The sequence below is a fragment of the Kitasatospora sp. NPDC101155 genome (genome assembly GCF_044768305.1).
Lineage (GTDB): Bacteria > Actinomycetota > Actinomycetes > Streptomycetales > Streptomycetaceae > Kitasatospora.
Genome location: NZ_JBIWPN010000004.1, coordinates 316,267 through 372,964 on the forward strand (window position 1 = coordinate 316,267; position 56,698 = coordinate 372,964).

Below are 56,698 nucleotides of genomic sequence, written 5' to 3' on the forward strand. Positions count from 1 at the left end.
GACGACACGATCCTCAACGTCGGCCTGCCGCTCTGGCTCATCCACCACACCGACGCCCCGCACGCCGTCGTCCCGGTCTTCCTGACCCTCAACACCGTGCTCGTGGTGCTGCTGCAGATGCGCGTCTCTGCCTGGGCCGAGCGCCCGCGCGGGGCGACCACGGCGGTGGGCTGGTACGGGGTGCTGCTGCTCGCGACCTGTGTGCTGATCGCGCTCTCGACCGGCGGCGGCCCCTGGACCGCCACGATCGCCCTGCTGGCCGCCGCGGCGCTGGTCACACTGGCGGAGCTGATGCGCTCGGTCAGCTCCTGGGAGCTGGCGGTCAGCCTGGCGCCGCCGCGCGCCCGGGCCTCGTACCTGGGGGTGGCGGGGATGTCCCAGTCGGTGCAGAGGTCGGTGGGCCCGATGCTGCTGACCGGCGCGGTGATGGTGGCCGGCCCGGTCGGCTGGCTGGCTCTGGGAGTCGCCTCCACCGGCCTGAGTGTGGTCCAGCGTCGGGCGAGCCTGCGACGGCTGGCGGCGGTGGCGGCGCCGGAACGGGTCCCGGTGGGCGTGGGGTGACCCGGCTCGATGTCCGGCGTTCGACGCCGGGGCGCTGGCGTCCGGCCTCGCGACGGGACCGGCGCCTCGTCGTCGGACCGCCGGGGCCGGCCCCTCGGACGACGGCGGGCGCCGTTCGCGGGGCCGGCGAAGCCGCCGTCGACCTGCTCGGTCGGCTGCCACCGGTGGGGGCGCGCCGTTGTGGGAGGTGTGCCGGGTCGGGCCCGGGTGGCGGTCATCTCCCGGAGTGGGAAGGGCGGTTGGGTGTGAGCCGGGCCGAGCCGGCGGCGGTGGCCGCCGTCGGTGGGGCGTCCGCCGTGCCCCCGGTGGGCCGGGGTGTCCGCACGCGGGCCGAGTTCACCAGCAGCGATCCACCGAGCGCCGCGGCGCCGGTGAGGGCCGCGAACACCGTGGAGGAGGTGGCGATTCCGGCGGCGTCGCTCAGGTAGCCGGTGAGGATGGGCAGGATGCCGGCGAACAGGTAGCCGCCCGCGCTGAGCGCCGCGTTGGCCTCGGCGAGGCGGGTGGGGGTGACCTCGGTTCCCAGGCGGGAGAAGCCGCCGTACTGGCCCATGCCCTGGCCGATGCCCGCGAGGATCGCCGCGAAGGACAGCAGGGCGAGGGAGTGGGTGCGGACGGCGGTGGCGGTGGCGAGCATGGCGATCCCGGTGGCGACGCCCGCGATGGTGAGGATGCGCCCGAGCGGCAGCTTCTTGATCGCGAACTGGATGCCGGTGGACGCTCCGAACATCATGAAGCCGATCCCGCCCGTCACCAGGCGGTTGCCGGTGTGCAGGAGCGAGCCGAGCAGGATCGGTCCCAGGGCGAGCAGGAGGGAGGTGCCCGTCATGCCGGGGATGTAGGCCATCAGGCTGGTGGCCAGGCCGCGGCGGTTGACGCGGGGGACCGACGGCAGGCGCAGCCAGCCCGCGGTGGGCGCCTCCCGGGAGGCCGGCGCGGGTGGCAGGTGGAGGGTGTGGACGACCGCCAGGGCGGTCAGGAGCAGGACGCCTTCGAGGACGAACACGGCCACCGTGGGGGCCGCCCAGTACTGGGAGACGCTGCCGCCGAGCAGGGGGCCGGTCGCCAGGCCGGTGCCGATGGCCACCGACCCGGCGAGGACCGCCTGCGGGCGCCGATCGGGCCCTCCGACGTGGGCGACCGCCGCCGTCCCGGCCGAGAGCGCCGCGCCGACTGCCACACCGGTGAGCAGTCGCGCGACGATCAGGGTGAGGACGTGGGTGGCCGTCATGAACAGGGCGCAGGACGTCAGGCCGGCGGCCAGGGCGGGGACCAGGACGCGGCGGGTGCCGTACCGGTCGGCCAGGGCCCCGGTGAAGGGCAGGGCGAGGAGCAGGCCGCCGATGTAGGCGGCGAAGATGACGGTCTCGGTGCCGGTGGAGAAGCCGATGCGTTCCTGCCAGAGGCCGAGCAGCGGGGTGGGGATGTTGGAGAGCATGAACACGGCGGTGATCGGCCAGGCCGCCGCCCACACCGCCCAGGCCGGCGCCTGCGTTTCGCGGTTCACAGGCCGCGGAGGATCGGGAGCAGTTCCTGCGCGGTCCGCTGGACCGCGGTGCGGTAGCCGGCCTCCGTCAGCTCGTCGGTGGGAAGGCGCAGGATCAGGTGGCGGGCGCCGTTCTTGATGTACCGGTTGAGCCAGTCGGCGACCTCCTGCGGGGTTCCGCCGAAGATCCCCTGGGTGGTGCGCATGGTGGTGAGGGGGAGGCCGTAGTAGGCGTCGAAGTAGGACCACAGGGTGTCCTCGGCCCGCTGGCGGTCGCGGTTGACCGCGACGGAGAGGTAGACGGCGCCGGTGACGGCGTCGGCGGGGCGGCCCGCCTCCTGGCGGGCGGCGTCGACCTGGTCCCAGCCTTCGCCGTACTTCTCGGGGGTGGTGGAGGTGGGCATCCAGCCGTCGAAGTGCTGGCCCGCCCGCCGCAGCATCTTGGGCCCGGAGTGGGCGATCCACAGTGGGGGGCCCTGCGGCTGGTGCGGCAGGGGCAGCAGGGCCGCGTCCTGGAGCCGGTAGTGCTGTCCCTCGTACGAGACGGGCTCGCCGCGGGCGGCCCACAGGGCCTGGCAGATCTCGACGGTCTCCCGCATCCGCCCGAAGCGGGTGGTGAAGTCCAGCCCGTAGTTGGCGAATTCGCGTTCCGTCGCGGGGGAGGCGAAGCCGGATCCGATGCCGGCGATGAGCCGGCCGCCGGAGATCCGGTCGAGGCAGGCCAGTTCGTGCGCCAGGTGGACGGGAGGGCGCAGCGGCATGAGGACGGCGGTGCCCAGCTGGAGGCGTTCGGTGGCGGTGGCGGCCGCGGCGAGGGCGAGCAGCGGGTTCATCCGCGAGCGGGCGAGGGGGGATTCGCCGGCCCAGATGGAGTCGAAGCCGGACTCCTCGGCCAGGGCGGCGATGGAGGCGAGGTTGGCGGGGTAGGGGCCCTCGTCGATGACGCATTCGCGTCCGGGGAGGACGATGCCCACCTTGAGGTCGGTCACAGGTCCCACCCCCGAGCGGGGACGAGGCCCTCGATCTCGACGAGGAGGTCGTCGCGGCAGACCGCGACGTTGAGGTACTTCACCTCAACACCAAGACCAAGCTTCTCCTCACAGACTGCGCGCACCGCCGGAATATCGCCCTCATGTCGTACGTATGCCTTGATCATTCGGAGGTCTTTCAGGTCGTGGCCCGCGTCGATGCCCTGGGGGGCGAGGTTCTCGCGGGAGATCAGGTGGGCGATGTTGTCGAGGGTTTCCCGGGTCTGGGCCCGCACGTCGCCGTGGTGGACGGTCTCGTGGCCGAGGATGGACGCGGTGCCGGAGACGTAGAGCGTGTCGTCCAGGACGGTGGCCCGGGCGAAGCTCGGCGACTTGGGGCCGTACTGGTCGGGGTAGTGGTAGGCGGACGTCTGCCGGCCGTTCTCTATGTGCCGGGGCACTCCTCTTCTCGTCGCCAGCAGGAAGAAGGCGATGCCGCGGCCCTGGGTGCCGATTCCGGTGGCGGCGGGGAGCTGGGCGGTGCTGTCCCCCATGTAGGTGTGGAACGCCTGGGCGCGGCCCTGGACGAAGTCCTGGTAGACCTCCATGCCCTCGGCGTTGGTGCCGACGATGTCGCCGACGAAGTTCCACATCCGGAAGATGTGGCCGTAGTCGAGGTGGTTGACCAGGGCGAAGGCCTTCTCGTAGATGTCGCGCACCGGGGGTGTGTAGACGTCCTGTTCCGGGAGGAGCCCGGCGACGAAGAGGTGGCGGCCGTCGTGGGCGTAGGCGTTGTCCTCGCGCAGGACCCAGCGCGGCCGGTCTGCCACGGTCCACACCTCGCGGAAGGCGTCGCCACCGGTGACGGCCATCGGAATGGTCAGGTCGGGGTGGCCGTGCTGGAAGCGGCTGAGGCCGGCGGTGTCGCCGTAGGTCACCGTGGCCAGGACGTGGCGGTCCCGCTCCGGGTGGGGTGACTGCGCGACGGGGATGAAGTGAGCGCGGATGCTCATCTCAGCGGTCTCCTTCGATGCCGCACGCGGTGCCGTAGCCGGCCTGGTCGGCCTGCGTGCAGGAGGGGTGGACGTAGTCGGGCCGGATCTGGATCTTCACCGGATCTCTCATCTCAGACGGCCTTTCCGGCCGGTCAAGGGCTCGCGGAGCGGCACTCGGTGCCTTCGATCGGAGCGTGCGTCACCTTGAGCGGCCATGTGGTGGGGTCGGTGGAGAGGATGGAGCACGACCTGGTGCAGCGAAGCCGTGGTCGCCCGGATGTTGCGGGCGGGTGTACACAAGACGTCTAAAATGTTGCTTGTACGTGCAATAAAGTGCGGCCGGCGAGTCCCTGAAAACGGAAACTCGGGGCGCCAGGATCTTGCATGCGCATGTACTCTGCTGTCAAGCAACACCTTTGCAAGGGAGGCACTTATGGCAACTTCATCCCACGCGCCCCTGCGCACCTCCGACCAGGCCGCATGGAACCGGGTGCTCGCGCTCCATGCGTACGTGGAGCGCGAACTGGCCCTGGCCCTGCAGCGGCGGCACGGGATCGGACTGTCGGAGTACCGCTCACTGGAGCACCTGCACCACTCCAAGACGAGCGAACTGCGCATGCAGGACCTGGCCGACAAGGTCGGTCTGGGGCAGTCGTCGGTGACGCGCCTGGTGGGCCGCCTCGAAACGGCCGGCTTCGCCTTCAAGGACCTGTGTCCGTCGGACAAGCGCGGCGTCTACGCGGTCATCACGGACGAGGGGCGCCAGCGCTACCAGGCCGCGCGCGCCACCTACGCGGAGGTCCTGTCGTCCGCGCTGAACACCTTCACCGCCGATCCCGAGCTGGGCCCCACGGTCCAGGCCCTCCGCGCGACCCAGGTCTGATCCGCGCCGGCCCGGCCGGCGCGGATCAGACCTGGGTCGCGCAGGCCGAGTCGGCGCGACCCGACCCCGACCCCGAACGCACTCCGCGTTCGGGGTTTTTTATTTGGACTTGCTTGGACATGCAACTGCGGTGTCCTGCGTCACAACCACTTCGCCAAGTGCATGCTTGACCAAGCATGCACTTGCCCAGGTACCGTCAACCTCGACACCGCACGATTCGAACAGTCGATCGGTACCTGTTGCCGGCGGCTGAGCCGACCGCGAGGAATCCCGCCGTGCCATCGTCCCTCCTGGCCGAGACCGTCGCCGCCCACGGCGAGGACCGGCCCCACCACATCGCGCTCCACTTCAACGACCAGGCCGTCAGCTACGGCCGACTGAACGACCTGACCCGGAGTCTGCGCGGTCACCTGTCGCAGCTGAACCTCCCGGCGGGCAGCACCGTCTGCGTGCCGGCGCACAAGAACCCGCAGACCGTCGCGCTGCTGCTGGCCGTCTTCCACGAGGGCCACATCGCCCTCGCCCCCTCCCCGGACCTGGGCGGCGACGCGCTGGAGCGTCTGGCACATCAGGCGCGGGTCTCCCACCTGCTCACCGCCACCGCCGACGGCGAACTCACCGCGGCGCCGGTGCCGGTGGACGAGGGCGAGGCGGAGGGATTCGCGGTGCCGGATCCGGCCCGGACCCGGTTGCTGCTGACCACCTCGGGTTCGACCGGGACCCCCAAGATCGTTCCGATCGAGACCGCCGGGTTCGACGCCTTCACCGACTGGGCCGTCGGCGAGTTCGCCCTGACGCCCGACGAGACCGCGCTGTCGTACGCACCCCTCAACTTCGACCTCGCCCTGCTCGACGTCTGGACCTTCCTCCAGCTCGGAGCGTGCGTCGTCCTGGTGGAGCAGCAGCGGGCGACCGACGCCGCGCACCTGGCCGCGCTGGCCGCCCGGTACGACGTCACCTTCGTCCAGGGCGTGCCGATGATGTACCGCCTGCTCCTGGAGAACGGCGGCACCTTCGCCGCCGTACGTCACGCGATCTTCACCGGCGACCGGATGCCGGCCGACCTGCTGCGACGTGTCGCGCCGGCCTTCCCCCGGGCCGCGTTCCACAACGTGTTCGGCTGCACGGAGACCAACGACTCCTTCATCCACCGCGTCGATCCCACCGCCGTGGACGGCCCGATGCCCATCGGCCTTCCCATCCGCGGCACCGACGCCCTGGTCGTCAACGCCGAGGGCGAAGCCCTCGCCTCGGCCGGCACCGGCGAACTCCTGGTGTCCACGCCGTTCCAGACCGGCGGCTACCTGCGCCGGGACCTGAACGACGCGGTGTTCACGCACCTGGAGGGCCGGGTCTTCTACCGCACCGGCGACATCGTCACCCGCACCACCGAGGGCCTGTACTTCCTCGAAGGGCGCGCGGACTGGCACGTGAAGGTCCGGGGCGTCCGCACGAACCTGCAGGAGGTGGAGAACGTGATCACGGCCCACCCGGACGTCGCGGAGGCCGTGGTCGTGCCGCTGCCGGACCCGCAGGCCGGCGTCCGCCTGCACGCCCACGTCACCCACCGCCCGGGCAGCGGCCTCACCAGTCTCCGACTGCGCACCCACCTGGGCCGGCAGCTGCCGCGCCACGCCATCCCGGCGTCGGTGCACCTCACCGCCGCTCCGCTGCCCCGCACCTCGACGGGCAAGCCCGACCGAAACCTGATCAAGCAGAACCGCCTGAAGGAGAGCGACGCATGAGCACCACAGCCATCGCCACTGAGGTCCGCGCCTACGTCGTGGCCCAGTTCCTGGCCGGGGAGGACGTCTCTGACCTCACCGGCGACTACGACCTGCTCGACTCCGGAGTCATCGACAGTCTCGGCCTGGTGAAGATGCTCGGGCACCTCACCTCGGCCTATCAGATCCCGGTCGACGACATCGACTTCGGCCCGGACGACTTCCGAACCCTCGACGCCATCGTCGCCGTGATCGCGGAGCACCGGCCGGCCGCGGCCGCCTGACCGACGACTCCGCCCGGTCCGGCCGACGGCGCAGCGTCCCGTCCGACGACTGCGCCGTCCCACCCGACCGACCGCACCTCACCGCCGCACAACCCGATCCCGAAGGAGAACCAGAGAGATGTTCACCCGCAGCCTCGATGACGTCGCCCCTGTCGAGTGGGGCAACGGCCTGAGCTACCGACTCCTCACCAAGAGCGACGGCATGGGCTTCGCCGTCGCGGACACCCTCGTGCGCAAGGGCACTTCGAGCGCCCTGCAGTACCGCCACCACCTGGAGGCCTGCTACTGCATCGGTGGCTCCGGCGAGGTCGTGGAGAAGGACGGCACCCGCCACAAGATCGTCCCCGGCACCATCTACGTCCTCAACGAGCACGACCCGCACTACCTGGTGGCCTCCGCCGACGAGGACCTCCACCTGGTGTCGATCTTCAACCCGCCGATCAACGGCGACGAGAAGCACACCCTGTCCGCGGACGGGTTCTCCCAGTACTGAGCCGCCGCCCCACCGGCCGCCAGTCCACCAGTCCCGGTCCGAAGCCCGCTCCCCGGCGGGCTTCGGGCCGGGGCCGGGCCATGTCACGCCGCGTGGGCGTGCGAGCCCGTGGCCGTCGGCCCGGGCCATGGAACGTCGTCATGGCCTCACCTCGATCCACTGCTGCCCCGATCCGCACCCGCCCCGATACACCGTTGAAAGGGACCCCAGGATCTCCCGTGACCGATGACCTCTTTCACCTCACCGCCCCGTGGGCCGAGCAGCTCAACGCCGGTACCCGCGAGCTGGACGCGGCGGGCGTCTTCCCCCACGAGAAGTGGAAGACGCTCCAGGAGACCGGCCTGCTGCGCGTCCCGTTCGCGCCGGAGTTCGGCGGCGCCGGCCACAGCCTCACCGAAACCATGCGCGCCCTGGAGGGGCTGGGCCACACCTCCAACGACGCCGGCCTCTCCTTCTCCGCCTCGACGCAGATCGTGTCCGTGGGCACGCCCCTGCAGCGGTTCGGCAGCCAGGAACTGAAGGAGAAGTACCTGCCGAAGATCATGTCCGGTGAGGCCATCACCGCGCACGCGATCACCGAGCAGTCCGGCGGGTCGGACGCGATGAACCTGGCGACTGTCGCTCGCCGCGACGGCGACCACTACGTGGTCAGCGGCGACAAGATGTTCATCACCAACGCCCCGGTCGCCGACCTGTTCCTGCTGTACGTCCGCACCGGCAAGCCGGGCCCCTTCGGCCTCACCACCCTGCTCGTCGAGGCCGGCAGCCCCGGCCTGACCGTGGGCCCCGCGATGGACAAGATCGGTCTGCGCACCAGCCCGATCGGCACGCTCGCCTTCGACGAGCTGCGCGTCCCGGTCGGCCGGCGGGTCGGGCAGGAGGGCGCCGGCTTCCGGGTCCTGGACTACGTGATGAAGCGCGAGGTCCTCTTCGGCTTCTCCATCACCCTGGGCGAGATGACCCGGCGCCTGGAGGAGACCATCGCCTTCGCCAAGGAGCGCCGCCAGTTCGGCCGGCCCATCAGCTCCTACCAGGGCATCTCCCACAAGATCGCGGACATGAAGATCCGGGTGGAGACGGCCCGCAAGTGGCTCACCGACACCGGCGCCAAGGTCGAACGCAACGAGGACGCCTCGCTCGACCTCGCGGCCACCAAGACCGTCGTGTCGGAGGCCAACGTGCAGACCGCGCTGGACGCGGTGCAGATCCACGGCGGCCGCGGCGTGCTCACCGAGCACGGCATCGAGCGCGACCTGCGCAATTCGATCGCCGGAACGATCTACTCCGGAACCTCCGAGATCCAGCGCAACCGCATCGCCATGCTCCTCGGACTCTGAGCGACAGGAATCCCGACATGACCGACCAGCTGGACCACCTCACGCGTCCCACCGAATTCCTCGACTACGAGACCGACGAGGTGCAGGCCTTCATCGACCACGCCGTCAAGGACCGCTCCGCGGACCGGCGGACCAACGCGATCGAGCTGTACTACGCGGTACGCGACGGCGTCGACTACGAGGTCTACGGCGCCCCGCTGTCCCGGGAGGGCCTCAAGGCCTCGCACACCGCCACCACCAAGTCCGGCTTCTGCCTGCACAAGTCCGCGCTGTACGCGGCCGCCGTGCGAGCCCTGGGCGTCCCCTCCCGCCTGGTGTACGGCGATGTGCGCAACCACCTCGCCTCGCCCCGCCTCCTGGAGCACATCGGCGGCGACGTGTTCTTCCACGGGCTCACCCAGGTCCACCTGGACGGCAAGTGGGTCAAGGCCACGCCGGTGTTCAACAAGCTGCTCTGCAAGCTGTACGGCATGCAGGCCCTGGAGTTCGACGGGCTCAACGACAGCCTCTACCACCCCCACGACGGGGGCGGCGCCATGGAGTTCCTCACCGACCACGGCTCCTTCGACGACGTCCCCTACGACTTCGTCCTCGAAGCGATGCGCCGCAAGCACCCCAGGTTCCTCGACGCCGGCGGCACCGGCACCGTCCGCGGCGGCCGCCTGGCCGACGAATCCACGCTCACCCGGTAGGAGACCCCATGACCAGTACGCCCTCGCCCGTCGACGGATGGGACGCCTCGACCCGCATCGGCGTCGTCGTGCCGCACGCCGATGTGGGCCCGGAGGCCGAGCTGCAGGCCGTCGCCCCCGCCTCCGTGTCCATCCACGGTTCGCGCATCCACTTCGCCGCCATGCGCCCGGGCGGTGAGATGGACGAGAAGATCCCGCACGACCCGATCCTGGCCTTCGTCCAGGCCCCGTACCTGGACAACGCCGTGGAGCTGCTCGCGGCCTCCCCGCTGCACGCGCTGACCCTCGGCTTCACCTCCTCCAGTTACGCCTTGAAGGCGCAGGGCGAACGGGAGTTGTACGAGCGGCTGCTGCCCGTCACCCGGGGGCTGCCGATCACCGGCACGACCAGGGCCGCGCGCGCCGCGTTCGACGCGCTGGGCGCCCGCCGGATCGCGGTGGTCAACCCGCCGTGGTTCGACGACACCCTCTCGGGCCAGGGAGCCGACTACTTCGGCGAGTTCGGCTACGACGTCGTCTACCACGGCCCCTGTGGCCTGCCCTCCAACCAGAAGGCCATCACGCCCGAGAACCTGTCGGCGTGGATCCGCACCACGGTGGCCGCCCACCGGCCGGAGGCCGTCCTCGTCGCCGGCAACGGCATCCGGGCGGTCGGCACCATCAAGGCCCTGGAGGACGAGCTCGGCTTCAACGTCGTCACCGCGAACCAGGTGATCCTCTGGCACGCCCTCCACCTCGCCGGTGCCGCGGCCACCGCCCGCGGCATCACCGAGTACGGGCACCTGTTCGCCACGACGCCGAAGGACGACCAATCGTGACCCTGCTGGACGCACACGGCTACGAGGCCGTCTTCGGGACCCCGGAGGGCGACACCTACCGCATCCCGCTGATCTGCTGGCGGGAGGACGGGGACCACATGTACGGCATGGTCCTGGTCAAGGGCCATCTGCGGCGGACGGACCAGCTGCGGAACTTCCTCCAGTACGAATGCCGGCGCAGTGCCTGTCGACACGAGGCCCCGCCCTCCTTCGACGCTTCGGCGGTGGACAGCCGGCCGGACGGCGCGCACCTGTCGGCCCTGAGGTGACGTCCGCGCGCTCGTAAAGGCGCAGGCAAGTGCGGGTTGTCGAGCCCCCTTGTGAAGTCCCCACGCTCATAACGGGATCCGGCGGCTCCCACCCTTTCTCCCGGCTGCCGGTATTCAACCCGCTCACCCCTATTCGGAATCCGTTCGACGGGTATTCGCCGCCGGTCCGAATGGAAGACCCCGCCATGTGCCGGGGCGCCGCGCACCCGGCGCTTCGGCGGGTGGGCCGGATCCACCGCACCCCGGGGCGAGGCGAGGCGGCGTCGCGCGCGACCAGTCCGGACGCGAACGACGTTCCTCGCCCCGGTCGGTGCGGTTCGGCATGACCCGGCCCCACGCCCCGTGAGCCCACGTGTTCCGGCCCTCCGGCGCCCGAGCGCACGGTCGGACTTCAGCGCGGGCGGAGACGGACGCACCCGGTGTCGGCCGGGCGAACAGGGATCCGACTGCGCGTCAGGTTCGCCGGTGGACCGGGGTATGCTTGCCGCGTCGTCGCGGGGCAGGTACACGAACCAGTCGGAGGGGCTATGCAACTCACACGATGTCCCCAGGACGCCCAGCGGTCCACGGCCGCACCCGTCACGCGGTACCGGAGCGCGCCGCTGTGCTGAGGCAGGCGCGCGCGGAGCAGACCCGGGCCGCCCTGATCGACGCCGCGGCCGAACAGTTCGCCCGGCACGGTTACACCGGCGCCACTCTGGCGCGCATCAGCCAGTCCGCCGGCGTCACCTCGGGAGCCTTGACCTTCCACTTCCTGACCAAGGAGGACCTGGCGCTCGCGGTCGTCGAGGCGGGTGCGTCAGCGGTCCGTTCGGCGCTGCACGAGGTGCAGCAGCTCACGACGCCGGGGCTGACCGCGGTCAGTCGGCTCACCCAGTCACTGGCCGCCTTCCTGAACCAGGACGTCCGGGCCCATGCGGCCATGCGACTCGCGTACGAGTGCCCCGGTTCCCAGCCCACCTGGGAGGAGGCCTGGCGTCCCACCCTGCTGCACGCCCTCGACCTGGCCCGGACCGGCGGCACCACCGACGCGGAGCTCGCCGACATCGAGCTGCTGGTCGGCTACCTGCTGGCCGGGGCCGAGGCGCGGCTGCGCTCCGGCCGCCCGGTGCGGGCCGTGGAGCACGAGCTCGGCCAGCTGTGGCAGCGGGCCGCTGCGGGCTTCAGTGGCCGACCGGACCGCGAGCCCGATGCCCGCGAGCACGACCGGATGCCCGCGCCGCCCCTCGCGCACGGCGAATCCCGGGAGGGGACCGTGCGGAACGACGGGTGATCGAACGGCGCTCCGGTCGTCCGGCCGGGCCGCGTCCCGTCGTGTGACCTTCGACGTCGACCCGCGCGCTCCCGTGTGCCCGGCCCGTGCGCGAAATCGAGCTCGACGACCACCGCTCGTGGGTGTTCCGGCGTTCCGGCGTTCCGCGGAAGTCGAGTCGGAGGCGCAACTCCGTGACACCACCCGTTGTGAGGCCCGGCCGCTCCCGCCCTCGGATCCGACCCGGCGGATTCACGCCATGGTTCGCGCGGAGTTGGCGAAGTGGCGGCAGGAATCCCTTTCCTCCAGAAAAAAATAGTGCTCATTCTTTACTGTGGATGCGTCTGTGTGAAAGCCCGCAGCCGCAACACGGGAGGGGAAACTATGAGGGGATGGGACTCCGTCGCCCTGTTCACTGACCAACTCTTCGGACACTTGCGTCGGGCCGACCAGCGCAGGTGGGCCCATGCATATGTACAAGGCCTTCTCAGCACGCCCGGCAAGAAGTCCATCCGCCGGCTCGCGGCCGTGGCGAGCGACTCCCCGACGGCATCGCAGGCTCTGCACCAGTTCATCAACGAGAGTCCCTGGGAGTGGGAGCCGGTGTGCGACCAGTTGCGCCAGTGGGCCGAGGGTCGTGTCCGGCCCCGGGCGTGGACGGCCGCCCCTGTCGTCCTGCCCAAGCGCGGTGAGAAATCGTGCGGAGTGCACCGCCGATTCATCCCACACACCGGACGGACCGTCAACTGCCAAGTGGGAGCGGCGGTCTTCATGTCGACCGACGCGGGCGAGCTTCCCGTGGGCTGGTGCCTGTTCCTGCCCGAGCCGTGGGCCCAGGGCCCCCTGCGCGAGCGGGCCCGTGTCCCACGGACGGCCACGGCCTCGACCGAGAGCCAACTCCTCTACGTGCTCGACGCGATGGTACAGCGTTCGCAGTACGACCCCGTCCCGGTCGTCGTCGACCTCGACGGCTACATGGACTCGCGCCGGCTCCTGGACGGACTGGTCAAGCGCCGGCTGGACTTCGTCGTGGCGATCCCCGACGGCTTCCCGCTCGCCCCCCTCGAACCCCACGCCTCCGGTTCCCGTCGGCCGGTGACGGCGGCCGCCCGGGTGCTGAGCGACCGGAGCACGGAGGTCCGTCCCGGCGGCGTGAGACGGGGGCGTGGGCCCGTTCGTGACGCTCTGGTCCAGATTCCCGGCGCTGTCGCGGCCGACCAACGGCCCCAGCCGTTCCGTCTGTTCACCCAGCCCGACGGGCATCCCGAAGGGTCGGGACAGCTGTGGATCACCAATATGGCGCACCGGCCGGTCGACGAGCTCCTGGAGTACGCGGAGCGGCACCCGGCGACCGGTGAGACCGTGGATCTGCTCCAACGGGGCTTCGGCCTACGGGACTTCGAAGGCCGCTCGTTCCCGGGCTGGCACCACCACATGGCACTGGTCTCGGCCGCCTTCACCTACAGCCGCCTGGCGGCCGACCCCGACCGGCAGACCGCCCGTCCCGGCCTCGGCGCGGGAGGCGACGGCCGGGCCAGGCCGCCGCTCGGGCCCCGCGCGCTGTGGACGCAGGACAACGCCCTGAGGTATCCCGTCGCGGTCTGAGGCTGTCGTCCGGCCCCGCGGTGGCGGGCTTCGCGGTGGCGGGCTTCGCGGTGGTGGGCTTCGCTGGTCGGTCGGTCCGGCGCTCGCGTGCCGGACCGTCACCCCGCACCCCGATGACCAGGCATCGGGCAATGTCCTGAGCGGTAGCGATTGACAGCAAGATGTATGTTCATGCAAGCTCTATCTGCTCGCTCAAGTCTCTTGCGGGCCCAAAGAACATGTACATACAAGCAACTACTGGGGACTCCATGCCTGATGTCACGGCGCCCACTGCCCACACCCCGGCCGCGGTCTGAGCGGGGGAGCAGCGTTGCGTTATTCCGAGCTTTCAGAGAGCGAGCTGACCGAGTACGCCCGTGAGGCGGTACGGATCAGCCGCGAGCACGTCGCCAAGGGCGGCATCCCGTTCTCCGGCGTGGTGGTCAACCGAGGCCGGATCCTCGGCACCGGCGTCAACCGGGTGCGCGAGGACAACGACCCCACCGCGCACGCCGAGGTGACCGCACTGCGCGAGGCCGCCGCCAAGTACGGACTGCACGCCACCGCCGGGGCCACCCTGATCGCCTCCGGCGAGCCGTGCGCCCTGTGCTACATGGCCTCGCTGTACTTCAACGTCACCCACATCGTCAACGTGGTCGACCGCAAGACGGCCGCGCGGTACGGCTTCGACTACACCAACTCGTACTCGATCTTCGCCGAGGATCCGGAGACCTGGCCGGTCAAGGTGACCTGGCTGCAGATCCCGGAGGGGACGAAGCCGTTCGAGGAGTTCCTCGCGATGGAGCAGGGGCGGTCATGACCGAGACGACAACCGGCACAATCGGCGTCAGGGTCTGGTCGGACTACGTCTGTCCGTTCTGCATGCTCGCCGAGGGTCCGCTGCACGAGGCCACCCGCGACCTCGATGTCGAGATCGAGTGGATGCCGTTCGAACTTCGGCCCCACCCCACCCCGACGCTGCGCCCGGAGGACCCGTACCTGCCGGCGATCTGGGAGCGCGCGGTCTACCCGATGGCCCGACGGATGGGCGTGGACATCACCTTGCCCACGGTCTCCCCCCAGCCCTACACCCGGCTGGCCTTCGAGGGCTACCAGTACGCGGCCGAGCACGGCAGGGCCGCGGAGTACACCCCGCGCGTCCTGCGGGCCTTCTTCCAGGAGAACCGGGACATCGGCCGCACGGAGGTCCTCGCCGACATCGCGTCCGAACTCGGGCTCGACGGCGGCGACTTCACCGCGGCGCTGACCGCCGGCACCTACACCGCGGCCCACCAGGACGCGCTGCGGACCGCCGAGGCCTTCCGCATCTCCGTCGCTCCCACGATCATCATCGACGGGCGCCACCGCATCGAAGGCGTGCCCACCGTGGCCCAGATCCGCAAGGCCGTGCTCGACGCCCAGGCCGAACAGGCGGTCGCCGGAGATGCTCCCGCCTGCGGAATCGACGGGTGCTGACCTGACCCGAGGGTCGGGCTTCCACACCGACCGGCCGACGGAACGGCACTGACGCCGTTCGACCCCGGCCGTGCACAGCCGCGGGCGACGCCGGAGCGCGCCCGCCCGGCCACGCCGACTGACCACGAGTCGCACGGCCCCCACCCCCCTTCACCGCCGGACGACGTCCAGGCGGAGCAGCGCTTCGTCGCTCCCACCCCCGTTCCGCCGGTACGGCGGATCGCGGGACGGCGGACCGTCCCCCGTGCAACGCCGACCTTCAACGAACGAAAGGACCTCCCATGCAGTGGTTCTACCTCGCGATCGCGGACATCTTCGAGATCGCCGTCGCCATCTCGGCCGGTAAGGCCGAAGGCTTCAAGAACCGCCCGTGGACCGCCGCGACCCTGATCACCGGCGCCCTCGGCACCTACTTCCTCAGCAAGGCGCTCCTCACCTTCAACGTGGGCGTCGGCTACGCCATCTGGACCTCCGTCGCCGGTGTCGGCATCACCCTCCTCGGCGCACTGCTCTTCGGCCAGCGCCTGAACTGGCGCAAGGCCGTCGGCATCGCCGTCATCATCGCCGGCGTCGTCGGCCTCCAGCTCAGCGGCGCCGCCTGAGAATCCCGCCCCCACCCGACCCATCTCCTCGAAAGGACTCGTGCACATGTCCAACACCGGGCGCACCTCGGCCAATTCCTGGATCATGCTTCTCCTCGCCGGCGGCTTCGAAGTCGGCTACGCGCTCTCCGTCGGTGGCAGCCACGGCTTCACCCGCCTGACGTGGTCACTGGTCGCCGTCGTCTTCTTCCTGCTGACGCTCTGGGCGCTGAGCGCGGCGCTGCGCACCATCGAGGTCAGCATCGGCTACGCCGTCTGGGCGGGAATCGGGTCCGTCGGCGCGGCACTGCTGGGCCCCGTCGTCTTCGACGAGACCCTCACCGCGGTCCAGGCCGTGTGGCTGGCCGTCATCATCGTCGGAGTCATCTGGCTCAAGCTCGCCGACCGGCCGGCGAAGACCGCCGAGGCCGCGGCCGCGCCGCGGGAGGTCCAGACCGCGGACGTCTGACGGGTGTCGCCCCGCTGCGGGAAGCCGCCGTCGTACCGCTCCTGAGGCGGCCGATCGGTCCGGGTCCTGGTCGGGTCGGGTCGCGGCCGGGTGGCCGCGGGGCGGCCGGGGCATCACGGCAGGGCCTCTCGGTGGCCCGGCGGGCTTCGAAGCCCGCCCGGGCACCGAGAGGCCCTGCCCTGTGCCGTGGGGAGTCGAAGGCCTCGAAGCCCGGGCCGGGCCCGTCCGTGCGTGGTCAGGCGCGGTCGGCGGTGACGAGGTGGTAGTCGAGCAGGCCGTCGCGCCAGGCGGTGAGGAAGTGGCGGGTCCAGTGGCCGGGTGGGACGGTCTCGGCGAGGTAGCGGTCGAGGCCCGGCCAGACGTCCGGACCGATGGACTCGGTGGTGACGGTGGTGAAGCCGGCCTCCGTCAGGTCGGTGATGAAGTCGTCGAGAGGGTGGGCGACATCCAGGCCGTCGGCGAAGCCGGCGAGCAGGATCTTGAGGCGCTCGGCGACGTCGGCCCCCGGGGCGGTGAAGAAGGTGGTGACCACCAGCCGGCCGCCGGGACGAAGGACGCGGGCGGCCTCGACGGCGAAGCTCGGGAGCTCGCGGAAGTGCTGGGCGGCCTCGACGGAGTAGACGCCGTCCAAGGAGGCGCCGGGGAACGGGAGTTCGTCGGCCGAACCGAGAGTGTAGGCGAGCCGGTCGGGGTAGGTGGCCAGGGCCTTGGCGTTGACGGCGCGGGCGCGCTCGATCTGGTCCGGATGGATGTCCACACCCGTCACCGTCGCGAAGCGGAACTCCCGTAGCGCCAGCGCCGCGCCGAGCCCGCGCCCGCAGCCGACCTCCGCCAGCCGCAGCCGCTCGCGTGGGTCGGGGAAGGCGCGCAGCACCCGCCGGTAGAGCTGCTCCTGGCTGCGCACCCGGTCATCGGGGGTGGGGGCGGCGAGGTCGATGCCCTGCCAGTCGCCGAAGTTGATGAAGCCGCCGGCGAAGGTGGCAGCTTGGGACAGATCGTCGGTGCCGTACGTCCGGCGTACCGTCGGTGGGATGCGGTTGTGGTCCATGGGCCGCTGGGTCTCCTGCTCGATGGGCGCCCGGCCGTCGGGCGCGCCGAGGTACGTACCCAAACATGTGGCGGCGTGAACACGGTACGTGACGGACGGAGTTCGGATTTCGGTGGTCGGCCGGGTGGTCGATTCGCTACCGGAATTAATCGCAGTGTGCCGGGCTTCAGCTCGGTGGTGAAGCGATTCTGAACGCTGCTCTGAGCTGGGTCTGGCGCACCCTCCCGCACTGTCCACCTCGGCTCAGGTGGGCCGGTTCTGCTGCTCGATGTACTGCCGGACGATGCTCAGGGGTGCGCCGCCGACCGATCCGGCGAAGTACGACCCGGACCAGAGCCGCTGTGCTCGCCAGTAGTGCCGGACCAGGTCGGGGAACTCTCCCCCGGAGGGGGCACCCCCAGACGAAGGCGTCGGGAGCTGACGCCCTTGAGACTGTTGACCAGCTTGGAGGTCGCCACTTTCGGCGGGAAGTTCACCAACAGGTGGACGTGGGTGGCCTCGCCGTTGAACTCCACCAGCTCGGTCTCGAAGTCCGCGCAGACCGCCCGCGTGATCTCTTCCATGCGCTTGAAGTGGGAGTCGGTGAACACGCGATGCCGGTACTCCGTCACGAAAACCAAGTGAGCGTGCATGACGAGTGCGCAGCGCCTGCCTGCGTGTGCGGATGTTCTGATACTCGGCCATAAACGAACTTCAGTTAGTACAGTGATTGCCGTGCAGCTTCGGTACAGCTTCCGTCTGTACCCGGATGGGCCTCAGTGTGCTGCGCTGGCACGGGCGTTCGGGTGTGCGCGGGTGGTCTTCAACGACGCCCTTCGGGCTCGTGAGAGCGCCCGTGCGGACGGGTTGCCGTTCCCGAGGATCGGCGACCTGTCGAAGCTGCTGATCACCGAGGCGAAGAAGACCCCCGAGCGCGCATGGCTCGGGGAGGTGTCGGCGGTCGTCCTGCAACAGTCCCTCCGGGACCTGGAGAGCGCGTACTCCAACTTCTTCGCCGGCCTCAAGGGCGCCCGCAAGGGCCCGAAGGCCGGTGCGCCCCGCTTCAAGTCCAAGCGGGACGCCAGACAGTCGGTGCGGTTCACCGCGAACGCCCGGTGGAAGATCACGCCGGGCGGTGACCTGTCGTTGCCGAAGATCGGTGATGTGCGGGTGAAGTGGTCCCGCACGCTGCTGTCCACGCCCTCCACGGTGACCGTGGTCAGGGACAGCGCGGGCCGGTACTTCGCGTCCTTCGTCATCGAGACCGATCCGAACGCCGACCTCGGGCGCATGCCCGAGACGGACGGTCGGATCGGGATCGACCTCGGTCTCACCCACTTCGCGATCCTCTCCGACGGAACGAGGATCGACAGCCCGCGTTTCCTGCGCCGGGCCGAGAAGCGCCTCAAGAAGGCGCAGCAGACCCTCTCCCGTAAGGAGAAGGGCAGCAGGAACCGGGACAAGGCCCGTGTCAAGGTCGCCCGCGCTCACGCGCGGGTGGCCGACGCCCGGCGCGAGTTCCACCACCAACTCTCAACGAAGATCATCCGCGAGAACCAAGCGGTTGCCGTTGAGGACCTGGCGGTGAAAGGGCTCGCCCGGACGAGGATGGCCAAGTCCGTGCACGACGCCGGATGGTCGGCGTTCCTCGCGATGCTGGAGTACAAGGCCGCCAGGTACGGGCGCGTCTTCACCCGTATCGGCCGGTTCGAGCCGACCTCGCAGGTCTGCTCGAACTGCGGCGTCAAGGACGGCGCCAAGTCCCTCAACATCCGCGTCTGGCAGTGCCGGGCATGCCGGGTGTGGCTGGACCGGGACGTCAACGCCGCCGTCAATATAGCCAAGGCCGCCGGACTGGCGGTGACAGCCTGTCGAGCGCGGGTAAGACCGGGACCTGTCCCGGCACAGCGCGAAGAAGCAGGAACCCACCGAGACGGTCAGACGACCGTGGTAGGAATCCCCTGGCGCTAGCCGGGGGAGCGGAAGTCAAAGTCCGCCGGGATTCCACGGTGATCACCGGTGATCACCGACGAACAGGAGGAGTAACTGATGAACACCGACAACCGACCCGTACCGGCGCTGACCGGGGGCGAGCGCGAGATGCTGCGCGGCTTCCTGGACTTCCACCGGGCGACCCTCGCCATGAAGTGCGAGGGCCTCACCGACGAACAGCTGCGGCAGCGCTCCAGCCCGCCGTCCACGCTGAGCCTGCTCGGGCTGGTCCGCCACCTGGCCGAGGTCGAGCGGACCTGGTTCCGCAAGGTGATCAACGGCGAGGACATCCCGCTGGTCTGGTCCGAGGACGGCGACTACCAGGCGGCCTACGACGCCACCGATGCCACCCGTGCCGAGGCCTTCGCCGCCTGGCAGGCCGAGGTCGAGCACTCCCGCCGGATCGAACTCGCCGCCCCCTCCCTCGACGTCACCGGCTACCAGCCCCGCTGGGAGGCCGAGGTGTCGCTGCGCCTGGTCATGCTCCACCTCATCCACGAGTACGCCCGCCACAACGGGCACGCCGACTTCCTGCGCGAGGCCATCGACGGCGTGGTCGGCGCGTAGCCGCCGGCCCGTCCTACCAGCCGAGCAGGTGGGTGCGGGTGGTGAGGACGGTGAGGAGGGATTTGGCGGTGGTTTCGGGGGTGAGGTCGGAGGTGTCGAAGGTGTGGCGGGTGGTGGGGGCGTCGGGGGCGGGCGGGGTGGTGGTGAGGACGACGTAGTGGAGGGCGGCGCCGGTGGCGCGGCTCTCGCGGCGGAAGGTGGCGAGGGTGGGCGGGGTGGCCGGGCACTCGACGACGACCTGGTAACCGCGGGTGGCGTAGGCGAAGGCGGCCTGGGCGGCGGCGGCGAGGGCGGTGGCGTTCTGGCGCTCGGCCTCGGGGAGGTGGGGCGGGATCCGGCCGTTGCGGATGACCCGCAGGAAGTCGTCCGTCCGCAGGTGGACGCTCGGGTGCAGCTCCTGTGCGAGCAGCCCCGCGACCGGGCTGTCCCCGGCCCCGGTCGGGTCGACGAGGACCAGGACGCCCCCGGCACCCCGGCCGCCCCCGAGCTCCGGCCCACCTACGGTCGTACGGTTCACAGCTGCTGATCCCTTCGCGGGCCGGGGACGGACGGGTAGCCGGGGCGAGGCGGTCGGAGTGCGAAGACGCCGGTCGGCCCGGATGCGGACAGCCGATCGCCTCGTCCCTACGACTGATGCGTTTCGGGGATCAACCTAGTCCACACGGGTGCCCCGAGTCGTCCCCCCTCCCGGTCCGCGGGCGGGGGCCCGAGGAGGTCAGTGCTCGTCGACCCGCAGCACGATCGGGTTGGTGAGGGCCGCCATCGGGCCCCAGGGCAGGTCCTCGCCCATCGAATTGCCCTTGCCCGGGGTGCCGTCCGCCTTCGGGTGGCGCACCTCGGCGCGGACGTAGGCGGCCAGCGAGGCGGTGGTGCGCCAGACCACCGTGCCGGAGCCGTCGGCGGGCAGCGAATCCTGGTGCATCTGCCCCTCGTCGGTGAGGAAGCGGACCGTCCCACCGGGCACCCCGGAGACGGTGAGCCGGACGTCCAGCGGGGCGTCGGCCGGGACGGTCAGCTCCTCGCCGATGCCGGCCTGGCGGCCGTTCCCGGTGACGGTGAAGTCCAGCCGGACGGTGGCGGACTCGGCGAGCCAGCTGCGCCCGGCGCGCAGGCCGTCGAGGACGGCGTCCCGGGTGAGGTCCTCGGCGAGGACGACGTTGTGCGGGAGGCCGATCACCTGGGGGGCGCTGTGCGCGTCGCTGTTGCCCATCGCGGGCAGCCAGGAGCGGCCGCCGCGCAGGGCGACGGAGAGCCGGGAGTCCCAGGTGTCCACGGCCGACTCGTCGTCGTACGTCCAGGGCCCGTTCCACACCTCGACGGCGTCGGCCTCCTCGTAGCCGAACTTCCACTGGCAGGCGACGTAGGGGCAGTACGGGTGCGCGGGTACCACCAGGCCGCCGGAGCGGTGGACCTGGCGGACGAAGCGCGGGTACTCCTCGTCGCGGGAGCGGTAGCGCCAGTCGACGAACCGGCCGGCCTCCAGGCCGAGGGCCAGCCAGTGGCCGTTGCGGGTGGTGATCTCCTCGCCCGGCAGGATCAGCAGGTCCGGGCCGGCCAGCGGGCCCCAAACGGCGTGCGAGGAGCTGGTGTTGTGGTCGGTGGAGACGATGAAGTCCAGGCCGGCCGCGCGGGCCCCGGCCGCCACCTCCTCGGGCAGGCGCCGCCCGTCGGAGTGGACGGTGTGCAGGTGGCAGTCGCCCCGGTACCAGGCGCGGCCGCGGCCGCGGGCCCGCTCCGGCGGGTAGTGCGGGGTGAACTCCGCTCCGGGTGCGCCGAATCGGAGGGTGACCTGGACGCGGTAGTCCAGGCCCTGGGGGGCCACCTGGTACGGGCCCAGGGCGATGTGCCAGGTGCCCGGGTTGACCGGGCCGGGGAGGTAGCCGGGGGTGGCGGTGTCGCGGGCGATCGCGAACTCGGTGCGGAAGCCGCCGGACCAGCCGCGGAAGCCGTCCCCGCCGAGGTCGGTGCCGCGCTCGTCGAAGATGCCGATGTCGCAGGAGTTGCCGGGGGTGCCGGCCGGGACCTGCGGCTTGTCGTAGCTGTAGGAGACGGCGATCTCGCGGACGCCGTCGGGGACTTCGACCGGGAGGCAGACGAAGTCGGGGCAGCCGGTGGGGAGGTGGCCGGTGAGGGTGAGGGTCCGGTCTGCTTGGTCTGCTTGGTCGGGCTGGTTCGGGGCCGCGGCCGCCGGGCCGGTGGCGGCGGCGAGGCCGAGGGCGGTGGCGGCGCCGGTGGCGAGGCCGGTGCGGAGCAGGTCGCGGCGGGCGGGGTGTGCGGGTTCCTCGTGTTCGTCGTGTTCGTCGTGATCGTCGTGGCGCAGGACGGTGGGGTCGGCGGGCATCGGGGCCTCCGGGCTGGGGTGGGCGGGTCCGTTCGTTCGCCTACCCCGGGGGGTGAACCGGGGATGAGGCGGGGCCCACCGGGGTGGGGCGGGTCGGTGAAGGGGTTCCGGGCGGAGGCGGGGGAGAGTTGGAGGGAGTGACGATGGGTCGGTTCATGGTCGTGAGATCGGTTGGTACGGCAGGTGGCGATGGGTCGGGAGGCCGGTGTGGCACTGAGTCGGCGGGCGCTGCTGGCGGCGGCGGTGGCCGGTGGCGCGCTGACGGGGTGCCGGACCGGGCGGGCGGCTGAGGGGCCGGCCTCGCCGTCACCCTCACCCTCACCCTCAGCCTTGGCCTCACCCTCACCCTCAGCCTTGGCCTCGGCCTCGCCGACAGTCTCCGCTGCGGGCACGCCGCCCGCGACCCCGTCCGCCGTGCCCCCGGCGGCGTCCCGGGAGCGGACCCGGGCGGAGCTGGTTCAGCGGTACGGCGGCACGGCCCCGCGCGAGTGGGGCCTGGAGGTCGCCGGGGTGATCACCGAGCTGTCCGAGGGCGAGTCGGCGATGGCGCTGACCTTCGACGCCTGCGGTGGCCCCGGCGGGAACGGCTACGACGCCGAGCTGATCGGCTTCCTGCGCGGGCGCGGTGTCCCGGCCACGCTCTTCCTGAACGCCCGCTGGATCGATGCCAACCCGGACGTGTTCGAGCAGCTCGCGGCCGATCCGCTCTTCGAGATCGGCAACCACGGCACCATCCACCGTCCGCTTTCGGTGACCGGCCGGTCCGCCTACGGCATCGCCGGGACGGGTGACGTCGGCGAGGTGTACGACGAGGTGACGGGTAACGCCCACAAGCTGACCGAGTCGCTCGGGCACCCGCCCCGGTTCTTCCGCTCCGGCACCGCGCACTACGACGACGTCGCCACCCGGGTGGTCGCCGACCTGGGCGAACGCGTCGCGGGTTTCACCGTCAACGGGGACGGCGGGGCCACGCTCAGCGCCGCCGAGGTGCGGCGGGAGGTGGCGTCGGCCCCGCCCAGGGCGATCGTCATCGGCCACATGAACCACCCGGGCGGCGGCACCGCTCCCGGGGTCGCGGCGGCGGTGCCGGGGCTGCTGGCGGCTGGGCGGCGGTTCGTCCGGCTGTCCGACGTGAGGTGAGGCTGCCGGACGGGGCGAGCCGGCCGGACGCGCGGTGGTCGGGGGCGGGGACTACGCCAGGCGGAGGCCGTCCGGGTGCTCCTCCTCGATGATCCGGACCAGCCAGTCGAAGACCGTCGGCCCCTTGCCCGCCCGGGCGGCGTCCAGTTCGGCGGAGACGTGCTCGCGATTGGTGGGGTGGCAGCGGGTGAGCCGCAGCTCCAACTGGCGGACCGTCTCCGGGTAGCCGAGGTTGCGGCGGGACACCTCGTGGTCGCGCCACTCGATGGCGTAGTCGCCGTCCTCGGGCGTGCCGTAGCCGCCGCGCAGGCAGTCGGCGAAGGCGTCGAGGTTGCGGCCGAAGTAGCCGTCCGCGCCAATCTCCTGCCCGACCACGTCCCAGAAGTCGTCCAGGTTGCGGATCCTGCTGCCGTCGATCACGTAGGTCACCGTCACGCGGTCGAGGATATGCCCGGGAGGCGAACGGACCGGCGACGGGCGGTTACGGCTCGACGGCGATCGCGGTGGCGAGCAGACCGTCGCGCACCGCCCAGCGGCCGTCGAAGCCCTCGATCCGGCGGTCGCCGACCACCGGGCCGGGGACCAGCAGCCGGGCGGAGAAGGTGCCGTCGGGGGAGAGGTCGAGCTCGGCCTCGTGGAAGTCCAACCAGAGCCCGGTCAACGGGAACCAGGCCTTGTAGACCGACTCCTTGGCGCTGAACAGGATCCGGTCCCACGGGGTGTCCGGGTGCTCGGCGGCGAGCCTCGCCAGCCGCTGCTGTTCGACGGGCAGGGCGACGGCGTCGAGCACGCCCTCCGGGAGCGGCAGCGCGGGCTCGGCGTCGATGCCGACGGAGGCGAGGGCGCCGGCCCGGGCCACGGCGGCCGCGCGGAAGCCGTCGCAGTGGGTGAGGCTGCCGATCACGTCGTCCGGCCAGCTAGGCGCTCCGCGCAGGCCCGGGACGAGCGGGCGGTACGGGACGCCCAGGCGGGCCAGGGCGGCGCGGGCGCAGTGGCGGACGGTGGTGAACTCGCGTCGGCGCTTGTCGACGGCCTTGGCGACCACCGCCTCCTCGGCCGGCTCCAGCCGGGCCTCCGGCGGGTCGTCGTAGGCCACCTCGGTCACCACGACGTCCGGCAGCAGGTCCTCGATCACGCGTTCCCCCCTCGGTCGGCCGCACGGACGGGTGCCGCGCGGGACGAGCGTAACCCGGGCGGGCGGCTCCGGTCGGGTGATCCCGTCGATCTTCACCGACCGGGGGTCGCCCGCCTCGCGCGGCGCCCGGGCGACCGTCCGGTGGCCTGCCGTCAGGGCTACTGCCCGAGCAGCTTGGCGAAGTCCAGCCCGAGGCTGCCGAGCACGGGCAGCGCGCCGAGGTCGGTCACGCCGCCGACCGGGATGCTGTAGCCCTGGTTCACCTCGCGGGGCGCGGCGGTCGAGGGCGCGGCGATCGCCGGGGTCAGGACGACGCCGAGGAGCAGGGCGGCGAGTGCGGTGCGCATGTGACGGGCCTTCGGATGGGCTGGAGTGACGGACTGTCAACACCTTCGGCGGCGGCGCGGTCACGTGTCTTCGCCCCTTCGGCCTATGGGTGAAGCTCCTTGACTTGTGTTCATGACAGACCTCACGGCCTGGCGGCGGCCTCCGCCACGGGGAGCTGCGGGGCCATGGCGAGCAGCAGTTGGACCGCGGGGGAGGCCGTCCGCGGGTTGTGGGCCAGACCCAGGGTGACGGTGGGAACCGGTCGGGTCAGCCGGCGCAGGCAGACGCCCGGTATCCGGAAGACCCGGGCCCGCCCCTCGGGGATGGGCGCGATCCCGTATCCGGCCGCCACCGCCAGCAGCAGCTGCTCGTCGTCCGGCTCCTCGCGAACGATCCGGGGCGGCCCGTCGGGCCACAGCTGGCCGGTGATCAGCGCGTGCATCCCCGGGCCGTTCTCGCGCGGCCACAGCACGACCGGTTCGTCGCCGATGCGGTGCCGGCTGACCCTGGCGCGGCCGGCGGCGAGCGGGTGGCTGGTGGGAACCGCCAACAGCAGCTCCTCCTCGGCGACGACCCGGCAGGCCAGTTCGGGGACGTCCAGCGGCGGACGGACGAAGGCCGCGTCCAGCCGCCCCGCGAGCAGCTCGCCGACGTTGTGGGCCGTCCAGCCGGTCTGCAGGGCGACGTCCACCCGGGGGTACCGCTCGCGGAACTCGGTCATCAGGGTGTCGGAGACCCCGCCACGGGCCGATCGGGTGTACGCCACCCGGAGGCTTCCCTGCCGCCCCTCGGCCACCGCCTTGATCCGCCGGTCGGCCTCGGCCACCTCGCCCAGTATCCGCCGGGCCTCCTCGGCGACCGCGCCGCCGATCGGGGTGAGCGTGCAGCCCCTGCTGGTGCGCTCGACCAGCTGCACACCCAGCTGCCGCTCCAGCGCCTTGATCTGCTGGCTCAGGGCCGGCTGTGCCACCCGCAGCCGGCGGGCGGCCCGGGTGAAGTTCAACTCCTCGGCCAGCACCGAGAAGTAGCGCATGCGGTGGAGGTCCACCGGTCGATGATAGGGCCGTCGGGCGGCGGTACGGCCTGCCGGTCGGCGATATGGACGCCGGGCGGTGCTGAGGCCGCCCGTCCGCGATAAGGCCGGCTTATCGCCGGCGGACGGAACTCGTCTTGGACGCCCTCCGGTCCGGCCCGCTTTCCTGGATCCAGCCGCCGCGCTCCGAGCCGGCGGCCGGTCGGGAGGAGGGGATCGACGTGGACGTCGTCGTGATCGGCAGTGGGGTCATCGGGCTCACCACAGCGCTGCGGCTGCAGGAGAAGGGCCTGCGGGTCGTGGTGGTGACGGCGGACGGACTGCTGTCAACGGCCTCGGCCGTGGCGGCGGCCGTCTGGTACCCGGTCGGCGTGGCGGCTGGCGACCGGGTGGCGGGCTGGTCCGCGGCCACTTTCGCCGTACTCGCCCGCCAGGCCGAGGACGGCGTGCCCGGCGTCGTCATGCGCGACACCTGGATGCTGGCGCTCGGGCGGCAGCCGGAGGAGGTGCCCTGGTGGGGCGCCGCCGTCCCGGACCTGCGCCGTCTGGAACCGGCCGAGCTCGCGCCGGCGTACGCGGACGGCTGGCGCTTCACGGCCCCGACCGTGGAGATGCCGCTCTATCTGCCCTGGCTGCTCGGCCGCTTCCTGGACAACGGGGGCGACCTCGTCCACCGACGGCTCGACACCCTGCACCAGGCCGGCGCCTGGGCGCCCGTCGTGGTCAACGCCAGCGGACTCGGCGCACGACAGCTGTGCGGGGACCCGGCGATGCGGCCGGTGCGCGGACAGCTCGTCCTGGTGCGCAACCCGGGCCTGCGGGCCTCCCTGCGGATCCAGGACGACCCGGCCGGGTACACCTACGTCCATCCGCGCAGCGGGGACGTCGTGCTCGGCGGTACCTTCGAGGAAGAGGACTGGGGCCTCGGGTCCGACCCGGAGACGGCCGCGGCGATCCTCGCCCGGTGCGCGGTGCACGTGCCCGAACTGCGCGAGGCCGAGGTCATCGGCCACCCGGTGGGGCTGCGGCCCGACCGGCGGGGCGGAGTCCGGCTGGAGGCCGAGGCGGCCGGCCCGGCGGGGACGCCGGTCGTGCACAACTACGGCCACGGCGGCGCGGGGGTGACGCTCAGCTGGGGGTGCGCGGACGAGGCCGCGGAGCTGGCCGCGACGGCCGTGGGCTGAGGCGGGCGCGGGTGTGGTTAGCGTGTGGGGTCTCCGTGTCCGGCGTGATGGTGGTGGTCGCGTGGTGGGGGACGGTGATCTGCCGGTGGTGAGAGGGGAGTTCGAGAGATGTCCGAGGCGAGGAAGCCGATCCTCTACGTCGTCGTGTGTGCGGCGGGGGTTGCGGGTGGGGTGGGGGAGCTGATCTCGGCTGCGCAGGATCGGGGGTGGGACGTGGGGGTGGTGGCGACGCCTCTTGCCTTGGGGTTCATGGATGTCGGCGCGATCGAAGCTCGGACGGGGTATCCGATTCGCTCCGCCTGGCGGAAGCCGGGGGATCCGCGGCCGTTGCCGGATCCGGATGCGATCGTGGTGGCGCCGGCGACGTTCAACACGATCAACAAGTGGGTCGCCGGGATCTCGGACACGCTTGCGCTCGGGATTCTGTGTGAGTCGTACGGGTGGGGGATTCCGGTGGCGGTTCAGCCTTGTCTCAGTACGGCTCAGGCGGCGCATCCGGCGTATGAGGAGAGCCTGGCGAAGCTGCGGCGGATGGGGGTGCGGATCGCGGAGTACGTGCCCGGGGCGTACAGCTGGACGCGGGTGCTGGACCTGCTCGACAGCTGACAGGGTGGCTGGTCCGGCGTCGGGATCCTGGCAGACCGAGGGGAGACCGTGCGCCAGCTCCGCCGGATCCTGGGCCGGTTCTTCCCGGCCGCCGCGCGGGCCGGGATCGACCACGCCTGGGCGGGCGTGCTCGGGGTGCCGCGGGACTGGTGCGCCACCGTGGAGCTGGACCGGGTGAGCGGGCTCGGCTGGGCGGGCGGGTACGTCGGGAGCGGGGTGACCGCGACCAACCTGGCGGGCCGTACCCTGCGCGACCTCGTGCTGGGCCGGGACACCGAGTTGACCGGGCTGCCCTGGGTGGGCCACACCGTGCGCCGCTGGGAGCCGGAGCCGCTGCGCTGGCTCGGGGTGCACGCGATGTACGCCGCGTACCACGCTGCCGACCGGCAGGAGGCGGCCGGGCGGACCACCACCTCGCCGATCGCCCGGGTGGCGGACCTGGTCTCCGGGCGAATCTGACGGCCCGTTCGGATGACGCGTGCGGCCGGGCTGTCGGGCGGTCCGCCGTGCACCGCCCACCGTTGGGGCGTGCTGAGGAGAACCCTGCCGGTCCTGGGCCTTGCCCTGCTGCTCTGCGCGCCCGCGAGCCGCGCGTTCGCAGGGTCGTCGCAGGGGGAGGTGGTCGCCGTGGACCAGGCGTCCCGCCGCGTTCTCGTCCTGCGGGGAGCCGAGGAGCAGGCGGACTACCAGGGGCCCGACCGGCCTCCCGTGGTGTGGTCCTGGGGCGCCGACCGGGCGGAGGACCTCGGTGACCTCGATCCCGCGGACAGCTGGACCAACCCGGACGAGGCGAAGAGCCGGATCCTGGACGGCCGCCGCTACCTGCTGACCACCGCCTCCGGCGGGCTCGCCGCGGTGGTGGACACCGCCACCGGCGGCAGCCGCTGGGCGGCGGACCTGGGCGGGGCCGCCAATCCGCACAGCATCGAACTGCTTCCGGACGGCAACGTCGCGGTCGTCGCGAGCGGCGGCGGGTGGGTGCGGCTGTACGCGGCCTCGCAGGGGCGCCGGGCCACCACCCACGCGACCTTCCGCCTCCCCGGCGCGCACGGGGTCCTCTGGGACAGGCGGACCGGCCTGCTCTGGGCGCTCGGCGACGGCGAGCTGACCGCGCTGCGGGTCGGCGACGACCCGGCTGAGCCCACCCTGACCGCTGTCCGGAGCGCCCCGCTGCCCGATCGGGGCGGCCACGACCTGGCGCCCGTGCTGGGCGTGCCCGGCCGGTTCTGGGTGAGCACGCTGTACGGCCTCTGGCAGTACGACCCCGCCGCCGATCGGTTCACCCCCGTCCATCTGGCCGACCCCGCCGCGGAGCGGGAGGTCAAGAGCATCGGTGACGACCCCCGCACCGGCCGGCTGCTCACGGTGGCGCCCGACCACAGCGGCCCGTGTGGCTGGTGCACCTCGGTGATCCGGCTGGACCGTCCGAAGGGGACGTGGACGCTGGGTGGTACGCAGCTGTACAAGGCGCGCTGGTGGGGGTCGCAGTAGCAGATCAGCGGCGGACTGTAGTTGATCTTGCCCGGCGGGTCGGCGATACCACCCGTTCTGCTTACCGCGATCGGCTGATGGGGCATATTGTGTACTCCCGCAAACTACTCCAATAGAAGTCAGTTTCCCGTCGCGGTCCGAAAACCATCTGCGGAGCCGCGCCGACTGGGATAGCGTCGAAGGCGTCGGGGGGTCGACACCGATCCGGTGTATTCGAACGTTAGCTACCGGGCCGTAACGGCTCGAATTTGTCATGGAGAAAAGCATGCGGAATTCCCCCAAGGAAAGCCGGTCGGACGTTATCGACGATCTGCAGCTCGCGGTCGACTCGCTGGCCGAATTCCCGGCCGGGAACGCGGCCGGCGCGGCCGATGTCACCGAGCGGCTCGCGGCCGTCGCCGAACTCTGCCGGTCGGTCGACGCGGTGCTCGACAGCCTGGTCGTCCAGGCGGCCGCCGAGGCCGCCGAGGAGGGGTGGACCGCGGCCCGGATGGCGGCCGAACACTCCGGCTACTTCGCCAGGTTGCGGCGCGCGCTGCTCCCCGCCGGGGCCGCGGCCGGGCTGACGCAGCAGTGAGCGCGGTGTACGCCCGCGCGCACGTGCTGTCCTGCCCCACCCGGTGGAGCGACGTCGACGAGAACGGGCACATCAACAACGCCCGGCTGGTCGGCTACATCCAGGAGGGGATTTACGACCTGTTCTGCCACCACGCGACGGCCGTCCGGGAATCGCTTTTCCCGTCCGGATTCATTATCGCGCGACACGAGATCGATTACCTGGAACAGCTCCACCACGGGCCCGACCCATTGTCGGTGCGGCTGACCGTGGAACGGCTCGGGCGGAGTTCCGCCCAGGTCGAGGTGAATGTCTGCCGCGAGCCGCTCACCTTTATGCGGGCGCGGACCGTGGTGGTCGCGCGGGACCGGGAAACCGGCCGTTCGCGCAAACTCAGCGAGAACGAGCGCCGTTTTCTGTCGGCGTATATGACGGACACGGCGCGCGGCGACGCCCTGGCCGTGCCCGGCCAGGCGACGGTGCCGGGCCCGCGACTGGCGGCCCGGTCCGGTGGCGGCGGGGTCGGCTCCCCGCGCGGCGCGCGCAGACGGTGCCGGGCCTCGGCGGGCTGACCGCCGCCGCTCGAATCCGCGCGTTCCCCGGAGTTCTCGTGGGTTCCCGGGGGTTCCCGTGCCGGTGACGGCGCAGGCCGGCGGCGTGATCGACAACGGCGTCGATCCGTCCGTCCGGCACGACGTCGGCGTCCGTCCGTCCGTCCAACCGTCCGGGGCCGGCGTCCGCGTCAAGGTTCCGTTCGGGAACGGAGCTCCCGCCCGAATCCGCGGGTATCGGCCCGGCCGGACCGCAGTACGCTGATCAACACGGGAACCGGCACGTCCCCCGGCGGTCACGGGCTGCGATGAGGCAGGCCCGTCGGGACCATCGCCGCCGCCGGTCCGGCCGGATCCCGCCGACCGGATGGAGGACGCGATGACCATCTCCTGGGAGGACTTCCTCGCCCGCATCGTGGAGCGCGGCGAGTACCGGGGCGAAGCGGAGGCCGACCATGCGGCCCGGGTCGTGCTCGGTCTGCTCGGCGAGCACCTGGTGGGCGCCGAACGCCTCGCACTGGCCGACGCCCTGCCCGTGACGTACGCCCCGCTGCTGCGCGACGCGCAGCCGGCCGCCGAGCCGCTGACCGCCGAGCGTTTCGTGGACGCCGTGGTCGGCTGGATCGACGGGGCGACGCCGGCCACCGCGCAGTGGGACATCGGGGCGGTGCTCAGCACCGTGGCGGACCTGGTTCCGGGGGAACAGGTCGACCGGGTGATCGAGCAGCTCCCGGTGGGCTACGACCTGCTCTTCGGCCACCCCCTGCGGGCCTGAGGGCCTCCTTCGCCGGTCCGAGCGCCGCCCTAACGGCCCGTGGTGGCCCGGAACAGCTCCGAGCCCGGGCCGGTCAGCTCGACCGGCCCGGCGCCCGGCCGCAGGTAGGCGGAAGCGCCCGCCGGCAGGTCGAGGTCCGGATGGCCGGGGGCGCGCAGCCGGGCGCGGCCCGCGACGCAGAGCAGGATCTGCGGGGTGGGCAGTTCGACGCGGACGGGGGTATCGCCCGGGCGTAGCCGGGAGAGGCGGAACTCCTCGGCCGGGGAGGGGAATTCGGAGGTCCGGGCGTCGGCGGTGAGCACCTCGGGCGGGCCGGCGCGGAAGTCTGTGACCGCCAGTAGGCCGTCGACGTCGACGTGCTTGGCGGTGAGCCCGCAGCGCAGCACGTTGTCCGAGTTGGCCATCAACTCCACGCCGGTGCCCCGGAGGTAGGCGTGCGGCACCCCGGCGTCCAGGTACAGCGCCTGCCCGGCGGTGAGCCGGACGTGGTTGAGCAGCAGCGCGGCGAGTAGCCCGGAGTCGCCGGGGTACTGCTCGGCGACCCGGGCGTAGCCGGCGCAGGCCTCGCGGTACGGCCCGCCGGAGGCCGCCGTACGGGCCAAGGCCTCGGTGACGGTGGCGAGTTCGGCGGCGCCGAATGAGGGTTCGGCGGGGCCGGCGGCCAGGGCCTCGCGCAGCAGCGCGGGCAGCACCTCGGCGGCGGGCCGGGTGCGCAGGGCGGCGGCCCAGGGGGCGAGCACGCCGAGGGTGTCCAGCAGCCGGGCGGTGTCGGCGGCCGGTCGGAAGCCGCAGAGGGCCTCGAAGTCTCCCAGCGCGCCGAGCAGTTCGGGCTTGTGCGCGCGGTCCTTGTACACCCGCCGGGGTGAGTCCAGCGGGATGCCCCGGGCCTCCTCGTCCGCGTATCCGGCCTCGGCCTGGGCGCGGGTCGGGTGGACCTGGAGGGAGAGCGCCCGGTCGGCGGCCAGCACCTTGAACAGGAAGGGCAGTGCCGGACCGAACCGCCGTACGGTGTCCGGCCCCAGCAGTCCGTCCGGATCGGCGGCGATCAGCTCGTCGAGTGGCCGGCCGGCCAGCCGGGACGGCGCCGAAGGGTGCGCGCCCATCCACAGTTCGGCCTGCGGGGTGCCGTCGGGCCCGGTGCCGGTGAGCGCGGGGATGGCCGTGGTGGAGCCCCAGGCATAGCGGCGGACCGGGTTGTCGAGCAGGGCGTAGGGCGGCATGGTGCGGGTCTCCGAACGGGGCGTGGTGCCGGCGGGCGGCGGGCGGTCAGCGGCAGAGCGCGGCCGCGCCGATCAGCCCGGCGTCGGTGCCGAGTTCGGCGCGCCGCACGTCCAGGCCGCGGATGTACGAGAGGGCGGCGTAGCGGTCCAGGTGGCGGGCGAGCGGGGTGAACAGCACCTCCCCCGCGGTGGCGACGCCGCCGCCGACCACCACCCGGTCGAGGTCGACCAGGGCGGCCGTGGCGGCGATCCCGGCGGCCAGTGCCTGGGCGGCGCGGTCGAAGGAGGCGAGCGCGATCGGGTCGCCGGCCACGGCCGAGGCGGCGACGGCCCGGGCCGTCCGGTCGTCGGTGCCCGGAAGGCCCCGCCAGCCGTCGGCGAGGGCCCGGCGGGCGATCGCGGTGCCGCTGGCGAGGCCCTCCAGGCAGCCGCGCGAGCCGCACGGGCAGGGCTCGCCGTCCAGGTCGACGCTGATGTGGCCGAGGTGCCCGGCGTTGCCGCTGGGGCCGGGCCGAACGGCGCCGTCGAGCACCAGCCCCGCGCCGACGCCCGTCGAGACCACCAGGCAGAGCGCGTTGGCGGCGCCCCGGGCCGCGCCCTGCCAGTGCTCGGCGGCGGCCATTGCGACGCCGTCCCCGGCCAGGCGGACGGGCAGCGTCCGGGCGGCCACCGCCGGGTGCGCGGCGACCTCGGCGACCAGGGGGAAGGCGCGCCAGCCGGGGATGTTGACCGGGCTGACGGTGCCGCCGGCGAGGTCGACCGGGCCGGCGCTGCCGATCCCGACGGCCGTCACGGCGGCCCAGTCGGCCGTGCCGGCCAGCTGGTCCAGCACCTTGTGCACGACGGCGAGCACGGTCGGGCCCGGCTCCCGCGCCGGGGTGGGCAGCTGGAGCCGGTGGCGCAGCCGTCCGTCGCCGTCGACCAGCGCGCCGGCGATCTTGGTGCCGCCGATGTCCACGGCGGCGAAGAGGGGGGTGAGCGGCACGGTGGGCTCCAGGGGGTGGGAGGGGCGGCGCCCCGGCCGCGGGGGTCGGGGCGCCGCACAGCGTACGCGGCTCAGGCGGTCAGCCGGTCAGGCGTCCAGCCGGTCGTGCCGAGCCGCGGCACGACCGGTTCAGCCCGCGGCGCTGAGCCGCAGCGTGACGAGTTCGAACGGCCGCAGTGCCAGCCGCACCCCGCCGTCCTCCACCGCGACCTCGCCGCGGGTGCCGTCCCAGGGGCGCTCCAGCAGGTCGCAGGGGACGGCGCCGGCCAGCGGGAAGGAGGTGGTGAGCCGGCCCCGGGAGCGGCCGCCGCCCGCCTCGTAGACCCGGACGATCAGATCCCCGCTGCGGTCGTCGGCGAGCTTGACCGCGCTGACCACCAGGGCGTCGTTGTCCAGCTCGACCAGCGGCGCGACCTGCTCGGCGCTGCCGGTGACCCGCCGCTCGGGCAGGCCGATCCGGTAGCCCTCGCGGACGGCGTCGGCGATCGCCGCTCCCGGGACCAGGGCGTGCCGGAAGCGGTGCAGGCCCTGGTCGGTCCTCGGGTCGGGGAAGCGCGGGGCGCGCAGCAGCGAGAAGCGGACCGTGGTGGTGGTGCCGCCGTCGCCGTCGCGCACGGTGCGGGTGACGTCGTGGCCGTAGGTGGAGGCGGTCACCAGGGCGACGCCCCAGCCGGGCTCGTCCAGGTGGACGAAGCGGTGGTTGCAGGCCTCGAACTTGGCGGCGTCCCAGCTGGTGTTGGTGTGGGTGGGCCGGTAGAGGTGGCCGAACTGGGTCTCGGCGGCGTAGCGCTCGGTGTGGATGTCCAGCGGGAACGCGGCCTTGAGGAACTTCTCGGTCTCGTGCCAGTCGACCTCGGTGTCGATGTCGAGCCGCTGCTCGCCGGCCCGCAGGGTGAGGGTCTGGACGACGGTGGAGGAGCCGAAGGAGCGTGCGATGCGGACCGAGGCCTGGCTGCTGGTGGCCGAGGCGGTGAGCGAGTCCACGCCGGTCAGGTCGGTGACGGTGTTGCGGTAGAACTGGTCGACGTCCCAGGCGTCCCACATGTTGGGGAAGTCGGGGTGCAGCTGGAGCAGGTTGGCGCGGCCGCCGGGGGCGACGCTCTCCCGGCCGCTCGCCGTCTCGACCACCGAACCGATCAGGCCGTCGGCGTCGACCACGACCTCCAGCAGGCCGTTGCGCAGCGTGAAGCCGCCCCCGTCCACCGGGGCCACCGAGCAGACCGTACCGTCCTGGACGGCGACCGCCGCCCCGCCCGCCGGAACGGCCGAGCGCGCGTGCGGCGCCGCGTTGAACACCAGCTCGCGCCCGCCCGAGGCGGCCCCGGCCAGGGCCTGCTGGGCGGCTTCGATCAGCGCCTCCAGCTCCCCCGCCAGCGCCGCGTACGTCGCCTCGGCCTCGCGGTGCACCCAGGCGATCGAGGAGCCGGGCAGGATGTCGTGGAACTGGTGCAGCAGGACGGTCTTCCAGATCCGGTCCAGCTGCTCGTACGGGTACTCGGCGCCGGTGCGCAACGCCGCGGTGGCGCACCAGAGTTCGGCCTCGCGCAGCAGGTTCTCGCTGCGCCGGTTGCCCTGCTTGGTCCTCGCCTGGCTGGTCAGGGTGGCCCGGTGCAGCTCCAGGTAGAGTTCGCCGACCCAGACCGGCGGGTTCGGGTACTCGGCCTCCGCCTTGGCGAAGAACTCGGCGGGCTTCTCCCAGCGGACGGTGGCCGATCCCTCAAGGCTCTTCATCCGGGCCGCCTTGGCGACCATCTCGCGGGTCGTCCCGCCGCCGCCGTCGCCCCAGCCGGTCGGGGCGAGCGAGTGCCGGGCCACCCCCTTGTCCTTGAAGTTCCGTGCCGCGTGGGCGATTTCGCTGCCCTTCATGGAGCAGTTGTAGGTGTCCACGGGCGGGAAGTGGGTGAAGATCCGGGTCCCGTCGATGCCCTCCCAGAGGAAGGTGTGGTGCGGGAACCTGTTGACCTGGCTCCACGAGATCTTCTGGGTCAGCAGCCACTTGGAGCCCGCGTTGCGGATGATCTGCGGCAGGCCGCCGGTGAAGCCGAAGGTGTCCGGCAGCCACGCCTCGTGGTTCTCGACCCCGAACTCCTCCAGGAAGAACCGCTTTCCGTGCACGAACTGGCGGGCCATCGCCTCGGAGCTCGGCATGTTGGTGTCGGACTCCACCCACATGCCGCCGGCCGGGACGAACCGCCCCTCGGCCACCGCCTTGCGGACCCGCGCGTACACCTCGGGGCGGTGCTCCTTGATCCAGGCGTACTGCTGCGCCTGGGACATGGTGTAGAGGAAGTCCGGCTCGTCCTCCAGCAGGGCGGTCATGTTGGCGGTGGTGCGGGCGACCTTGCGGACGGTCTCGCGCAGCGGCCAGAGCCAGGCGGAGTCGATGTGGGCGTGGCCGATCGCGCTGATCCGGTGCGCGGACGGCACGGCGGGCGCGGCGAGCACGGCCGCCAGCTCCGAACGGGCGGCGGCAGCGGTCCCGTTGACGTCCTGCAGGTCGACCGCGTCGAGGCAGCGCTCGACCGCGCGCAGGACCTCCCAGCGGCGGGCGTTGTCCACCGGCAGCTCGGCCATCAGCTCGCCGAGCACCTCCAGGTCCAGCGACAGCTGCCAGACCGTGTCGTCGAAGACCGCCAGGTCCATCCGGGCCAGCTTGTACTGCGGCTGGTCGCCGGCCGTCTCCCTGTCGCCCAACTCGGTGGGCAGGAAGGGGTGGTAGTCCAGGATCACCGGGTTGGCGGCCGCCTCGACGTGCAGCAGCACCTGCTCGCCGCCGGCCGCCGGGGCGGCGATCCGCACCCACTGGTTGCGCGGGTTGAGGCCCTTCACCGGGCTGCCGTCCGGGCGGTAGACCAGGCCCTCGCACTGGAAGCCGGGCATGTTGGCGTCGAAGCCGAGGTCGATCAGCGCCTCGACCGTGCGCCCGGCCCAAGCCTCGGGGACGGTGCCGGTCACGGTCAGCCAACTGGTGCCCCAGGGCGCGCCCCAGGCGTCACCGACCGCGATCGGGGTGCGCGGCGCGGCCAGGCCCTCGGCGACCGGGACGGGCTCGCCGGGGGCGGTCCAGATGCCGACCTCCAGCGGGACGGACTCGGGGTAGACCGCCGGGAGGATGCGCTCCTCCAGGACGCGCTTGAGGCGGGACTCGACCAGGGTGCGGTCATCGTGCATGTCGGCAGGCTCCGTTGCGTGCTGGGGGACGGTGAGGACGGCTACAGGGAACGTACGTCGTCGGGGTGGACCACCTCGGTGATGCCGCGCGCGGCCAGGTGCGCCCGGTCGCCGGCGCGCTCGGCGAGCACGGTGGTCGGGCGGGCGCCCGCCTCGGCGAGGCGCATGAACGCCTCGTACACCGGGCCGCCGGGGCCGCAGACCGAGCGCCGGGGGGAGGTGACCTCGTCTCCGGCGGCCACCACCACGGCGGTGCCGCGCGGCTTGGGCGGCTGCCAGGAGCGGCGGGCCTCGGCGGCGGCCTCGGCGAGCCGGGCGCCGGCCGGCTTGACCCGCCGGTCGGTGGTCAACAGGCCGAGGCTGTACTCCAGTTCGGGGAAGTCGGCGAGCGAGCGGTCCACGTCGTGCGAGCACCACCAGGTGACGCCCCACAGGTCCGGGCAGTCCAGCACGGCCTCGACGGTCGCCCCGGTGAACCGGGCCGCGTCCTCGGCGCCGATGTGCGGGGCGGGCGCGCCGACCTCCTGCAGCCAGACCGGGCGGGCCGGGTCGTCCGCCCAGGCCTTGGACAGCTCCACCAGGTAGGCGGCGTGCTCGGTGGTGGCTGTGGAGCGGGCGCCGTAGCGCTGGGCGGTGCCGTTGAACACCCAGGAGTGCACGGCGGTGGCGGCGCCCAGCCGGGCCGAGTGCCAGGGGGTGAACGGGTGCCCGTCCAGGTACCAGGCCGCGTCGTAGGAGGCGTGCAGGTGCAGCCGGCCGGGCGCGCCCTGCTCGCAGGCGGCGAGCATCCGGCGCAGCCAGGCCTCGGCCTCGGCGGGGGTGACCCGGTCCGGGTCGGGGTGCGGGGCGCCGGAGAACTGGTTGATCTCGTTGCCGAGCGTCATCCCGAGGAAGTTGGGCCGCTCGCGCAGCGCCTCGGCCAGGGTGCGCAGGTAGGCGGCCTGGCCGTCGAGGACCTCGGGGTCGGTGAAGATGTTCCGCCGGTGCCAGGTCCGGGTCCAGGAGGGCAGGAAGTCGAAGCTCGACAGGTGGCCCTGCAGACCGTCCACCGCGACATCCAGGCCGCGCTCGCCGGCCGCGTCCACCAGGGCGGTCAGCTGCTCGACGGCGCGCGGGCGGATCAGGGTGCGGTTGGGCTGGAACAGCGGCCAGAGCGGGAAGACCCGGACGTGGTCCAGGCCGAGGGCGGCGACGGAGTCGAAGTCGGCGCGCACGGCGTCGAGGTCGAAGTCGAGCCAGTGGTGGAACCAGCCGGCGCTGGGGGTGTAGTTGACGCCGAAGCGCGGAGGGGTGGTCACGTTGGGCTTCCTCAACTCGGTGGGGAGTGATGGGAGGCGGGCTCATCCCTTGACGGGCTCATCCCTTGACGGCTCCCTCCTCGACGCCCTTGAAGAAGAAGCGCTGGCAGACGCCGAACACCACGACGATCGGCAGGAAGGCGATCATGGTGCCGGCCGCGATCAGCCGGGGGTTGGCGGAGAAGGTGCCGTCGAGGTACTGGAGCCCGACGGTGAGGGTGTACTTCTGCGGGTCGTTGAGCACGATCAGCGGCCAGAGGAAGTCGTCCCAGGCGCCGATGAAGGTGAAGATGACGATCACGCTGAGCATGCCGCGCACATTGGGCAGGCCGATGTGCCACAGCCGCTGCCAGACGTTGGCGCCGTCGACCAGCGCGGCCTGGTCGAGCTCGACCGGTACGGCGGCGAACGCGGTGCGCATCAGCAGCACGTTGAGCATCGCGATCGCGCCGGGCAGGGCGACGCCGGCCAGGCTGTCGGCCAGGCCGAGGCTGCGCACCAGCACGTACTGGGAGACGATGGTGACCTCGCCGGGCAGGACCAGGGTGGCCAGGAAGAGGCCGAGGACCAGCTTGGCACCGCGAAAGCGCAGCCGGGCCAGCGCGTAGCCGGCGAGGGTGCAGCCGACCACGTTGCCGGTGACGCAGACGGCGGCCACGATCAGCGAGTTGAGGGCGTAGGTCCACACCGGGACGGTGTCGGCGACCTGGCCGTAGTTGCCGAGGGTGGGCTGGTCGGGGACGAAGCTCGGGGTGCGGGTGAAGACGTCCTCGGCGGGGCTCTTGAGGGAGGTGGAGAGCTGCCACAGGAACGGACCGATGACCAGCAGCAGGACGAGGACCAGGAGCAGGTAGCGGGCGGCGGTCCGGGCGGGGGAGGGGGTGTTGAAGCCCCGTGCGGCCTTCGGGCGTCCGGCGCCCTTCGCTGCGCGGAAGGCGGTCTCGGGTTCGCGGACGGTGGTCACGGGGTCAGGCCTCCTTCCGGTTCAGCCGCATCAGGAACAGCATCGGGCCGAGGGTGATGACGAACAGCAGCAGGCTGAGCGCGGAGGCGTAGCCCAGGTGGCCGTTGAAGCCGCGGCTGTACATCTGGATCAGCATCACCACCGACATGTCCCGGCCGCCGGGCCCGCCCTGGCCGTTGGAGAGCACGTACAGCTCGGAGAACACGCGCAGCGAACTGACCGAGATGAGGGCCGAGATCAGCACCATGGTCGGGCGCACCCCGGGCAGGGTGACGTGCCAGAACCGGCGCAGCGGGCCGGCGCCGTCCACGGCCGCCACCTCGTGCAGCTCGCGCGGGACGTTGGCGAGGGCGGACAGGTAGATGACCATGTAGTAGCCGAGGCCCTTCCAGACGGTCAGGGCGATCGCGCTGAACAGCAGCAGCCAGCGGTCGGTGAGGAAGGAGACCGGGGAGTGGGCCAGCCCGGTCTGCTGGAGCAGGCCGTTGACCAGGCCGCGGTCGTCCAGCACCCAGCCCCAGATCAGCGCCACCACGACGGCGGAGGCGATCACCGGGGTGTAGAAGGCGGTGCGGAAGAAGGTGATGCCGGGGATGCGGCGCTGGACGAGCAGGGCGAGCAGCAACGGCAGGACGGTCAGCAGGGGGAGGCAGGCCAGCATGAAGACGATGCTGTTGAGCAGGGCGTCGGCGAGCTGGTCGTCGTCGAGCAGGCGGCCGTAGTTCTCCAGGCCGGTGAACTGCCCGCCGCCCAGGGGCTTGGCGTTGGTGAAGGACAGGATCACCGTGTTGACGGCCGGCCAGAGGTTGAAGACGGCCAGCCAGAGTATCGCGGGCCCGGCGAGCAGCCAGGGAGTGAACCAGCGCCGGTGGGTCATGCGGTGCCTTCCTGGGGCCTGGGGGTGCGGGTCATTCCCGGGGCGGCGAGTGTGGGGGAGACCCGCCGCTTCACCGGTACGGTCCTCGGAGCGGGTGGTCAGCCCTTGAGCAGCTTGTCGCACTGCTCGACGGCGGTGTCCAGCGCCTGCTTGGAGCTGGTCTCGCCGCTGATGGCCAGCGCGAACTGCTGCTTGATGATCGAGCCCATCGCGTCGTCCACCTCGACCGGCTGGATCAGCTCGGCCTTGGCGAGCGAGGTGAAGGCGATCACTTTGGCGTCGCCCGCGTTGGTGCCGTCGCTCTTGCTGAAGAACGGGTCGTTCGCGGAGGCCTTGGTGGACGGGAAGACGCTGGTCAGGTGGGCGAAGGCGGCCTGGTTCTCGGGGCTGGTGACCCAGCGGGCGAGGGCGACCGCGGCGGCCGGGTTCTTGGTGTTCTTGGGGATGGACAGGCCCTGGACGTACAGCGGCGGGGTGGCCATCGCGGGGGAGGGGACGACCTTCGGGGCGAGCGTCGGGTTGTCGGTGGCGAGGCTGGTGATGAAGTTGCCGCCGCCGGTGGTCCAGGCCGCTGTGCCGGAGCTGAACAGCTTGGAGTTGCCGGCGTAGGTGTCGGTCAGCACGCCGTTCGGCATCAGGCCTTCCTTGAAGGCGTCGCGGTACTTGTCCAGCAGGGCGGCGGCCTCGGGGGTGTTGAAGGTGAAGGACTTGCCGTCGTCGGCCATGATCTTCACGCCGATGTTGTAGAGGTCGCCGAGGCCCGGCTTGCGGCTCATCAGGTAGGTCTGGCCGCCGGACTTCTCCTTCATCACCCGGGCCTGGGCGATCAGTTCGTCCAGGGTGGTCGGGGGCTTCTTCGGGTCCAGGCCGTTCTTCGTGAGGAGTTCCGAACTCCAGTAGTTCACATCGGTGTTGAGGTACCAGGGGTAGCCGAAGGTGCCCTGGTAGCCGTGGTAGCGGTAGGCCTCCACGCCACCGGCGACGTACTCGTCGGCGAGCTTGGGGTCGGCTTTGGCGACGTCCAGCAGGACGTCCTTCTTCGCGAGCGGGAACGCGAAGTCCGGCGGGAGGTTGACCACGTCGGGCAGGGTGCCGGAGGCGGCCTGGCTGAGCACCTTGTCGGAGTAGCCCTCGCCGGGCTGGTCCAGCCAGTCGACCTCGACGCCGGGGTACTTCTTCTTGAAGCCGTCGATCACGCCCTGCATGTAGTCGGTGAACTTGGGCTTGAGCGCCCAGGTCTGGAGCGAGACCTTGCCCTTGACCTCACCGGTGGCGGCCGCACTCGCCACGCTGTCGCTGCTCTTGCCGCCGCCGGAGCCGAGTCCGCAGCCGGTGAGGGCCGCCGCGGTGAAGGCCGTTGTCGTCAGTGCCGCCCAGATTCTTCGCATGAGGGTCTCCCGGTCCTGGGGGTGGGTGGGGGATGGTGCGGAAATCAGAATCTGACTAACTAAACCGGTCTAGCTATGGCAGGGACTATGCTCCCGCCTAAACTTGGCTGTCAAGAGAGGAGTCGGGTTCTGTGGGCAGACCGACGATCGCCGACATCGCGCGCCAGGCCGGCGTCTCCAAGGGTGCGGTGTCCTTCGCGCTCAACGGCCGCCCGGGGGTCAGCGAGGCGACCAGGGCCCGGATCCTGCGGGTGGCGGAGGAGATGAACTGGCGGCCGCACAGCGCTGCGCGCGCCCTCGGCGGGGCCAGGGCGGACGCCGTCGGCCTGGTGATCGCCCGCCCGGCCCGCACCATCGGTGTCGAGCCGTTCTTCAGCCAGCTGCTCTCCGGCCTGCAGGCCGTGCTCTCGGCCAGCTCGGTCGCGCTGCACCTGATGGTCGTCGAGGACACCGCCGCCGAGATCGAGGTCTACCGGCGCTGGGCCTCCGAGCACCGGGTGGACGGCTTCATCGTGGTCGACCTGCAGGTCAAGGACCCGAGGCTGCCGGTGCTGGACGAACTCGGGCTGCCCGCCGTCGTCCTGGGCGGGCCCGGCAAGGGCGGCAACCAGCTGCGGATCTGGGCCGACGACCGGGAGGCGATGCTCTCCATCGTCGACTACCTGGCCGCCATCGGGCACCGCCGGATCGCCCACCTGGCCGGCCTGCCGCACTTCCAGCACACCCAGCGGCGGATCCGCGCGCTGCGCGACGCCTCGCGCCGGCTCGGACTGGAGGAGGCGGTCTCGGTGCCCACCGACTTCAGCGACGCCGAGGGCGCGGCGGCCACCCGCACCCTGCTCTCCCGGGCCAGGCGGCCCACCGCGATCGTCTACGACAGCGACGTGATGGCCGTCGCCGGGCTCGGCGTGGCGGGGGAGATGAGCGTCGCGGTGCCCGGCGAGCTGTCCATCGTCTCCTTCGACGACTCGGTGCTCGCCCGGATCGTCCACCCGCCGCTGACCGCGCTCAGCCGGGACACCTTCGCGCTCGGCGAGCAGGTCGCGCGCAGTCTGCTGGAGGCGGTGGACGGGACCGGGCCCGGACGGGACCTGCAGATGCCCACGCCCCGGCTGACCGTACGGGAGTCCACCTCGCCGCCGGGTGCCGCGCCGCACTCACCGGTCGGAGCGGTTGCTGCGCGAGTCGTTGACACGGGTTCTGAACCGGTTTAGCCTCGCTGCGCCGAGGGGGTCCGGTCCTGCGCACTGTCCGCTGTCATGTTCGCTGAATTCCCCTCGCGATGAGCACCGCCACGCCCGCATGCACCCGGGCCGGCCGCTGCCGGTGGGCCCGGCCCCACCCACTCCGCTCGATCGGAGCCACCGCATGTCAAGACGTCTCCCCCTGCTGCTCAGCGCCGCGCTCGCGACGGCCGCGCTGGGCGTCGTACCCGCCGCCCAGGCCGCTCCCGCTCCGGCGGCGCCGGTCGTCGCCGCCCCCGGGAGCCAGCCCTACGCCTCGTACTGGTACCCCAGCACCATCCTGAACTGGGACCCGGCCACCGATCCGGACGCCCGGTTCAACCGCTCCCGTGTCCCGCTCCAGCCGCGCACCAGCGACCCGGCCCTGGCCGCCAACCCCAACGCCCGTGCGGGCGAGGGGAAGATCGCCTCACTGGTCTCCTTCGCCCCCACCTCCAACAACCCCTCCCAGGGCTCCGCCGACCCCAACTACTACGCCTTCGGCTACTGGCAGTACGTCGACAAGCTGGTGTTCTGGGGCGGCTCGGCCGGCGAGGGCCTGATCCTCGCCCCCAACCCGACCGTCATCGACGCCGCCCACCGCAACGGCGTCAAGGTCTACGGCACCGTCTTCTTCCCGCCCGCCGCGTACGGCGGCCGGCTCCAGTGGGTGCGCGACTTCGTCCAGAAGTCCGGCGACCGCTACCCCGTCGCCGACAAGCTGGCCCAGGCCGCCCAGTACTACGGCTTCGACGGCTGGTTCATCAACCAGGAGACCGGCGGCGGCGATTCGGGCCTCGCGACCGAGCTGCAGAAGCTGATGCAGTACACCAAGGCGCAGAGCGGCGCCGACTTCATGTGGTACGACGCGATGACGACGTCGGGCGCGGTCGACTGGCAGAACGCCCTCACCCCGGCCAACTCGCCGTTCCTGCAGGACGGTCCGAAGCGCACCTCGGACTCGATGTTCCTCAACTTCGGCTGGACACCCGACGGTCTGGACTCCTCCCGGACGCTGGCCCGGCAGCTCGGCCGCAGCGAGTACGAGCTGTACTCCGGCATCGACACCGAGGCCAACGGCTACAACACCTCCGTCGACTGGAACACCCTCTTCCCGTCCGGGCGGCCGCACACCACCTCGCTCGGCCTCTACCGGCCCGAGTGGACCTGGAAGTCCGCCACCGACCGCGTCGACTTCTACGCCAAGGACGCCCGCTACTGGGTCGGCGCCAACAGCGACCCCTCGAACACCGACCTCTCCAGCAGCTGGCCCGGCCTGGCCGGCTACGTCGCCGAGTCCTCGCCGATCACCGCCAAGCCCTTCGTCACCAACTTCGACACCGGCCAGGGCGACTTCTACAACGCGGCCGGCACCCGGGTCGCCACCGGCGGCTGGAACAACCTCTCGCTCCAGGACGTCCCGCCGACCTACCGCTGGGTCGTCAACTCCACCGGCAGCAAGCTGAGTCCGTCCGTCGACTTCACCGACGCCTATCAGGGCGGCTCCTCGCTGCGGCTGACCGGCACCCTGGACGCCGCCAACACCGTGCGACTGTACGAGACCAGCCTGCCGGTCGCGGCGACCACCAAGCTCGACCTGGTGGTCAAGACCCCGGCCGCCGGCCCGACCAAGCTCAAGGCCGCCCTCTCCTTCACCGACTCCCCGGGCGGCTTCACCACCGTGGACGTCGGCGACGACTCCGGCACCGGCTGGGAACGCCACACCCTGGACCTCTCCCAGTACGCGGGCCGGACCATCTCCCAGCTCGCCCTCCAGGTGGACGGCACCGACCCGGCGTACGACCTGCGAATCGGCCAAGTCGCCGTCCACGACGGGGCGATGGAGACCCCGGCCGCACCGAGCGGGCTGACCGTCCTCGGCGCGAGCGACGTGACCGCGGGCGCCAGCCAGTCGCTGCGGCTCTCCTGGACGGCCGCACCCGGCGGCAACGTCCACCACTACGAGGTGTACCGGCGCAACGCGGACGGCAGCCGCACCTTCCTGGGCGCCACACCCAACGACGCGTACTTCGTCGGGAAGCTCGACCGGGCCGGGACCGAGGCCACCACCACGCTGGACGTCGAGGCGGTTTCCACCACGTACGGGCGCTCCACCGCCGCCTCCACCACGGTGAGTTGGACCGGAACGCCGCCCACTTCCACCAACCTGGCGCTGAACCGCCCGGCGACCGCCTCCGGCCAGTGCAACGCCAACGAGGGACCGGCCAAGGCCGTCAACGGCAGCGTCAGCGGCGGGAACAGCGATAAATGGTGCACGCTGACCTCGTCCAAGTGGCTTGAGGTGGACCTCGGTTCGGCGAAGAAGCTGAACAGGTTCGTGGTCAAGCACGCCCAGGCGGGCAGCGAGAGCGCCTCGTACAACACCCGGGACTTCTCCATCCAGGTCCGGTCCAACACGACCGACCCCTGGACGACCGTCGCCACCGTGACCGGCAACACGGCCGGAACCACCACCCACCCGGTGAACACCACCGCCCGCTACGTCCGGCTGGTCGTCACCAAGCCCACCCAGAGCACCGATCCTGCCGCCCGCATCTACGAGTTCGAGGCCTGGGGAGCCTAGACCCGCCCGCTTCTTCGGATCTCCGGAAAGGAACCACCCCCGTGCCGGTCACCACCATCACCGCCGTCGAGAGCACCGACCTGTTCGTCGGCCCCGAGGACGCCCCGCGCCAGATCCTGCGGGTGACGATCGACGGTCCGGCCGCCCGGATCACCGTCCGCGGGCCGGGCGTCCACGGCGAGGCGACCGGCACGGGGCTGGTCGACGTCCCGCTGGAGATCACCGGCGCGGAGGTCGGTGCCCAACTGCCCGTTACGGTAGGGGCGGGGTCGGCGGCGACCGAGGCGCTCGTGGAGGTCGCCGAGCCTGGCTGGACGATGTTCCTGGTCTCCCACTTCCACTACGACCCGGTCTGGTGGAACACCCAGGCCGCCTACACCTCCCCCTGGGAGCTGCTCTCGGCCGACGCCACCACCCGGCCGCTGTGGGAGCGCAACGGCTTCGCCCTCGTGGATGCCCATCTGGACCTCGCGCTGCGGGACCCGGTGTACAAGTTCGTGCTCGCCGAAGTCGACTACCTGAAGCCGTACTTCGACCAGCACCCGGAGCGCCGCGAGTCCCTGCGCCTGCTGCTGGAGCGCGGGCAGGTCGAGCTCGTCGGCGGCACCTACAACGAGCCGAACACCAACCTGACCGGCGCCGAGACGACCATCCGCAACATCGTCCACGGCATCGGCTACCAGCGCGACATCCTCGGCGGCGACCCGCAAACCGCCTGGCAGCTCGACGTGTTCGGGCACGACCCGCAGTTCCCCGGCCACCTCGCCGCGGCCGGCCTCACCGGCAGCGCCTGGGCCCGCGGGCCGTTCCACCAGTGGGGCCCGATCCAGAAGAACTTCCGCGAGGGCAAGGACGACGCCCGGGTGATGCAGTTCCCGAGCGAGTTCGAATGGATCGCGCCCGGCGGGGAGGGCGTGCTCACCCACTACATGCCCCACCACTACTCGGCCGGCTGGTGGATGGACTCCTCGCCCGACCTCGCCACCGCGGAGCAGGCCGTGTACGAGCTCTACCGGAAGCTCAAGCCGGTTGGTGCCACGAAGAACCTGTTGCTGCCGGTGGGGACGGACTACACCCCGCCGAACAAGTGGGTCACCGAGATCCACCGCTCCTGGGCCGCCAAGTACCTGTGGCCGCGCTTCGTCTGCGCCACCCCGCGCGACTTCCTGGACGCGGTCCGGGTCGAATTGTCTGTGAGCGGCCGCCGACTCGGCCCGCAGACCCGCGACATGAATCCCGTGTACACCGGCAAGGACGTCTCGTACATCGACACCAAGCAGGCCCAACGGGCGGGCGAGGTCGCGGCGGTGGACGCGGAGAAGCTCGCCACGCTGGCCGCCGTCCACGGGCTCGGACGCTACCCGGCCGCCGCGCTCGACAAGGTGTGGCGCCAACTCGCCTACGGCGCACACCACGATGCGATCACCGGCTCGGAGTCGGACCAGGTGTACCTGGATCTGTTGGGCGGCTGGCGGGAGGCGTACGACCTCGCGTCGGCCGTGCGGGACGCGGCGCTGGAGGCGCTGACGGCGCGGATCTCGACGCTGGGGGCCGGGTCGGCGGTGGTGGTGACCAACACGCTGTCGTTCGACCGGACGGACCTGGTGGTGGTCGAACTCCCCGACGGTGTGCGGTCGGTGCGGGTACTGGACGAAGCGGGTTCGCCGGTGCCGAGCGTCATCGATCGGGGGCGGCTGCGCTTCCTGGCCGAGGACGTTCCCGCGCTCGGCTGGCGGACCTGGCGGCTGGTGGAGGGCGCCGCCGTTTCGGCCTGGACGGCCGCCGAGGGCGCGGTGATCGGCAACGGGCGGTACCGGGTGACCGCCGACCCGGCGCGCGGCGGCGGGCTATCGTCGGTCTACGACCTGCTGCACGAACGGGAGTTGATCCAGGACGGCCGGATCGGCAACGAGCTGCGGGTGTACGAGGAGTACCCGCAGCACCCCGACTTCGGCGAGGGCCCGTGGCACCTGGTGCCGAGCGGGCCGGTGGTCGGCTCCGGGACCGCCGGGGCCTCGGTCCGGCGGGAGACCGGCCCGCTCGGCGAGCGGCTGGTGATCGCAGGGACGGTCGACGGGGTCCGCTACGAGCAGACGGTCACGCTGTGGCGGGACCTCGATCGGGTGGACTGCCGGACCAGGGTCCTGGACTACTCCGGCGCCGACCGGCTGCTGCGGCTGCGCTTCCCGGTGGAGGTGCCCGGCGGGCTCCCGGTCAGCGAGGTCGCGGGAGCGGTCATCGGGCGCGGCTTCGCGATGCCGGACGTGGACTCGGCGGAGGCGCCGTGGACGCTGGACAACCCGACCAACACGTGGTTCGGGCTGGGCGCTACGGCGCGGGTGGAGCTCACCGATCCGGTGGGGACGGTGGTCGGCTCGCGGGCGCTCGGCGTGGCGGAGGTGGTCGTGCCGACGCTGGACGACGCGGCGGACGCCCGTCCGCTGGTGGTCGCCCTCGCCCGGGTCGGGGTCACCGCCACCACCTCCGGGGCGGACTGGGCGCGGTACGGGTGGCTGGACGTGGACTCCAACCTGCCGGACTTCCGGATCGTCGTCGGCGGCCCGGAAGTCAACGATGCTGCAGGGGAGTTGATTGAGCGGTCGGGGGAGGAGTACGCGGCGGTACTGAAGGCGCACGGCGCGGTGTGGGTACCGGCGCTGACGCCGCTCACCGAGGTGTGGCGGCCGGACGCCGACCTGCGGGACCTTCGCTCCCTGCCCGCGCTGGTCGTGTCCGATGTGGCGGCGCTGGTGGACGACCTCGCCGATGCGTGGATCACTGCCGTCTGCCCCTCTGTGGTTTCCGACCAACTCGCCGACCACACCGTGGCGTTGCTCAGCTTCGGCCTGCCCGGCTTCGCGGTGGACGCCACCGGCGCGCTGCACCTGTCGCTGATGCGCTCGTGCACCGGCTGGCCGTCGGGAGTGTGGATCGACCCGCCCCGGCGCACTCTGCCGGACGGCGCCTCCTTCCAGCTCCAGCACTGGACGCACGAGTTCACCTGTGCGTTGGTCGGCGGCGACGGCGACTGGCGGGCGCAGATGCTGCCCGCGCAGGGGCAGGAGTTCAACCACCCGCTGTACGCGCGGGTCGTGGAGGCCCAGGAGGGGCCGCTGCCGGCCACGCTGTCCTGGCTGCGGGTCGAGCCGCAGCGCGAGGTGCTGCTCGGCGCGCTCAAGCCGGCCGGCAACCCGATCGCGCACGGCTCGGCTTCGCGCGATGGGAGCGACCTCACCGTCCGGCTGGTCGAGTCGACCGGCCTCGGGCGGACGGCGCAGCTCGGCGGCGCGCTCGGGCTGGACGAGGTGCGGCCCGCCGACCTGCTGGAACGCCCGCTCGGGGAGCCGGCCGACATCCTCGACCTGGCCGGTTCGCAGATCGCTACCCTGCTCGCGGTTCCTGCCGTGACCGCCCCGGCCGACGGTCCCGTGCTCGGCCCGGTAGCCGAGCCCGCCCAGCCGGTCCACGCCCGCTACTGGCTGCACAACCGGGGCCCGGCACCGCTCGGGTACCTGCCGGTGTCGGTCGGCGCCTCGCCAGGGTTGCTGCGGACGGCGGGGGAGGCGGTGACGTTCTCGGCCGCGCTCTCCTCACAGCTGCGGGATGCCGCCGTCGAGGGCACGGCGGTGGTGCTGCCGCCGGAGGGCTGGGCGATGAGCCTCGGCAGCCGCCCGTACCGGCTGGAGGCGGGCGGGCACCTGCGCTTCCCGGTCACCCTGACCCCGCCGGCGGACGTGGAACCCGGGCTGCACTTCGCCGCCGTCCGGATCGAGCACGACGGCCAGCAGATCGAGGACGTGGTCACGATCGCCGTCGGTGAGCTGCCCGAACTGTTGCCCGTCCCTGGGGACACCCCCGAGGACTGGACGGCGGCTCAGGGCACCAAGGCCGCGACCGGCCGCGACACCGGCCTGTCCGTCGACGTCTCCCATGAGTCCCTGCACCTGGCCCCTGGCGACCGCACCACCCTCGGCCTCACCCTCACCAACCGCACGCGCGGCGAGATCCGAGGCGAACTCCAACTGGTGTCCCCGTGGGGCACCTGGGAGGCCATCGCCGATCCGGTCCGCGGCTTCACCGTCCCGGCCGGCAACACCACGGAGGTCGAGTTCGCCGTCACCGCACCCGAGTCCGCCGACCCGGGTTCCTACTGGGCCCTCGCCAAGGTCATGTGGTTCGGCCGCTGCCAGTACGCGCCGACCGTCGCCCTGGTGGTGGAGGCATGACTCTCGGCCTGCTCGACGGACACCCTCTCCCTCGCACCGCTCTCGACGAGCGCCTCGCCGCCCTCCGGAACGGCTCACGCTCCACCGCGCTGCCCCAGCCGGGCAGCTCGGAGGACCGCCAGCTCGTCCGCTGGGTCGCGCAGGTACTCCTCACCGAAGCCCTCTGCGAGGCGGTCGCCGCGGAGCGCGAGCTGCCCGTCAGCGAATCCGGCCCCGCCCGCCTCGACCAACAGGCCGCCGTCGAACTCGGCTCCATCACGGCCGCCGCCTACGAGGGCAGCGCAGCCGTGCGGGCCGTCTACGAGGCGGTCACCGCCGAGGTCGAGCCCTCACCCGACGACATCGCCCACTACCGCACCATGACCAGTCGCCCGCCGGCCACCCGCTGGCACCTCGCCCTCCCCGAGGGCGCCTTCGAGGCCGACCCGGACACCCTCCCTGTGGCCCTCGCCGAGGCCCTCCGCGCCGCCCTACCGGGCGAGTGGGTCACCGTGGGCCCCTGGAAGGCCGCCCTCCTCGCCACCCTCACCATCCCACAGAACCATGACCCCACCCCCGCCCTACGCGAAGCAGCCCGCCGAGCCGCCTTCGTCCGCTGGCTCGACCACGAACGCGCCCAACGCCTCACCCTGGTCGATGGGTTGGAACACCCCGGAGACCCGGGCCAGCCCGACAACCACCACCGCCACTGAGAGGAGCGCCAGTTCGCCCGCCGCGCGCGCACGTACTGCGACGGCAGTTGAGCGGAGCGAGCGTGCAAAGCTCGTAGATTCGATCAGCCGGTGCCGGACCCGTGCACGGCCTGTTCCCAGAGGTCCAGCCCCACACGCAGGAGTTCGCGCACGGCCGCGGTCTCCTCGTCCGTCCAGGCTTCGTCGCCCGCGGTCGGTTCGAGAGCTTCGCCCCCGAAGATCTTTTCGTAGGCGTTGTCGTGGATCGGTCCCTGGGAGGGAAGAGGTGGGCCGGCCTTCACGCTGCGGGAGAGGTCTTCGAAGAAGTTCCACGCATCCAGCAGCAATACCGCCGGGACCGGGCCAAGGTCAGGGTGTTCGACCCACCGCCGTACGACACCCAGATCGAGTGTGCCTTCGCCCTCCCAGGTGAGCTCCCAGCCGTTGCGGTCACAGTATTCCTGCAGCGGTATGAGCTCACGGAACGCGAGGAGTCTTCCGAGCTCGTCAACGCCGAACTCATCGGGGGCATCGCCTTCTCCGGGCCGCCAGATCAGCGTCAAGTCCCCTCTCCTGGTCACGATGCGGTACGGAAAGTAGTCAGCCATGCGGGTCTCCCTGATGCCGTGGCGGCACTTGCCGCATTGGTCATTCTGCTTGCAGCGTTCGCCGCGTGGTGACTTCGGATCAGGTGGAGGGGAGGTCGTGAAGTTCCACCCTGCGGTTGGACACTCTCCGCCTACGCTGCGAGGACGTGACCTTGCCGGTGCCGCTGGCGAGTTTCGAGTGGCGTGAGGTAGCCCCACTCGGGGTGTTTGCGTAGGCGCCTGCGATTGTAGAAGGTCTCGACGAAGGCGAAGACCTCCGCGCGGGCGGTGGCACGGTCGGGCCAGACCCGGGTGCCGATCTCCTCCTTCAGTACGGCGAAGACGGGCCTGGCCCGACGCGGTGTAGCGTCGGGCCAGGTGGCGGGATGGTTCGGTCAGGCCGGGCAGTTGCCCAGGACGACCTTGCCGCCCGACTGCGAGGCGGTCGCCGGATCCACCATCAGGCACAGGTTCGTCCACTTGTTGATGAACCGGTAGGCCGCCTGGTCAGCAAGATTGGTGGGCATGATGTTCCACATCTGGTTGTCGGAGATCCAGCGGGTCTCGCAGGGCCACCAGAACAGCTGGGTCCCGGCCGACGGGGGAGTCCCGTTGTTGTACGGGGTGGTCAGGCACTGGCCGTTGGCGGCCTTGATGAAGAAGTAGCCCATGCTGTCGAAGGTGGACGGCATGGCGGCCTGCCACTGGTGGCTGCTGGGCGGGTTGCTCTGGCAGGCCCGCTGCTGCACCACGCCGCCCTGCCCGGAGCTGTCGAACTCGGGCCCGCGGGTCATGCACCGGCCGTACTTGCTGTCCACGTACGTCTTGTCGGCCTTGACCACCCAGATCGCCGGGCTGGTGTTCCTGGCCTCGTAGTACCTGTTGCGGGCGATGATGTCATGCACCAGCGCCCAGCCGGGGTAGTCCATCATGACGATGCCCAGCCGGCGGTTGGCGGTGTCGTTGTTGAGGTAGTTCATCAGCCGCAGGTTGACGCCGTCGACCCAGACCAGGTCCTTGCCGTGCAGGACGCTGTAGCCGCCCGCGTACTCGGACGGGACGAGGTTGATCGGTGCCCGGGACGCGGAGGTGTAGGTCACGAAGGTCTGGTTGGCTGGGGCCGAGCCGGCCGCGGCGAGGTTCTTGCTGACCAGGCTCCACTTGGCCGGGGCGTCGGTGGCTGCCCAGGTGTCCTCGGTGTGGTCCTCGAAGCCGTTGAGGCCGTAGGAGCCGCCGTTGTCGGCGTTGAAGACGGACAGCACGATCTTGCCGCGGGCCTGGCCCAGCGTCGGAGGGTCGCTGCGCTTGCCGTTGTTGTAGAACAGGCCCGCGTACTGTTTGGCGTAGGCGTCGAAGAGGGCCGTGTGGCTCGCTGTCGGGTGGTCGTCCGTGCAACTGAAGGTGGAGCCGTCGCACTCGGCCCGCAGTCGCATCAGGAGGGTCTCGCCCTTGTGGGCCGAGAGGAATGCCTTCGCCTTGGTCAGGACGTCGTCGAAGTTGGCGTTCTGGTAGAAGGGGCCGTGGTGGATCACGAACTTGTTGTTGATGATGCGGACCCGGATGTCGACCGCGCGGATCCCGCGGTCCAACTGCGCGGACAGCGTTGCCGCGCTGTCGCCGAAGTCCTGCTGCGTCTGGGCGCTGGAGCCCCCGTGCAGGGCCAGTGTCTCGTGGGTGCCGGGGATGGACATCGCCGTCAGCGGCGTGGTCGCGCCCACCTTGGCCATCCAGTCCTGCTGGTCGGCCGAACCGAGGTTCTGGAAGGCGTCGCGGTTGTCCGTCCCCTCGGCCAGGGCGGCGTGCGGTGCGGCCAGCGGGGCCACGGCCAGGGCGAGGGTGGCGACGGCGGTCACCGTCGCGGTCCGGGTCAGGCGGCGCAGGCGTCGCAGGGCGGCGCGGGCTGGGCGGGCAGGGGTGTGGGGCATAGCCACCCCGAATCGCCTCAGTGCGCCTCTGAGGCGTGCTGATTTCCGCATTCTTCCCTCCGGTGATGAACGATCTCTGGTCCGCGCCCGAGCGGTGGGCCGTCACTAGGGTGAACGGCGACAAGACAACCCGAGGTTCACCGGGGAAAGGAAATCCGTGCCGGTTCCTTCGCGACCATCGCGGCAGCACCTGACGAGCCCGGAAATGAAGCGTTCGAAGCCGCGCCAAGGGCTGTCCCGTAACTGACTTCCGAGATGGCCGCCCGGGTTCTGCCGATGGTCGGCCGCGAGGACGATCGAGGGGTGGCTGTCGTGGGGGATCGTGATCGTGCGCGTGGCCGACGCACTGCCGTCGAGGTTTGGCGAGGGTGGGGTCATGCCGATCACACGTCTCGCCCTCCCGCTCGGCGACACCGAGCGTCCCGTCCCCGTCTGGGCTATCCGACTCGCCAAAGCCCTCCCGTTCGTCGTGCTGCCCCACTGCCTGTGGCGGCTGCCGTTCGCCGCCGACTTCCGGATGGGCATGGTCGGCCCGGCGGCACCGGCCGCTCCCTGGTGGACGCCGTTCTACGTCGTCGGGCTCAGTGCGCTCACCGAGGCGCTGGCGCTGCTAACCACCGGCCTGGTCAGCGGGTGGGGCGAGGTGGTACCGCGCTGGGTGCCGTTCCTCGGCGGCCGGCGGGTGGCGCCGTTCGCCGAGCCCCGCCGCCGCTTCGGCAAGGACACCGTGCTGATCGTGGACGGGACCCTGGTCCCCACCCGCGACCACACGATCGCCGCGCAGTCGAAGAACTACCGCTACTCCACCAATCACCAGGTCGTCATCGACGACCACACCCGCCTGGTCGTCGCGATCGGCACACCTCTGCCGGGCAACCGCAACGACTGCAAGGCATGGGAGGAGTCCGGCGCCAAGGCTGCCGTCGGCAGAACCACCACGATCGCCGACGGCGGCTACCCCGGAACCGGCCTGGTCATCCCACACCGCCGACCCCGAGGCGGAGAGCTGACCGACTGGCAGGAAGAGCACAACCACGACCACAAGCGAGTTCTCGCGCGCGTCGAGCACGTCTTCGCCCGAATGAAGACCTGGAAAATCCTGCGCGACTGCCGACTCAAGGGCGACGGCGTCCACCACGCCATGCTCGGCATCGCCCGCTTGCACAACCTCCTCCAGACCGCATAAGCGGGCCCGTCCAAGGGCCACCCAGCCCTGCCCCGAACCCCTCAAAGATGCTGACGCCACCCACCGACACCGAACCATCACCTCCGGGCCGGACCAGCTGGCCGATCCGCCGGAACCAGAAGGGCCCAACAGCCGTCTCCCAGAGCGCGGTTCACGTGTTCGACCGGCACGTTCACGGGGGTGGATATGTCTGACGACGGCAACGTCATCGGGTACGTCTTCGGCTTCATCGGGCTCTTGGCGGTCTGCGGCGGGCTGGCGCTACCGATCGCCGCGGCGCGCAGGGCCCGGCTGCGGGCACGGATCCTGGCGGTCGGACTCGCGGCGGAGGCCCGGTGCCTGGAGACGTACGTGACACAGGAACGGGTCTCGAGATCGGATCCCTCCGACCGGCGCACCCGCACGGTCCGGCACGTGATCATCGGCTTCCGCACCGCGGACGGCCGGGACATCCGCTTCGAAGACGCTTCCGGCGCACCGCGCGTGGTGGGCGACCACGTGCCTGTGCGGTACCTGCCCGACCAGCCGCACCGGGCGGTGACCGCCGACCGGGGCCGGTCGGGAGCCAAGGCCGGGTTCACCGTGGCGGCTCTGGTGGGCCTGTTCTTCGCCGGCGTCGGCGCGGTCTTCGTCGTCATCGGCTTCGGAATCGCCTCCGGCAGCCACGACCTGCCCACCCGCCATCTCCCCACCGAACGCAGCGTGCCGCTGCCCGGCGGCGGCTTCCCTAGCGAAATCATCTGCACCGGCGACGGGAACGCCACCACGCTGGTCTGCCCCGGTGGATTCCCCGACATCACCATCCCCAAGCGACCCTAGGGCCTGTCCGGCGTCGTGCGCCCGGCAAGATGCGCCGGACAGGCCCTGGCAGATCCGCAGGAATGGACGATCGCCCCGGAGCTCCTGAAGCGCGGCCGTGGAGTGATCTGGGGTGAGCCGATCGACTCGGAGGCTTGGAGCTGACGACGCCACCCCTCGCTCTCGCCGTTTGTCGCGGGCCAGGTAGCTTCTTGACCCTCACACCGTGTCAGGCGATGAACTCGGAGACACCATGTTCACCATCGGAGATTTCGCCCGGCACGGCCGCGTCTCGGTCCGGATGCTGCGTCACTACGACGCGACCGGACTGCTGCGCCCGGCCCATGTCGACCCCGTCACCGGCTATCGCTACTACGCCGCGGCCCAGCTCGCCCGCCTGAACCGTGTCATCGCGCTCAAGGACCTCGGCTTCACCCTCCAGCAGGTGCAGGACATCGTGGAGGAGAAGGTCGCCACGGAGGAACTGCGAGGCATGCTGCGGCTGCGGAGGGCCGAGCTGGAGACCGCAATGGCTGTGGCGGCCGTGCGGCTGGTGCAGGTCGAGGCAAGGCTCCGAGCGATCGAAAGTGAGGGGCACATGCCCACGAACGACATCGTCATCAAGAGCGTCCCGGTCGTGCGGGTGGCGGAGCTGACCGCGACCGCCGCGAGTTTCGCGCCCGACGACATCAGCCCCGTCATCGGGCCCCTCTACGACGAGCTGTTCCGGCTCCTGGACGCGGCGGGTGTCACTCCCACCGGCCCCGGTGTCGCCTACTACGAGGACGCCCCGGAGGGCGACGGCAGGATCAGCGTTCACGCCGCCGTCCAGGTCTCCGCCCCCCTCCAGGACGGAGTCTTCCGGGTGCTCGACCTGCCGGCCCTCGACCAGGCGGCGACCATCGTGCACCGCGGCTCGATGGACACCGTGCTGCCCACGGCTCAGACCCTGGCCCGCTGGATCGACGGAAACGGCTACCGGTCGGCCGGATACCCCCGGGAGATCAGCCTGGAGTGCCCGGAGAACCGCGACGACTGGGTGACGGAACTCCAGGCACCGGTGGCCCGGGTCTGACCGATGATCACGGCCGGGTGGCCGGGGACCGCTGCGTCACCCGGCCACCCGGCCCCGGTCCCCAGTCAGCGCACCCCCTTTTCGCCCGCACGGAGGCGGCGTTGACACCCGCCGAGGTCCAGTCGATGATCTGCGAATGGCAGGTACCGTTTGATGTACGCGACAGAGTCAGCAGAAGCCTGCATCGAGGACGCGAGCAACATCCTGGTTGCGCCTTCGATGGTGCAGGACGACGACGTGATCAGGGACTTCTTCGGCTCCACGATCACGCCGGAGGACCTTGCCTCCGGTTCGCCCGACCTCGCGCAGAAGACCGTCTACCTGTGCGGCGACATATCGGGGATCAGCGGCCGCCAACTGCGTGAGGCGGCCCGGGTATTCGTCATCCGGGAGCTGTCACACGGCTACGACGAGGACGTCGACGAACCTTGGACCCTCGTCGGCCTCGGCCGGGTTCCCATCCGCGTACACGGCGTCGGCGTGTACTACCGCCGCTTCTTCGGGCTCGACGCCGATCACTTCGGGCGGATCCGTGCGGAGCACGAGTTCCAGTCCCTGACGGAGTCCACCAAACCCGGAACAGCCCATCGCAGCGGGATCTACCTGACACCCGTCACACGAAACGGTGACGAACTGCATTTCCGCCTGCTCCGGTGCTCCACGAACCTCTCGGGGCCGACCGAGAGCTTTCGCCCGACCGACACGCGTATCGTCGAGGCTCTGAACCGCGAGGCCGCCGCCGTCTTCCGGAACCAGGCACCGCTCAATCACGTCCTCGCCCAGATCTACCACAACACCCTTGCCACGGCCGAGCGCAAGCAGTCCAAGGCCAAGATCTCGGCCCATGCCGACAAGACCAAGGACATGCCCGCCAACGGCATCATGGCCTTCTGCACCTTCTATGACGGGCTCGACAAGCTGCAGCCCCTAGCCGAAGACGCCTTCGACTACGGTGTGAAGGGCGCCAGCGGGCTGACCAAACTCCACTTTCGCCTCAAGGAGCCGACCGAAGGACGCGACGGGGTCGCGCTCCCCGCGCAGTTCACCGTGACCCTCTATCCCGGCTCCGTGTTCTTCATGCCGCTGTCCACCAACCGCCTGTACACGCATGAAATCCGGCCCTCGGCATTGGACGCCGAGTTGCTCCCGACCCGGCTGGGGTACGTGGTGCGCTGTTCGAGCGCCGAAGCCGTCCACAAGAACGGCCACACGTTCCTCAAGGTGGCCGGAGACCTGGTGAAGCTGGGGCCACCCACACCGGCCGGCATGGACGAGCTGCGCAGGCTGTACGCCGAGGAGAACAGGACCTCGTCCTTCATTGATTACGGCGACGAATTTCTCTTCAGTATGAACACGGGAGACTATGGTGCCCCCCGAGTCTAGGATCCCGGACGAGATCCTATCGTGCGCTTTGCCGGCCGAGGAGAACCTCTTCGCGGAGCTGTCGGCGTCGGTTCGTCTGGAAGACGTGGGAAAAGGCCGGCGAGGTGCCGTGCTCACCAGGATCGACGAGGCGGGTGATGCGCCCCTCGTGCGTACCACCACGCGATACGGCAGCCCGACGCAGCGTTTCCGGGCGGTGCACGAACGGCTGGCGCAGCAGATCCAAGAACGTGCGGCGCTTTCGGTCGGTTTCAACAACGCTCTCATCGAGAGCTACACGAACGCTTACACGACCATGGGCAGCCATTCCGACCAGGCCCTCGATCTGGCCGACGAGTCGTTTATCGCCGTCTTCTCCTGCTACCAGCATCCCGAAGCGAGCCCGCCGAGGAAGCTGATCTTCGAGTCAAAGGGGTCCGGTGGCGAGAAGTTCGAGATCCCCCTCGCCCACAACAGCATCGTCGCGTTCTCTGTCGACTCGAATCGGCGACTCAAGCACAAAATCGTCTTGGACGCGCCCGGTCAAGCGGCGGACAACCA

51 protein-coding genes and 3 pseudogenes (2 of these 54 running past the window's edge) are annotated in these 56,698 nt (G+C 71.5%); 34 read left to right on the top strand and 20 right to left on the bottom strand.

Features of this window, described 5'->3' with window-relative positions; genetic code table 11:
• On the top strand, positions 1–561 hold the 3' portion of the coding sequence (locus tag ACIRYZ_RS08180; RefSeq protein WP_402941172.1) for an MFS transporter. Its footprint begins 753 nt before the window's first position; 561 of the gene's 1,314 nt are visible here — the last part of the coding sequence; its start codon lies off the left edge, out of view; the stop codon is at positions 559–561.
• Between the two features lie 214 nt (positions 562–775).
• Here ACIRYZ_RS08180 and ACIRYZ_RS08185 read toward each other — a convergent pair whose 3' ends face one another.
• From ACIRYZ_RS08185 to ACIRYZ_RS08195, 3 genes are read right to left on the bottom strand one after another with little or no spacing between them, the layout of a single operon-like run.
• A complete protein-coding gene (locus ACIRYZ_RS08185; RefSeq protein ID WP_402941174.1) occupies positions 776–2,068 on the bottom strand; it encodes an MFS transporter in 1,293 nt (430 codons plus the stop codon).
• A complete protein-coding gene (locus ACIRYZ_RS08190; protein WP_393028661.1) occupies positions 2,065–3,036 on the bottom strand; it encodes an LLM class flavin-dependent oxidoreductase in 972 nt (323 codons plus the stop codon). The genes ACIRYZ_RS08185 and ACIRYZ_RS08190 overlap by 4 nt, the downstream gene beginning before the upstream one ends.
• On the bottom strand, positions 3,033–4,028 hold the full coding sequence (locus ACIRYZ_RS08195; protein WP_402941176.1) for an FkbO/Hyg5 family chorismatase: 996 nt from the start codon (positions 4,026–4,028) through the stop codon (positions 3,033–3,035). The genes ACIRYZ_RS08190 and ACIRYZ_RS08195 overlap by 4 nt, the downstream gene beginning before the upstream one ends.
• A gap of 415 nt (positions 4,029–4,443) precedes the next feature.
• Here ACIRYZ_RS08195 and ACIRYZ_RS08200 point away from each other — a divergent pair, with 415 nt between their 5' ends.
• The 14 genes from ACIRYZ_RS08200 (at position 4,444) to ACIRYZ_RS08265 (ending at position 15,872) form a co-directional block, all read left to right on the top strand.
• Positions 4,444–4,893, top strand: a complete 450-nt coding sequence (locus ACIRYZ_RS08200) for a MarR family winged helix-turn-helix transcriptional regulator (protein ID WP_380611378.1) — start codon at positions 4,444–4,446, stop codon at positions 4,891–4,893.
• Between the two features lie 275 nt (positions 4,894–5,168).
• Entirely contained in the window at positions 5,169–6,638 is a 1,470-nt protein-coding gene (locus ACIRYZ_RS08205; protein WP_402941179.1) for an AMP-binding protein, read from the top strand.
• On the top strand, positions 6,635–6,901 hold the full coding sequence (locus tag ACIRYZ_RS08210) for a phosphopantetheine-binding protein (RefSeq protein ID WP_402941182.1): 267 nt from the start codon (positions 6,635–6,637) through the stop codon (positions 6,899–6,901). Before ACIRYZ_RS08205 ends, ACIRYZ_RS08210 begins: the two co-directional genes overlap by 4 nt.
• 118 nt (positions 6,902–7,019) lie before the next feature.
• The gene (locus tag ACIRYZ_RS08215) at positions 7,020–7,394 is read left to right on the top strand and encodes an ectoine synthase (RefSeq protein ID WP_402941185.1); all 375 of its coding nucleotides are present in this window, start codon (positions 7,020–7,022) and stop codon (positions 7,392–7,394) included.
• A gap of 218 nt (positions 7,395–7,612) precedes the next feature.
• Complete coding sequence (locus tag ACIRYZ_RS08220) at positions 7,613–8,731, top strand: acyl-CoA dehydrogenase family protein (protein WP_402941188.1); 1,119 nt, start codon at positions 7,613–7,615, stop codon at positions 8,729–8,731.
• A gap of 17 nt (positions 8,732–8,748) precedes the next feature.
• Complete coding sequence (locus ACIRYZ_RS08225) at positions 8,749–9,423, top strand: transglutaminase family protein (RefSeq protein WP_402941191.1); 675 nt, start codon at positions 8,749–8,751, stop codon at positions 9,421–9,423.
• Between the two features lie 8 nt (positions 9,424–9,431).
• Positions 9,432–10,241 carry a maleate cis-trans isomerase gene (locus ACIRYZ_RS08230; protein WP_402941194.1) on the top strand — a complete coding sequence of 270 codons (810 nt, stop codon included), beginning with the start codon at positions 9,432–9,434 and terminating at the stop codon, positions 10,239–10,241.
• Positions 10,238–10,510: a DUF6253 family protein gene (locus ACIRYZ_RS08235; protein ID WP_402941197.1), complete on the top strand. Its 273-nt coding sequence runs from the start codon at positions 10,238–10,240 to the stop codon at positions 10,508–10,510. Before ACIRYZ_RS08230 ends, ACIRYZ_RS08235 begins: the two co-directional genes overlap by 4 nt.
• Before the next feature lie 604 nt (positions 10,511–11,114).
• Positions 11,115–11,783, top strand: coding sequence for a TetR family transcriptional regulator (locus ACIRYZ_RS08240; protein ID WP_402941200.1), 669 nt, complete (start codon positions 11,115–11,117; stop codon positions 11,781–11,783).
• A 363-nt stretch (positions 11,784–12,146) separates the two neighbouring features.
• Positions 12,147–13,367, top strand: a complete 1,221-nt coding sequence (locus ACIRYZ_RS08245; protein ID WP_402941203.1) for an IS701 family transposase — start codon at positions 12,147–12,149, stop codon at positions 13,365–13,367.
• Positions 13,368–13,677: 310 nt separating this feature from the next.
• On the top strand, positions 13,678–14,166 hold the full coding sequence (locus tag ACIRYZ_RS08250) for a nucleoside deaminase (protein WP_393028681.1): 489 nt from the start codon (positions 13,678–13,680) through the stop codon (positions 14,164–14,166).
• Positions 14,163–14,822 carry a DsbA family protein gene (locus ACIRYZ_RS08255; protein WP_402941206.1) on the top strand — a complete coding sequence of 220 codons (660 nt, stop codon included), beginning with the start codon at positions 14,163–14,165 and terminating at the stop codon, positions 14,820–14,822. Before ACIRYZ_RS08250 ends, ACIRYZ_RS08255 begins: the two co-directional genes overlap by 4 nt.
• A gap of 281 nt (positions 14,823–15,103) precedes the next feature.
• On the top strand, positions 15,104–15,424 hold the full coding sequence (locus ACIRYZ_RS08260) for a DMT family transporter (RefSeq protein ID WP_402941209.1): 321 nt from the start codon (positions 15,104–15,106) through the stop codon (positions 15,422–15,424).
• Between the two features lie 46 nt (positions 15,425–15,470).
• Positions 15,471–15,872, top strand: a complete 402-nt coding sequence (locus ACIRYZ_RS08265; RefSeq protein WP_402941211.1) for a DMT family transporter — start codon at positions 15,471–15,473, stop codon at positions 15,870–15,872.
• A 235-nt stretch (positions 15,873–16,107) separates the two neighbouring features.
• Here ACIRYZ_RS08265 and ACIRYZ_RS08270 read toward each other — a convergent pair whose 3' ends face one another.
• Both ACIRYZ_RS08270 and tnpA read right to left on the bottom strand, forming a co-directional pair.
• The gene (locus ACIRYZ_RS08270) at positions 16,108–16,920 is read right to left on the bottom strand and encodes a class I SAM-dependent methyltransferase (protein WP_402941214.1); all 813 of its coding nucleotides are present in this window, start codon (positions 16,918–16,920) and stop codon (positions 16,108–16,110) included.
• A 243-nt stretch (positions 16,921–17,163) separates the two neighbouring features.
• Positions 17,164–17,552 (bottom strand): annotated as a pseudogene (gene tnpA, locus ACIRYZ_RS08275) (IS200/IS605 family transposase).
• An 82-nt stretch (positions 17,553–17,634) separates the two neighbouring features.
• On the opposite strand from tnpA, the gene ACIRYZ_RS08280 reads away from it, so the two are divergent.
• Together ACIRYZ_RS08280 and ACIRYZ_RS08285 are read left to right on the top strand one after the other, a co-directional pair.
• Complete coding sequence (locus tag ACIRYZ_RS08280; RefSeq protein WP_402941217.1) at positions 17,635–18,870, top strand: RNA-guided endonuclease InsQ/TnpB family protein; 1,236 nt, start codon at positions 17,635–17,637, stop codon at positions 18,868–18,870.
• A gap of 78 nt (positions 18,871–18,948) precedes the next feature.
• Entirely contained in the window at positions 18,949–19,458 is a 510-nt protein-coding gene (locus tag ACIRYZ_RS08285; protein WP_402941220.1) for a DinB family protein, read from the top strand.
• A 13-nt stretch (positions 19,459–19,471) separates the two neighbouring features.
• On the opposite strand, the gene ACIRYZ_RS08290 is transcribed toward ACIRYZ_RS08285, so the two are convergent.
• Complete coding sequence (locus tag ACIRYZ_RS08290; RefSeq protein WP_402941222.1) at positions 19,472–19,975, bottom strand: hypothetical protein; 504 nt, start codon at positions 19,973–19,975, stop codon at positions 19,472–19,474.
• 198 nt (positions 19,976–20,173) lie between these two features.
• Positions 20,174–21,799, bottom strand: coding sequence for a CehA/McbA family metallohydrolase (locus tag ACIRYZ_RS08295; protein WP_402941225.1), 1,626 nt, complete (start codon positions 21,797–21,799; stop codon positions 20,174–20,176).
• Positions 21,800–22,213: 414 nt separating this feature from the next.
• Here ACIRYZ_RS08295 and ACIRYZ_RS08300 point away from each other — a divergent pair, with 414 nt between their 5' ends.
• Complete coding sequence (locus ACIRYZ_RS08300; protein ID WP_402941227.1) at positions 22,214–22,939, top strand: polysaccharide deacetylase family protein; 726 nt, start codon at positions 22,214–22,216, stop codon at positions 22,937–22,939.
• Between the two features lie 51 nt (positions 22,940–22,990).
• Here the strand turns inward: ACIRYZ_RS08300 and ACIRYZ_RS08305 are convergent, their stop codons facing one another.
• From ACIRYZ_RS08305 to ACIRYZ_RS08320, 4 genes are all read right to left on the bottom strand, one after another.
• Positions 22,991–23,374, bottom strand: coding sequence for a barstar family protein (locus ACIRYZ_RS08305; RefSeq protein ID WP_402941230.1), 384 nt, complete (start codon positions 23,372–23,374; stop codon positions 22,991–22,993).
• A 46-nt stretch (positions 23,375–23,420) separates the two neighbouring features.
• A complete protein-coding gene (locus ACIRYZ_RS08310; RefSeq protein ID WP_402941232.1) occupies positions 23,421–24,074 on the bottom strand; it encodes a 4'-phosphopantetheinyl transferase in 654 nt (217 codons plus the stop codon).
• Between the two features lie 158 nt (positions 24,075–24,232).
• On the bottom strand, positions 24,233–24,421 hold the full coding sequence (locus ACIRYZ_RS08315; protein ID WP_402941234.1) for a hypothetical protein: 189 nt from the start codon (positions 24,419–24,421) through the stop codon (positions 24,233–24,235).
• Between the two features lie 122 nt (positions 24,422–24,543).
• Entirely contained in the window at positions 24,544–25,449 is a 906-nt protein-coding gene (locus tag ACIRYZ_RS08320; protein WP_402941236.1) for a LysR family transcriptional regulator, read from the bottom strand.
• A 122-nt stretch (positions 25,450–25,571) separates the two neighbouring features.
• Here ACIRYZ_RS08320 and ACIRYZ_RS08325 point away from each other — a divergent pair, with 122 nt between their 5' ends.
• The 7 genes and pseudogenes from ACIRYZ_RS08325 (at position 25,572) to ACIRYZ_RS08355 (ending at position 30,597) form a co-directional block, all read left to right on the top strand.
• Complete coding sequence (locus ACIRYZ_RS08325) at positions 25,572–26,618, top strand: FAD-dependent oxidoreductase (protein ID WP_402941239.1); 1,047 nt, start codon at positions 25,572–25,574, stop codon at positions 26,616–26,618.
• 108 nt (positions 26,619–26,726) lie between these two features.
• Positions 26,727–27,224 (top strand): flavoprotein, encoded by a 498-nt coding sequence (locus ACIRYZ_RS08330; protein WP_402941241.1) that lies wholly within the window; start codon positions 26,727–26,729, stop codon positions 27,222–27,224.
• Positions 27,225–27,269: 45 nt separating this feature from the next.
• Positions 27,270–27,683 (top strand): annotated as a pseudogene (locus ACIRYZ_RS08335) (FAD-dependent oxidoreductase); the annotation flags it as partial.
• Between the two features lie 69 nt (positions 27,684–27,752).
• A complete protein-coding gene (locus ACIRYZ_RS08340) occupies positions 27,753–28,715 on the top strand; it encodes a DUF6528 family protein (protein ID WP_402941244.1) in 963 nt (320 codons plus the stop codon).
• Between the two features lie 265 nt (positions 28,716–28,980).
• Positions 28,981–29,292 carry a hypothetical protein gene (locus ACIRYZ_RS08345; protein ID WP_402941247.1) on the top strand — a complete coding sequence of 104 codons (312 nt, stop codon included), beginning with the start codon at positions 28,981–28,983 and terminating at the stop codon, positions 29,290–29,292.
• A complete protein-coding gene (locus ACIRYZ_RS08350; protein WP_402941250.1) occupies positions 29,289–29,843 on the top strand; it encodes an acyl-CoA thioesterase in 555 nt (184 codons plus the stop codon). Before ACIRYZ_RS08345 ends, ACIRYZ_RS08350 begins: the two co-directional genes overlap by 4 nt.
• Positions 29,844–30,201: 358 nt before the next feature.
• The gene (locus tag ACIRYZ_RS08355) at positions 30,202–30,597 is read left to right on the top strand and encodes a DUF2267 domain-containing protein (RefSeq protein WP_387629183.1); all 396 of its coding nucleotides are present in this window, start codon (positions 30,202–30,204) and stop codon (positions 30,595–30,597) included.
• Between the two features lie 29 nt (positions 30,598–30,626).
• Here the strand turns inward: ACIRYZ_RS08355 and manA are convergent, their stop codons facing one another.
• The 7 genes from manA to ACIRYZ_RS08390 all read right to left on the bottom strand — a co-directional run bounded on the left by manA (position 30,627) and on the right by ACIRYZ_RS08390 (position 40,500).
• Positions 30,627–31,817 (bottom strand): mannose-6-phosphate isomerase, class I, encoded by a 1,191-nt coding sequence (manA, locus tag ACIRYZ_RS08360; protein ID WP_402941252.1) that lies wholly within the window; start codon positions 31,815–31,817, stop codon positions 30,627–30,629.
• Positions 31,818–31,863: 46 nt separating this feature from the next.
• The gene (locus ACIRYZ_RS08365; RefSeq protein ID WP_402941255.1) at positions 31,864–32,802 is read right to left on the bottom strand and encodes an ROK family protein; all 939 of its coding nucleotides are present in this window, start codon (positions 32,800–32,802) and stop codon (positions 31,864–31,866) included.
• A 129-nt stretch (positions 32,803–32,931) separates the two neighbouring features.
• Entirely contained in the window at positions 32,932–35,973 is a 3,042-nt protein-coding gene (locus ACIRYZ_RS08370) for an alpha-mannosidase (protein WP_402941258.1), read from the bottom strand.
• Between the two features lie 41 nt (positions 35,974–36,014).
• Positions 36,015–37,271, bottom strand: coding sequence for a glycosyl hydrolase (locus ACIRYZ_RS08375; RefSeq protein WP_402941260.1), 1,257 nt, complete (start codon positions 37,269–37,271; stop codon positions 36,015–36,017).
• A 58-nt stretch (positions 37,272–37,329) separates the two neighbouring features.
• Positions 37,330–38,235, bottom strand: a complete 906-nt coding sequence (locus ACIRYZ_RS08380) for a carbohydrate ABC transporter permease (protein ID WP_402941263.1) — start codon at positions 38,233–38,235, stop codon at positions 37,330–37,332.
• A gap of 4 nt (positions 38,236–38,239) precedes the next feature.
• Positions 38,240–39,112 (bottom strand): carbohydrate ABC transporter permease, encoded by an 873-nt coding sequence (locus ACIRYZ_RS08385; RefSeq protein WP_402941265.1) that lies wholly within the window; start codon positions 39,110–39,112, stop codon positions 38,240–38,242.
• 98 nt (positions 39,113–39,210) lie between these two features.
• Positions 39,211–40,500, bottom strand: coding sequence for an ABC transporter substrate-binding protein (locus tag ACIRYZ_RS08390; RefSeq protein ID WP_402941268.1), 1,290 nt, complete (start codon positions 40,498–40,500; stop codon positions 39,211–39,213).
• Positions 40,501–40,631: 131 nt separating this feature from the next.
• Here ACIRYZ_RS08390 and ACIRYZ_RS08395 point away from each other — a divergent pair, with 131 nt between their 5' ends.
• The 4 genes from ACIRYZ_RS08395 (at position 40,632) to ACIRYZ_RS08410 (ending at position 49,225) form a co-directional block, all read left to right on the top strand.
• Complete coding sequence (locus ACIRYZ_RS08395) at positions 40,632–41,714, top strand: LacI family DNA-binding transcriptional regulator (RefSeq protein WP_402941270.1); 1,083 nt, start codon at positions 40,632–40,634, stop codon at positions 41,712–41,714.
• A gap of 154 nt (positions 41,715–41,868) precedes the next feature.
• Positions 41,869–44,307 carry a discoidin domain-containing protein gene (locus ACIRYZ_RS08400; RefSeq protein ID WP_402941273.1) on the top strand — a complete coding sequence of 813 codons (2,439 nt, stop codon included), beginning with the start codon at positions 41,869–41,871 and terminating at the stop codon, positions 44,305–44,307.
• 41 nt (positions 44,308–44,348) lie between these two features.
• A complete protein-coding gene (locus ACIRYZ_RS08405) occupies positions 44,349–48,533 on the top strand; it encodes an NEW3 domain-containing protein (RefSeq protein WP_402941276.1) in 4,185 nt (1,394 codons plus the stop codon).
• Complete coding sequence (locus tag ACIRYZ_RS08410; RefSeq protein ID WP_402941280.1) at positions 48,530–49,225, top strand: hypothetical protein; 696 nt, start codon at positions 48,530–48,532, stop codon at positions 49,223–49,225. The genes ACIRYZ_RS08405 and ACIRYZ_RS08410 overlap by 4 nt, the downstream gene beginning before the upstream one ends.
• 83 nt (positions 49,226–49,308) lie before the next feature.
• On the opposite strand, the gene ACIRYZ_RS08415 is transcribed toward ACIRYZ_RS08410, so the two are convergent.
• Positions 49,309–49,812 carry a hypothetical protein gene (locus tag ACIRYZ_RS08415; RefSeq protein WP_402941283.1) on the bottom strand — a complete coding sequence of 168 codons (504 nt, stop codon included), beginning with the start codon at positions 49,810–49,812 and terminating at the stop codon, positions 49,309–49,311.
• Positions 49,813–50,186: 374 nt separating this feature from the next.
• Positions 50,187–51,716, bottom strand: coding sequence for a phosphatidylinositol-specific phospholipase C domain-containing protein (locus tag ACIRYZ_RS08420; protein WP_402941286.1), 1,530 nt, complete (start codon positions 51,714–51,716; stop codon positions 50,187–50,189).
• A 697-nt stretch (positions 51,717–52,413) separates the two neighbouring features.
• Between ACIRYZ_RS08420 and ACIRYZ_RS08425 the strand changes: the two are divergent.
• The 5 genes and pseudogenes from ACIRYZ_RS08425 to ACIRYZ_RS08445 form a co-directional block, all read left to right on the top strand.
• A pseudogene (locus ACIRYZ_RS08425) lies at positions 52,414–52,902 on the top strand (transposase); the annotation flags it as partial.
• A gap of 186 nt (positions 52,903–53,088) precedes the next feature.
• A complete protein-coding gene (locus ACIRYZ_RS08430) occupies positions 53,089–53,721 on the top strand; it encodes a DUF3592 domain-containing protein (protein WP_402941448.1) in 633 nt (210 codons plus the stop codon).
• Between the two features lie 232 nt (positions 53,722–53,953).
• Positions 53,954–54,775 carry a MerR family transcriptional regulator gene (locus ACIRYZ_RS08435; protein ID WP_402941451.1) on the top strand — a complete coding sequence of 274 codons (822 nt, stop codon included), beginning with the start codon at positions 53,954–53,956 and terminating at the stop codon, positions 54,773–54,775.
• A 153-nt stretch (positions 54,776–54,928) separates the two neighbouring features.
• Positions 54,929–56,158, top strand: a complete 1,230-nt coding sequence (locus tag ACIRYZ_RS08440) for a hypothetical protein (protein WP_402941289.1) — start codon at positions 54,929–54,931, stop codon at positions 56,156–56,158.
• Positions 56,142–56,698: the 5' portion of a hypothetical protein gene (locus ACIRYZ_RS08445; protein WP_402941454.1), read on the top strand. The gene runs 214 nt beyond the window's last position; the window shows 557 of its 771 coding nt (coding positions 1–557); it begins with the start codon at positions 56,142–56,144; its stop codon lies beyond the right edge, outside the window. Before ACIRYZ_RS08440 ends, ACIRYZ_RS08445 begins: the two co-directional genes overlap by 17 nt.

Coding starts and splice junctions, on each gene's coding strand:
- ACIRYZ_RS08440 (WP_402941289.1), top strand. CDS start 54,929: ATGTACGCGACAGAGTCAGCAGAAGCCTGCATCGAGGACGCGAGCAAC.
- ACIRYZ_RS08420 (WP_402941286.1), bottom strand. CDS start 51,716: ATGCCCCACACCCCTGCCCGCCCAGCCCGCGCCGCCCTGCGACGCCTG.
- ACIRYZ_RS08400 (WP_402941273.1), top strand. CDS start 41,869: ATGTCAAGACGTCTCCCCCTGCTGCTCAGCGCCGCGCTCGCGACGGCC.
- ACIRYZ_RS08285 (WP_402941220.1), top strand. CDS start 18,949: ATGAACACCGACAACCGACCCGTACCGGCGCTGACCGGGGGCGAGCGC.
- manA (WP_402941252.1), bottom strand. CDS start 31,817: ATGCCGCCCTACGCCCTGCTCGACAACCCGGTCCGCCGCTATGCCTGG.
- ACIRYZ_RS08430 (WP_402941448.1), top strand. CDS start 53,089: ATGTCTGACGACGGCAACGTCATCGGGTACGTCTTCGGCTTCATCGGG.
- ACIRYZ_RS08215 (WP_402941185.1), top strand. CDS start 7,020: ATGTTCACCCGCAGCCTCGATGACGTCGCCCCTGTCGAGTGGGGCAAC.
- ACIRYZ_RS08265 (WP_402941211.1), top strand. CDS start 15,471: ATGTCCAACACCGGGCGCACCTCGGCCAATTCCTGGATCATGCTTCTC.
- ACIRYZ_RS08260 (WP_402941209.1), top strand. CDS start 15,104: ATGCAGTGGTTCTACCTCGCGATCGCGGACATCTTCGAGATCGCCGTC.
- ACIRYZ_RS08385 (WP_402941265.1), bottom strand. CDS start 39,112: ATGACCCACCGGCGCTGGTTCACTCCCTGGCTGCTCGCCGGGCCCGCG.
- ACIRYZ_RS08410 (WP_402941280.1), top strand. CDS start 48,530: ATGACTCTCGGCCTGCTCGACGGACACCCTCTCCCTCGCACCGCTCTC.
- ACIRYZ_RS08225 (WP_402941191.1), top strand. CDS start 8,749: ATGACCGACCAGCTGGACCACCTCACGCGTCCCACCGAATTCCTCGAC.
- ACIRYZ_RS08355 (WP_387629183.1), top strand. CDS start 30,202: ATGACCATCTCCTGGGAGGACTTCCTCGCCCGCATCGTGGAGCGCGGC.
- ACIRYZ_RS08200 (WP_380611378.1), top strand. CDS start 4,444: ATGGCAACTTCATCCCACGCGCCCCTGCGCACCTCCGACCAGGCCGCA.
- ACIRYZ_RS08390 (WP_402941268.1), bottom strand. CDS start 40,500: ATGCGAAGAATCTGGGCGGCACTGACGACAACGGCCTTCACCGCGGCG.
- ACIRYZ_RS08245 (WP_402941203.1), top strand. CDS start 12,147: ATGAGGGGATGGGACTCCGTCGCCCTGTTCACTGACCAACTCTTCGGA.
- ACIRYZ_RS08255 (WP_402941206.1), top strand. CDS start 14,163: ATGACCGAGACGACAACCGGCACAATCGGCGTCAGGGTCTGGTCGGAC.
- ACIRYZ_RS08315 (WP_402941234.1), bottom strand. CDS start 24,421: ATGCGCACCGCACTCGCCGCCCTGCTCCTCGGCGTCGTCCTGACCCCG.
- ACIRYZ_RS08345 (WP_402941247.1), top strand. CDS start 28,981: ATGCGGAATTCCCCCAAGGAAAGCCGGTCGGACGTTATCGACGATCTG.
- ACIRYZ_RS08295 (WP_402941225.1), bottom strand. CDS start 21,799: ATGCCCGCCGACCCCACCGTCCTGCGCCACGACGATCACGACGAACAC.
- ACIRYZ_RS08195 (WP_402941176.1), bottom strand. CDS start 4,028: ATGAGCATCCGCGCTCACTTCATCCCCGTCGCGCAGTCACCCCACCCG.
- ACIRYZ_RS08230 (WP_402941194.1), top strand. CDS start 9,432: ATGACCAGTACGCCCTCGCCCGTCGACGGATGGGACGCCTCGACCCGC.
- ACIRYZ_RS08435 (WP_402941451.1), top strand. CDS start 53,954: ATGTTCACCATCGGAGATTTCGCCCGGCACGGCCGCGTCTCGGTCCGG.
- ACIRYZ_RS08330 (WP_402941241.1), top strand. CDS start 26,727: ATGTCCGAGGCGAGGAAGCCGATCCTCTACGTCGTCGTGTGTGCGGCG.
- ACIRYZ_RS08270 (WP_402941214.1), bottom strand. CDS start 16,920: ATGGACCACAACCGCATCCCACCGACGGTACGCCGGACGTACGGCACC.
- ACIRYZ_RS08370 (WP_402941258.1), bottom strand. CDS start 35,973: ATGCACGATGACCGCACCCTGGTCGAGTCCCGCCTCAAGCGCGTCCTG.
- ACIRYZ_RS08415 (WP_402941283.1), bottom strand. CDS start 49,812: ATGGCTGACTACTTTCCGTACCGCATCGTGACCAGGAGAGGGGACTTG.
- ACIRYZ_RS08210 (WP_402941182.1), top strand. CDS start 6,635: ATGAGCACCACAGCCATCGCCACTGAGGTCCGCGCCTACGTCGTGGCC.